The 56,260-nt window shown below is 62.5% G+C and carries 53 protein-coding genes and 3 pseudogenes (1 of these 56 cut by a window edge); 33 read left to right on the top strand and 23 right to left on the bottom strand.

Features of this window, described 5'->3' with window-relative positions; translation table 11 throughout:
• The first annotated feature begins 182 nt into the window (after positions 1-182).
• From P0D80_RS31640 to P0D80_RS31650, 3 genes are all read left to right on the top strand, one after another.
• A complete protein-coding gene (locus P0D80_RS31640) occupies positions 183-566 on the top strand; it encodes a hypothetical protein (RefSeq protein WP_408289792.1) in 384 nt (127 codons plus the stop codon).
• A 128-nt stretch (positions 567-694) separates the two neighbouring features.
• A complete protein-coding gene (locus P0D80_RS31645; protein WP_408289794.1) occupies positions 695-862 on the top strand; it encodes a hypothetical protein in 168 nt (55 codons plus the stop codon).
• A 55-nt stretch (positions 863-917) separates the two neighbouring features.
• Positions 918-1,073 (top strand): hypothetical protein, encoded by a 156-nt coding sequence (locus tag P0D80_RS31650; RefSeq protein WP_408289796.1) that lies wholly within the window; start codon positions 918-920, stop codon positions 1,071-1,073.
• Between the two features lie 70 nt (positions 1,074-1,143).
• Here the strand turns inward: P0D80_RS31650 and P0D80_RS31655 are convergent, their stop codons facing one another.
• From P0D80_RS31655 to P0D80_RS31670, 4 genes are all read right to left on the bottom strand, one after another.
• Complete coding sequence (locus P0D80_RS31655) at positions 1,144-2,208, bottom strand: glycosyltransferase family 4 protein (protein ID WP_408289798.1); 1,065 nt, start codon at positions 2,206-2,208, stop codon at positions 1,144-1,146.
• Positions 2,209-2,276: 68 nt separating this feature from the next.
• Positions 2,277-2,465: a CsbD family protein gene (locus P0D80_RS31660; RefSeq protein WP_408289800.1), complete on the bottom strand. Its 189-nt coding sequence runs from the start codon at positions 2,463-2,465 to the stop codon at positions 2,277-2,279.
• A 1,133-nt stretch (positions 2,466-3,598) separates the two neighbouring features.
• Positions 3,599-4,135 (bottom strand): PleD family two-component system response regulator, encoded by a 537-nt coding sequence (locus tag P0D80_RS31665; RefSeq protein ID WP_408289802.1) that lies wholly within the window; start codon positions 4,133-4,135, stop codon positions 3,599-3,601.
• A 308-nt stretch (positions 4,136-4,443) separates the two neighbouring features.
• Positions 4,444-5,025, bottom strand: coding sequence for a hypothetical protein (locus P0D80_RS31670; RefSeq protein WP_408289804.1), 582 nt, complete (start codon positions 5,023-5,025; stop codon positions 4,444-4,446).
• Between the two features lie 335 nt (positions 5,026-5,360).
• Here P0D80_RS31670 and P0D80_RS31675 point away from each other — a divergent pair.
• Positions 5,361-5,756 (top strand): annotated as a pseudogene (locus P0D80_RS31675) (Hsp20/alpha crystallin family protein); the annotation flags it as partial.
• A 79-nt stretch (positions 5,757-5,835) separates the two neighbouring features.
• Here P0D80_RS31675 and P0D80_RS31680 read toward each other — a convergent pair.
• From P0D80_RS31680 to dnaK, 3 genes and pseudogenes are all read right to left on the bottom strand, one after another.
• The gene (locus P0D80_RS31680; RefSeq protein ID WP_408289806.1) at positions 5,836-6,291 is read right to left on the bottom strand and encodes a DUF2934 domain-containing protein; all 456 of its coding nucleotides are present in this window, start codon (positions 6,289-6,291) and stop codon (positions 5,836-5,838) included.
• A 695-nt stretch (positions 6,292-6,986) separates the two neighbouring features.
• Positions 6,987-7,310, bottom strand: coding sequence for a ferredoxin FdxA (gene fdxA, locus P0D80_RS31685; protein WP_408289808.1), 324 nt, complete (start codon positions 7,308-7,310; stop codon positions 6,987-6,989).
• Positions 7,307-9,088 (bottom strand): annotated as a pseudogene (dnaK, locus tag P0D80_RS31690) (molecular chaperone DnaK). The gene fdxA and the pseudogene dnaK overlap by 4 nt, the downstream one beginning before the upstream one ends.
• 1,320 nt (positions 9,089-10,408) lie before the next feature.
• On the opposite strand from dnaK, the gene P0D80_RS31695 reads away from it, so the two are divergent.
• The 11 genes from P0D80_RS31695 (at position 10,409) to P0D80_RS31745 (ending at position 23,741) form a co-directional block, all read left to right on the top strand.
• Positions 10,409-11,347 carry a D-ribose ABC transporter substrate-binding protein gene (locus tag P0D80_RS31695; RefSeq protein WP_408289810.1) on the top strand — a complete coding sequence of 313 codons (939 nt, stop codon included), beginning with the start codon at positions 10,409-10,411 and terminating at the stop codon, positions 11,345-11,347.
• A gap of 122 nt (positions 11,348-11,469) precedes the next feature.
• A complete protein-coding gene (locus P0D80_RS31700; protein WP_408289812.1) occupies positions 11,470-12,117 on the top strand; it encodes a DUF2291 family protein in 648 nt (215 codons plus the stop codon).
• Complete coding sequence (locus tag P0D80_RS31705; protein WP_408289814.1) at positions 12,114-13,670, top strand: sugar ABC transporter ATP-binding protein; 1,557 nt, start codon at positions 12,114-12,116, stop codon at positions 13,668-13,670. The genes P0D80_RS31700 and P0D80_RS31705 overlap by 4 nt, the downstream gene beginning before the upstream one ends.
• A 46-nt stretch (positions 13,671-13,716) precedes the next feature.
• Positions 13,717-14,784 carry an ABC transporter permease gene (locus tag P0D80_RS31710; protein ID WP_408289816.1) on the top strand — a complete coding sequence of 356 codons (1,068 nt, stop codon included), beginning with the start codon at positions 13,717-13,719 and terminating at the stop codon, positions 14,782-14,784.
• Positions 14,785-14,787: 3 nt separating this feature from the next.
• Positions 14,788-15,888 (top strand): Gfo/Idh/MocA family protein, encoded by a 1,101-nt coding sequence (locus P0D80_RS31715; protein ID WP_408289818.1) that lies wholly within the window; start codon positions 14,788-14,790, stop codon positions 15,886-15,888.
• Positions 15,885-17,837, top strand: coding sequence for a D-apionate lactonase (gene apnL, locus P0D80_RS31720; protein WP_408289820.1), 1,953 nt, complete (start codon positions 15,885-15,887; stop codon positions 17,835-17,837). Before P0D80_RS31715 ends, apnL begins: the two co-directional genes overlap by 4 nt.
• 156 nt (positions 17,838-17,993) lie before the next feature.
• Positions 17,994-19,373, top strand: coding sequence for an MFS transporter (locus tag P0D80_RS31725; protein ID WP_408289822.1), 1,380 nt, complete (start codon positions 17,994-17,996; stop codon positions 19,371-19,373).
• A 48-nt stretch (positions 19,374-19,421) separates the two neighbouring features.
• The gene (locus P0D80_RS31730) at positions 19,422-20,252 is read left to right on the top strand and encodes a phosphogluconate dehydrogenase C-terminal domain-containing protein (RefSeq protein ID WP_408289824.1); all 831 of its coding nucleotides are present in this window, start codon (positions 19,422-19,424) and stop codon (positions 20,250-20,252) included.
• A gap of 46 nt (positions 20,253-20,298) precedes the next feature.
• Positions 20,299-21,543 carry a ribulose-bisphosphate carboxylase large subunit family protein gene (locus P0D80_RS31735; protein WP_408289826.1) on the top strand — a complete coding sequence of 415 codons (1,245 nt, stop codon included), beginning with the start codon at positions 20,299-20,301 and terminating at the stop codon, positions 21,541-21,543.
• Positions 21,544-21,551: 8 nt separating this feature from the next.
• A complete protein-coding gene (oiaK, locus tag P0D80_RS31740; protein WP_408289829.1) occupies positions 21,552-22,949 on the top strand; it encodes a 3-oxo-isoapionate kinase OiaK in 1,398 nt (465 codons plus the stop codon).
• An 81-nt stretch (positions 22,950-23,030) separates the two neighbouring features.
• On the top strand, positions 23,031-23,741 hold the full coding sequence (locus P0D80_RS31745; RefSeq protein WP_408289831.1) for a transcriptional regulator NanR: 711 nt from the start codon (positions 23,031-23,033) through the stop codon (positions 23,739-23,741).
• A gap of 29 nt (positions 23,742-23,770) precedes the next feature.
• Here P0D80_RS31745 and P0D80_RS31750 read toward each other — a convergent pair whose 3' ends face one another.
• Both P0D80_RS31750 and P0D80_RS31755 read right to left on the bottom strand, forming a co-directional pair.
• On the bottom strand, positions 23,771-23,902 hold the full coding sequence (locus P0D80_RS31750) for a zinc-binding dehydrogenase (protein ID WP_408289833.1): 132 nt from the start codon (positions 23,900-23,902) through the stop codon (positions 23,771-23,773).
• 277 nt (positions 23,903-24,179) lie between these two features.
• Complete coding sequence (locus tag P0D80_RS31755) at positions 24,180-24,914, bottom strand: IS6 family transposase (protein ID WP_408289835.1); 735 nt, start codon at positions 24,912-24,914, stop codon at positions 24,180-24,182.
• Between the two features lie 474 nt (positions 24,915-25,388).
• Between P0D80_RS31755 and P0D80_RS31760 the strand changes: the two are divergent.
• From P0D80_RS31760 to P0D80_RS31780, 5 genes and pseudogenes are all read left to right on the top strand, one after another.
• Positions 25,389-25,861: pseudogene (locus P0D80_RS31760) on the top strand (DDE-type integrase/transposase/recombinase); the annotation flags it as partial.
• An 802-nt stretch (positions 25,862-26,663) separates the two neighbouring features.
• Positions 26,664-27,092, top strand: a complete 429-nt coding sequence (locus P0D80_RS31765; protein WP_132380464.1) for an Xre family toxin-antitoxin system antitoxin — start codon at positions 26,664-26,666, stop codon at positions 27,090-27,092.
• Positions 27,089-27,562, top strand: coding sequence for an RES family NAD+ phosphorylase (locus tag P0D80_RS31770; protein WP_408289838.1), 474 nt, complete (start codon positions 27,089-27,091; stop codon positions 27,560-27,562). The genes P0D80_RS31765 and P0D80_RS31770 overlap by 4 nt, the downstream gene beginning before the upstream one ends.
• A gap of 354 nt (positions 27,563-27,916) precedes the next feature.
• Positions 27,917-28,381, top strand: coding sequence for a zinc-finger-containing protein (locus P0D80_RS31775; RefSeq protein WP_408289840.1), 465 nt, complete (start codon positions 27,917-27,919; stop codon positions 28,379-28,381).
• Positions 28,382-28,435: 54 nt separating this feature from the next.
• Positions 28,436-28,651 carry a hypothetical protein gene (locus P0D80_RS31780; RefSeq protein ID WP_408289842.1) on the top strand — a complete coding sequence of 72 codons (216 nt, stop codon included), beginning with the start codon at positions 28,436-28,438 and terminating at the stop codon, positions 28,649-28,651.
• A gap of 461 nt (positions 28,652-29,112) precedes the next feature.
• On the opposite strand, the gene P0D80_RS31785 is transcribed toward P0D80_RS31780, so the two are convergent.
• Together P0D80_RS31785 and P0D80_RS31790 are read right to left on the bottom strand one after the other, a co-directional pair.
• Positions 29,113-29,457 carry an HVO_A0114 family putative DNA-binding protein gene (locus P0D80_RS31785; RefSeq protein ID WP_342961339.1) on the bottom strand — a complete coding sequence of 115 codons (345 nt, stop codon included), beginning with the start codon at positions 29,455-29,457 and terminating at the stop codon, positions 29,113-29,115.
• A complete protein-coding gene (locus P0D80_RS31790) occupies positions 29,454-29,747 on the bottom strand; it encodes a toxin-antitoxin system TumE family protein (protein ID WP_175773565.1) in 294 nt (97 codons plus the stop codon). The genes P0D80_RS31785 and P0D80_RS31790 overlap by 4 nt, the downstream gene beginning before the upstream one ends.
• A 572-nt stretch (positions 29,748-30,319) precedes the next feature.
• Here P0D80_RS31790 and P0D80_RS31795 point away from each other — a divergent pair.
• The gene (locus P0D80_RS31795) at positions 30,320-30,589 is read left to right on the top strand and encodes a DUF1488 family protein (RefSeq protein ID WP_408289845.1); all 270 of its coding nucleotides are present in this window, start codon (positions 30,320-30,322) and stop codon (positions 30,587-30,589) included.
• A 368-nt stretch (positions 30,590-30,957) separates the two neighbouring features.
• Here P0D80_RS31795 and P0D80_RS31800 read toward each other — a convergent pair whose 3' ends face one another.
• A complete protein-coding gene (locus P0D80_RS31800; RefSeq protein ID WP_408289847.1) occupies positions 30,958-31,659 on the bottom strand; it encodes a TetR-type transcription factor C-terminal domain-containing protein in 702 nt (233 codons plus the stop codon).
• Positions 31,660-31,885: 226 nt separating this feature from the next.
• Here P0D80_RS31800 and P0D80_RS31805 point away from each other — a divergent pair, with 226 nt between their 5' ends.
• A complete protein-coding gene (locus P0D80_RS31805; protein WP_408289849.1) occupies positions 31,886-32,677 on the top strand; it encodes an SDR family NAD(P)-dependent oxidoreductase in 792 nt (263 codons plus the stop codon).
• Positions 32,678-32,727: 50 nt separating this feature from the next.
• On the opposite strand, the gene P0D80_RS31810 is transcribed toward P0D80_RS31805, so the two are convergent.
• Complete coding sequence (locus P0D80_RS31810) at positions 32,728-33,513, bottom strand: enoyl-CoA hydratase/isomerase family protein (RefSeq protein WP_408289851.1); 786 nt, start codon at positions 33,511-33,513, stop codon at positions 32,728-32,730.
• A gap of 488 nt (positions 33,514-34,001) precedes the next feature.
• Here P0D80_RS31810 and P0D80_RS31815 point away from each other — a divergent pair, with 488 nt between their 5' ends.
• The 8 genes from P0D80_RS31815 to P0D80_RS31850 are packed head-to-tail and all read left to right on the top strand — an operon-like array spanning position 34,002 to position 41,831.
• The gene (locus tag P0D80_RS31815; protein ID WP_408289853.1) at positions 34,002-35,171 is read left to right on the top strand and encodes an ABC transporter substrate-binding protein; all 1,170 of its coding nucleotides are present in this window, start codon (positions 34,002-34,004) and stop codon (positions 35,169-35,171) included.
• Positions 35,168-35,983 carry a CoA transferase subunit A gene (locus P0D80_RS31820; RefSeq protein WP_408289855.1) on the top strand — a complete coding sequence of 272 codons (816 nt, stop codon included), beginning with the start codon at positions 35,168-35,170 and terminating at the stop codon, positions 35,981-35,983. Before P0D80_RS31815 ends, P0D80_RS31820 begins: the two co-directional genes overlap by 4 nt.
• Entirely contained in the window at positions 35,980-36,858 is an 879-nt protein-coding gene (locus P0D80_RS31825) for a ketoacid-CoA transferase (protein ID WP_408289857.1), read from the top strand. Before P0D80_RS31820 ends, P0D80_RS31825 begins: the two co-directional genes overlap by 4 nt.
• Entirely contained in the window at positions 36,855-37,727 is an 873-nt protein-coding gene (locus tag P0D80_RS31830) for a branched-chain amino acid ABC transporter permease (protein WP_408289859.1), read from the top strand. Before P0D80_RS31825 ends, P0D80_RS31830 begins: the two co-directional genes overlap by 4 nt.
• Before the next feature lie 10 nt (positions 37,728-37,737).
• On the top strand, positions 37,738-38,721 hold the full coding sequence (locus tag P0D80_RS31835) for a branched-chain amino acid ABC transporter permease (protein ID WP_408289861.1): 984 nt from the start codon (positions 37,738-37,740) through the stop codon (positions 38,719-38,721).
• Positions 38,718-39,500 (top strand): ABC transporter ATP-binding protein, encoded by a 783-nt coding sequence (locus P0D80_RS31840; protein ID WP_408289863.1) that lies wholly within the window; start codon positions 38,718-38,720, stop codon positions 39,498-39,500. The genes P0D80_RS31835 and P0D80_RS31840 overlap by 4 nt, the downstream gene beginning before the upstream one ends.
• Entirely contained in the window at positions 39,493-40,197 is a 705-nt protein-coding gene (locus tag P0D80_RS31845) for an ABC transporter ATP-binding protein (protein WP_408289865.1), read from the top strand. Before P0D80_RS31840 ends, P0D80_RS31845 begins: the two co-directional genes overlap by 8 nt.
• A gap of 17 nt (positions 40,198-40,214) precedes the next feature.
• On the top strand, positions 40,215-41,831 hold the full coding sequence (locus P0D80_RS31850; RefSeq protein WP_408289867.1) for an AMP-binding protein: 1,617 nt from the start codon (positions 40,215-40,217) through the stop codon (positions 41,829-41,831).
• A 94-nt stretch (positions 41,832-41,925) separates the two neighbouring features.
• On the opposite strand, the gene P0D80_RS31855 is transcribed toward P0D80_RS31850, so the two are convergent.
• From P0D80_RS31855 to P0D80_RS31885, 7 genes are read right to left on the bottom strand one after another with little or no spacing between them, the layout of a single operon-like run.
• Positions 41,926-42,771, bottom strand: coding sequence for an HpcH/HpaI aldolase/citrate lyase family protein (locus tag P0D80_RS31855; RefSeq protein ID WP_408289869.1), 846 nt, complete (start codon positions 42,769-42,771; stop codon positions 41,926-41,928).
• Positions 42,768-43,220 (bottom strand): MaoC family dehydratase, encoded by a 453-nt coding sequence (locus P0D80_RS31860; protein ID WP_408289871.1) that lies wholly within the window; start codon positions 43,218-43,220, stop codon positions 42,768-42,770. Before P0D80_RS31860 ends, P0D80_RS31855 begins: the two co-directional genes overlap by 4 nt.
• A gap of 10 nt (positions 43,221-43,230) precedes the next feature.
• Complete coding sequence (locus tag P0D80_RS31865; protein ID WP_408289873.1) at positions 43,231-45,297, bottom strand: acetyl/propionyl/methylcrotonyl-CoA carboxylase subunit alpha; 2,067 nt, start codon at positions 45,295-45,297, stop codon at positions 43,231-43,233.
• A 9-nt stretch (positions 45,298-45,306) separates the two neighbouring features.
• Complete coding sequence (locus P0D80_RS31870; RefSeq protein ID WP_408289875.1) at positions 45,307-46,905, bottom strand: acyl-CoA carboxylase subunit beta; 1,599 nt, start codon at positions 46,903-46,905, stop codon at positions 45,307-45,309.
• The gene (locus P0D80_RS31875; protein WP_408289878.1) at positions 46,902-47,378 is read right to left on the bottom strand and encodes a Zn-ribbon domain-containing OB-fold protein; all 477 of its coding nucleotides are present in this window, start codon (positions 47,376-47,378) and stop codon (positions 46,902-46,904) included. The genes P0D80_RS31870 and P0D80_RS31875 overlap by 4 nt, the downstream gene beginning before the upstream one ends.
• Positions 47,379-47,417: 39 nt before the next feature.
• Positions 47,418-48,641, bottom strand: coding sequence for a thiolase family protein (locus P0D80_RS31880; protein WP_408289880.1), 1,224 nt, complete (start codon positions 48,639-48,641; stop codon positions 47,418-47,420).
• Positions 48,638-49,753 carry a thiolase family protein gene (locus P0D80_RS31885; protein WP_408289882.1) on the bottom strand — a complete coding sequence of 372 codons (1,116 nt, stop codon included), beginning with the start codon at positions 49,751-49,753 and terminating at the stop codon, positions 48,638-48,640. Before P0D80_RS31885 ends, P0D80_RS31880 begins: the two co-directional genes overlap by 4 nt.
• Positions 49,754-50,024: 271 nt before the next feature.
• Between P0D80_RS31885 and P0D80_RS31890 the strand changes: the two genes are divergently transcribed.
• Together P0D80_RS31890 and P0D80_RS31895 are read left to right on the top strand one after the other, a co-directional pair.
• Complete coding sequence (locus P0D80_RS31890) at positions 50,025-50,849, top strand: enoyl-CoA hydratase/isomerase family protein (protein ID WP_408289884.1); 825 nt, start codon at positions 50,025-50,027, stop codon at positions 50,847-50,849.
• Between the two features lie 60 nt (positions 50,850-50,909).
• Positions 50,910-51,785 carry an alpha/beta fold hydrolase gene (locus tag P0D80_RS31895; RefSeq protein ID WP_408289886.1) on the top strand — a complete coding sequence of 292 codons (876 nt, stop codon included), beginning with the start codon at positions 50,910-50,912 and terminating at the stop codon, positions 51,783-51,785.
• Positions 51,786-51,814: 29 nt separating this feature from the next.
• On the opposite strand, the gene P0D80_RS31900 is transcribed toward P0D80_RS31895, so the two are convergent.
• The 3 genes from P0D80_RS31900 to P0D80_RS31910 form a co-directional block, all read right to left on the bottom strand.
• A complete protein-coding gene (locus tag P0D80_RS31900; protein ID WP_408289888.1) occupies positions 51,815-52,264 on the bottom strand; it encodes a PaaI family thioesterase in 450 nt (149 codons plus the stop codon).
• A 36-nt stretch (positions 52,265-52,300) separates the two neighbouring features.
• Positions 52,301-54,229, bottom strand: a complete 1,929-nt coding sequence (locus P0D80_RS31905; RefSeq protein WP_408289890.1) for an AMP-binding protein — start codon at positions 54,227-54,229, stop codon at positions 52,301-52,303.
• 77 nt (positions 54,230-54,306) lie between these two features.
• Positions 54,307-55,443 (bottom strand): acyl-CoA dehydrogenase family protein, encoded by a 1,137-nt coding sequence (locus P0D80_RS31910; RefSeq protein WP_408289950.1) that lies wholly within the window; start codon positions 55,441-55,443, stop codon positions 54,307-54,309.
• Positions 55,444-55,656: 213 nt separating this feature from the next.
• Here P0D80_RS31910 and P0D80_RS31915 point away from each other — a divergent pair, with 213 nt between their 5' ends.
• Positions 55,657-56,260, top strand: partial view of a CoA transferase gene (locus P0D80_RS31915; protein WP_408289952.1) — the 5' portion only. The gene runs 434 nt beyond the window's last position; 604 of the gene's 1,038 nt are visible here — the first part of the coding sequence; its start codon is at positions 55,657-55,659; its stop codon lies off the right edge, out of view.

Below are 56,260 nucleotides of genomic sequence, written 5' to 3' on the forward strand. Positions count from 1 at the left end.
AGCCGCTGGCAAACAAATCGAAACACGCAGTGCACTGGTTGGGACCGGCGCATCTGCCTGAGCGAAATCAAAGATAGAACCTACGGTGAATATTTCAAGAGGAGGTGGTGAAATTCCGCTCTTGAAAATCGCCTGCCAAATAATATTATCGCGGTGCATTGCAACGACAAGAGGAGGACACCATGGAATTCGATTCGGACTGGCTCACGCTAGGCAGACATCGCGTCCGGCTGCGCTCGACCAGAGGCTTTCCGACGGAATTGATGCGTAGCGTGGTGGAGGTCGTGCGCCTCGCGATCGACAACAACATGAGCGCCCGCGCGCGGCTGGTCGAGATCGTCTTCCAGCACGAACAGACCTACGACATCGCGGTGGGCACGACGCTCGCCGAGGACCGCGTTTGTGCGCCGCAACTGGAAGCGGCGATCGCGGTGGTGCTCGGCCTGCTGCCGCAACAGGTAAATATCACGGTCACAACCGTGAGCCAGGACGAAGTTGACCTGCATTTCGGGGTGTATGAACGCATGCTCGCCGAGAAGCTCGGCGTGGTGCCACCGATCCAGTGATCGTCGGTGACCGCTTCTATCCGGAGTGAGTGCACAGTGATGGGCAACCCGAAGGCCCCCTGGTGCGCGTTCGCAGCGGCCCGGATCACCGTCCGGGGGGGGCGGCAGAACGAACAGGGAGCCTCATGATGAAAAACATGTCAGGCGCACGGCTCGCGGCAGCCGTGTTGATTGCGGGTTCATGTCCTGCCATGGCGGTACCCGCCGGGCCGTCCCTGAAAACGTTGCCTCTGCAGCAGGACATCTGGATCGGCGGCACGATACAGCAAGGCAACGGGCAATACGCGCCGGGGTGACTACACGACCCTGCTGCTGGACCGCCCGGCGGCCTCGCCCTGCGACGACAAGGTCGTGACCGACATCCTGCTCGGCAACGTCGGAGCAACGGACCCGAAACTCCTGCGAACTTATCTGGGACAGCATGTCGCCGTCAGGGGACGCGTCATCTGCCCGGATTCCGGAATCCGGTTTACACCGACGCCGGACTTCGTGTTTCCGGTCTACTGACTGACGGCAGGCACGGGACGGCCAGACCGCACATCAGGTAGGGGATGCGACCAGGTATTCCGCGGCCCGGTCACCCCGCGACGACCTGACGTAGTGTTGGGGGAGCTGCTGTCCGCGCAAGCGAGGCATAGAGGTCAATGTAGTGCTGCGCCATGGTCATCGAGGTAAAGCGGCGCAGGAAGGCCGCACGAATTTCCGTGCGGGAAAGCGCGTCGAGCCGTGTCACGGCGTCGACGGCTCCTGGCACATCATCGACAATGTAGCCCGTCACCCCGTGGGTAATCACCTCCGGCACCGAACCCCGGTTGAACGCGATGACGGGGGTGCCACAGGCCATTGCCTCGATCATCACCAGGCCAAACGGCTCGGACCAGTCGATCGGGAACAGGAGCGCCCGGGCGCCCGAGAGAAACCCGGCTTTCTGCGCGTCATTGATCTCGCCGATGAATTCGACATGCGGGCGCGCCAGTAGCGGCTGGATCACGGTTGCAAAGTAGGCTTCATCGGCCCTGTCCACCTTCGCGGCAATCTTCAGGGGCAGCCCGGCGCGCGCGGCGATCTCGATGGCTAGGTCGACACGCTTTTCAGCACATATCCGGCCGAGGAAAGCCAGATATGCAGGCTGCGTTGGCACTTGCGGCGTCAGCAGATTTTCCGGCAGGCCGTGATAGATCGTGTCGAGCCAGTTCGCGTCCGGCAACGGCATCCGCTGCGAATTGGAAATCGAAACGACGGGGGCCTGCGGGAACATGTCGAACACCGGTTGCAGTTCCGGCAGATCGAGCCGACCGTGCAGGGTGGTCACGAACGGCACGCCGAGGAGTGAAAACGTGGGAAACGGCAGATAACTCAGATGGAAGTGCAGGACGTCAAACGTATGGGCCACGCGCCGAACCTTCTCGAGCAACACCAGGTGCGGGGCGAACGGGTCGCCAATTCCCGGGTCGAGCCGCAGCGAGTGCGGCCATGCCGGCTCGAGGCGCGCGCGGGTCTGCGAATCCCCGCTTGCGAACAGCGTCACATCGTGTCCGAGGCCGACGAGCGCCTCGGTGAGATAGGACACGACGCGCTCCGTACCGCCATAGAGCTTTGGCGGAACCGCTTCGTGTAACGGTGCGATCTGCGCGATACGCATCAGGCTTCTCCATTCAGGTGGTTCGCGCAGACCATCTGCTAAAGGAGGAAGCGCGACGCAACGCTGCTTCAGACGGGCTTTCTGGTCGTGTCCTTGACGGCTTCCTTGACGTCGCCTGCCTTCTCCCGTGTCTCGCCAGCCGCCTGCTGGACATCGCCCTTGACTTCCTGCTTCCGGTCGCCCGTTGCGCGGCCCACGGTCTCATTCACCTTGCCTTTGACCTTCTCCGCCACACCCTTTACCTGATCCTTGTTCATGGCCGGCCTGCGATGCAAAACTGACTCGTCGATGGATTTTGCCGCCCGTTTCCAGAGAGGCTCGGGATGCGGCAGACGTTGCCTCGTCAGTTCACGTGCCTCGGCCCCATTCGCAGCGCACCGCACGTCATGTCCTTCCCCACTCAGTATGAGACGCCACCCCGCGAGGAGGTCAGGCTCACGATCGACGAGCAGGATTTAGTACATCCCGGACCACCTTCGGTTTATGCTTTGTGTCAGCTCGTACGACCGACGAGCAAAACGTGTTCCCGGCGGGAGGCCTTGACGGGAGGCGTGACGCCTTGCCTCCGTTTCGGACGAACAGGAATTTTCCACCATTACGTCTGCGCCATCGAACGCTTTCGGTGCTGGTCTCGACCATCTGCCTGGCGTGGAGCGAAAGCCACGCTGCGTCATCATGTGCTCCGAAGTCGCCGGCCGGCGGTGCCACGTCGCATTGGCGCCGACCAGCTTTCCATATACCGGCTTACACGGCAATTCCCGGCATAACTTCATGCCGCTATCGCTGTAAGAACCACGGTTCGCAATTCAACTTTGGCAGGCAACGCCGGCGACGTCGGGGGCCTTTGTGAGGTAGCGATATCGATCGGGCTCGTACAATAACGGCGCTGGGCGCGATGTGGGCAGGTGAGGCGCGATGAAGCTTGCGGACGATGACATGTCCCTGCGAATCCAGTCCATGAACCTGAAATAGGGTCCTTTGCAAGGCCCAGGCCGACGGTGGCTATCTTCATGATGGCCGCTCTGTGCCATGGAAGTCACGACCTTTCACTTTGGAAAAAACCGAACCCGAAGGTCGGGAGTCTCCGTCACATCAGAGCCGTCATTGTCGCCCGCCGGAACGACACCGTCCGCTCGCAGGAAATACCGGGCGGCTGTTCCGGTCTACACAGGATAAAGTCCACACAGACGTGCGAAGCCCGGAATCCCGGACATCACTTTGTCGAGGCCCCAGTCACATTTGCAAGCGCATCATGGATGCATCTTGCTGCCACGATTCTGTCGTCACCCGTCGGATGGCAAAGAACTTTCTCGAAATTTCGAGAAATCGACGTGCAGGGTCCCGGCGCGGAAAATAAAGCGGGACCTGTCACCCTCGTGCGCCAGCGCCGTCAGTTGCAGGAGCGTGCGCGCCGGATCACGGTTTCAACCAGCTCACTCATTTCCACGGAGCCCATGAACCATTCGTCGCCTTGCGCTGAGTCGACCTTTTCGCTCTCGCGGTACAACGCAATAACAAACGACAGCCGGGAACGTTCGCGCGAGGTGCGTAACGATTCGATCTCAGGGACCGCCTCGCGATTCCTCGACATGTTCGCCGTCACCACAACCCGCGGGCGCGTAGACTTCGCCGCTCTGAGCGCTTCTGCCGAATCGACCGTGCACATCACTGTGATGCCGCGCGACGTCAGCATGGACGCGAGCCGCGAGAGCGTCTTCGGCTCGCTGTCCACCAGCAGTACGTCGACCTGCGTTTCTGCCGGGCGGAGCGAGCGGGACACACTGGCGCGCTGGCGCGACGCATTCCACTTTCGTCGCAACAGGCGTTTCGTCGGCGTCGCAATGCAGGCAAGGAGATGGGCGCTGACTATCTGCCTCCAGATACGGTCCAGTTTGAAACTAGCCATCCGGGCTTGCCGCTCGAGCATTCTTTTTCGACCCGGTAGGTGGAGCAGAGAACAGTGTCTGAACCACCGAAGGTCCCTGTGAGTATTTCCGGACCAGTGGCGACCGACCAGCTGATATGCCCCAACGTCGATCTGATGTCCGTTGTCGGCCAGAAGGTTAAGCGCGGCGGAAATAAATGCTTCGTCGCCGTTGTGACTGAGCCTGTGCATTGCGAGGGTATAACGTTCAAAGCACTCGCGCGCACGAGGCATCAGCACCTGAATGAAGTTTGCTGAAACAAGAAGGCACTCGCCCCCAAACCACCGCGGGTTGTTCAGGCGCTTTCCCGCTACGATTTCGAGATCGCCAACGACGCGCGCCGCTCCATACGCGAAGAATCCTGGTCGGAGATGTCGAAGGCCCCCACACCGCTGCGGTAACAGCGCCGCAATACGTCCTGATCAAGCTGTCGCAACGCGACCATATCTGTGTCGAGAAGCAGAACCAGCGTCTCCGCGCCCACGGATTTGCCGATCTGTTCCACAAGATCGAGCTTGAAGTGGGCCGCATAGAAGCGGGTCGTTCTGGGCAGCGTCAATGATGGTGCCAGGTCGCGCCATTCCGGGCGCACCGACGCATCGACGCTGGCGAGGTAGCGCTGCATCTCGCGGCGTGCGTTCGTGAAAATAGTAAGCGTGGGCATCCCTGCAGCGAGCAGGCTCCGGTTTAACGTTATCGCCTGTTCGACGCAGCAGAAGGGGTCAACCCGGGTACAGTTAGGGCTTCCCTTGCCTTGCGTATCGATATACACGAGTGCACATGACATCACGTTAATCCGCAGCAGGTCGTTCGCATTCGCACAGAGAGCCGGGCTGCCGCCGATGCATGTGTCGAGCATTGCTCGCCAGTCGTAGCGTTCTGCTGGAGCCAAGCATTTCCCCCGCAGTCGACGCAAGTTGAGCGAAGCATTCCGCTACGCTTTCTCAAGCAACGTGGTGGGTGGGATGAAGTTTGTGACATCGACCTCGTCCGGCAAACGCAAAAAGCTAGTATTTGCCGGACTATTAAACACCATCGGTCCGACCGCATTCCGGTTCAGGAAGCTTTTGCACGCGCTTCGTCCGTCAGCGCGCAGCTGCCCGACAGCCGGCTCCGAAACGATCTGCGCAGAGCTCGCACAGGTAAGAAGGGGCGTCGTTCCGGGACCGCGTGGTGGCCCGCCTTGTCTCGATCGATCCACTCATCAACCGGAGCTGGACGCAAGGCGAATTCTTCCACGATCCGCCCGCGGGCGTAAGCGGCCTTGACCGGTGGTTCGGCGACTTCAGTTGATCGCGGTTCCGGCCCCGGATTGATGTCGCTGATGATAGCGAAGCGCTGCGCATCACGGCCGAACTGCCCGGAATGGACCGTGAGGATCTGCAGACCCCAATCGAGGACGGCGCGCTGGCGCTGCGCGGTGCGACGAAGCAGCACGTGCGCAGTGAGGAAGACGGCGGCGACCGGCTGGGACGTGCCTGTGGGGCATTCATGCGCACGATTCCGCTCGCCCGGCGTCGACGTTGAGCGGATCGATGCGAAATCCGACAGGGGCGTGCTGACGCTGCGCCTGCCGAAACGGGCGCGGCGGTGACAGCCGTCAGGAAGATCGAAATCAGGTAACGCAGGCAGCATGCACGCGGTGCGGCCATCCGGACCGCCGCTGCTGTCTGTCCGGCTGGACGCACGCTACTGCCGCGCTTCACCGCGCCTCAAAGTCGCAGATCCTGCGCCAGTATTCATCAGCCCGCCCTTCGGGCCGGCCTTCCTGATCCCACAGTGCGTAGGCGCGCTCCCGCAGGTGCTGGTCAAGTGCGCGATGCCAGTACTCAGCTGCTCGCCCCTCGGGACACCCGTCCTGTTGCCAGAGAAAGTACGCGCGTTCGCGCACGGTCTGCTCGAGGTCCGCTTTCGTTTCCGAACGGCCGGGCCGGTCGTCCCCGTACGGCGCCATCTGCCCGCCGCGGCTGACGTGCATTCTGGCAGTCAGGTTGCCAAGCTCGGCGTCAGGAACCAGGTGACTGTGCGCGGCCGCCTCCAGCGCCTTTGCTTCGTACGCAGCGTCATTGGCCACGCCAGCCGGTTCCCCGAGCGTAATGGGATACGTGTGCAGGACCGTGCCGCTGCTGTCCCGCACGTCGACCAGTCGTTCCGTCATCACTTGTCCTCCATTCTGTTGGTCGCGCGCTCGCTGTCATCGTTCGCATGAATGGCGATGAGGATCCCGAAGTTCAGCAGTCGGCAGCTGTGCCTCATCCGTACACAGGCTGCTGTTGCGCGATGAGTCCCGTTCACCCCCCCCGCATTGCTCCTGGCAGGCTGCGGGCCCGGATCATCGTTGCGCAGATGTCGGTCGATCAGTTTGCCGGCTGGTGCCGCTGACATCGCGCGTGTTGATCCAGTCAATCGCCCAGTTGAGCGCAACCTGGATCGCCTCGTCCTCGGGAGACTCGTCTTATCCACGCGTGCGCGAAGAATTCTCCAAGCGAGAAATCTGGCATCGGGTCGATGCTCCAGCCGCCATGCTCGTACTCCATAATCACCTCCGATCCTCGGGCTTATCGGGATTCGAACAGGGAAAGCAGGAGTTCGTCCGGTCGACATCGCCTAACCTTCAACTTTGCTTTGCCGACTTCGGGGGTCGCCGGGGAAAAACCGTTCCCCGCGTTGCCATATTGTTATAGACCTTCCAGCGAAGCGCGCCAGTGCTCTCGAATATCGAAATGGCCGCCGTTCGCCACGCGCTGCAATCGCCATGACCGGTAGCTATCCTTACCGACAGCCCCCTTGCGTTCGCCTGGACATTTTATTAATTTTTTTTGGCGGACAGGCCAGGGGCTTGGACCGGTCAGCTCAACGCTCTAGTAGACTGAGCTTGTCCTTTGCGTCCTTGAACTGATCCGCTTCCGCAAGCGGTGCCTTGGTCTTCGTAATGGGTGGCCAGTTGCGTGCGAGTTCTGCGTTCAGTCTGATGAAATTCTGCTGATCGCCGGGGACGTCTTCGTCCGCGTAGATCGCGTTCACAGGGCACTCTGCCACGCAGACGGCGCAGTCGATGCATTCGTCGGGGTCAATGGCCAGAAAGTTCGGCCCTTCCCGAAAGCAGTCCACCGGGCACACGTCCACGCAATCGGTATAGCGACATTTGATGCAGCTTTCGGTAACAACGTGAGTCATTTCCGCACTTCCTTGAATTCGGCGTCGACCACGTCGTCATCCGGCTGGCTCGCGCCACGGGTCGACGCCCCTCCGCCCGCGGCACCCGCCGCTGGGTCGTCAGCGCCTTGTGCAGCCTGCATCCCGGCGATCCTCGAGTCTCCTGATCGCCACGTCGATTTTCTCCTTTTCGCCCGCATCCAGCTTCCCGCCGTATTCGGTGAGCGCCTTCCGTGTGCTGTGAACGAGCGCATCGCCGTGGTTGCGGGCATCAACCAGTTCGCGCAGCCGGCGGTCTTCGTCGGCGTGGGCTTCGGCTTCCTTCACCATCCTGTCAATTTCGGCTTCGGACAGCCCCGAGTTCGCCCTGATCGTGATGCGGTTTTCCTTGCCGGTCGACTTGTCCTTCGCGCCGACGTGCAGGATGCCGTTCGCGTCGATGTCAAAGCTCACCTCGATCTGCGGCGTGCCGCGCGGCGCGGGCGGAATGCCTTCGAGGTTGAACTCGCCCAGCAGCTTGTTGCCGCTGGCTATCTCGCGTTCGCCCTGGAACACCTTGATGGTCACGGCGCCCTGGTTGTCGTCGGCAGTGGAGAATATTTCCGAGAACCGGGTCGGAATCGTGGTGTTTTTCCCGATCATCTTTGTCATGACGCCACCCAGGGTTCCGATGCCGAGCGACAGCGGCGTCACGTCGAGCAGCAGCACATCCTTGCGGTCGCCCGACAGAACCTGACCTTGAATCGCAGCGCCAACAGCGACGGCTTCATCCGGGTTCACGTCGCGGCGAGGCTCCTTGCCGAAGACTTCCCTGACCTTGTCCTGTACCTTCGGCATGCGCGTCTGGCCGCCGACCAGAATCACGTCGTCTATCATCTCAACCGCTACGCCCGAGTCCTTGACGGCGATGCGGCACGGTTCGATCGTGCGTTCGATCAGGTCTTCCACCAGCGCTTCGAGCTTCGCCCGGGTGAGCTTCAAATTCAGGTGCTTCGGACCCGCCGCGTCTGCCGTGATGTACGGCAGGTTGATTTCGGTCTGCTGGCTCGACGACAGTTCGATCTTCGCCTTTTCGGCCGATTCCTTCAGGCGTTGCAGAGCGAGCACGTCTTTCGACAGGTCAACGCCCTGTTCCTTCCGGAACTCACCGATGATGTGGTCGATAATGCGCTGGTCGAAGTCTTCACCACCGAGGAAGGTGTCGCCGTTCGTGGACAGCACCTCGAACTGCGTCTCGCCATGCACGTCGGCAATCTCGATAATGGAAATGTCGAACGTGCCACCGCCGAGGTCGAACACGGCGATCTTGCGGTCCCGGCTTTCTTTCCTGTCCAGTCCGAACGCGAGCGCGGCGGCGGTCGGTTCGTTGATGATCCGCTTCACTTCGAGGCCGGCGATGCGACCGGCGTCCTTGGTGGCCTGGCGCTGGCTGTCGTTGAAGTACGCGGGAACCGTAATCACCGCGTCGGTGACCGGCTCGCCGAGATAGTCTTCAGCGGTTTTCTTCATCTTTCGTAGCACTTCGGCAGAGATTTGCGGCGGCGCCAGCTTCTCGCCGCGCACTTCGACCCATGCGTCGCCGTTATCGGCCTTCATGATCCTGTACGCATCAGGCCAATGTCCTTCTGCACTTCCTTTTCCTCAAAGCGGCGCCCGATCAGGCGCTTGACCGCGAACAGTGTGTTCGACGGATTGGTCACGGCCTCGCGCTTGGCGGGCGCGCCGACCAATGTCTCGCCGTTGTCCGTATAGGCGACAATCGACGGGGTGGTGCGCGCGCCCTCGGCGTTCTCGATCACCCTGACCTAATTGCCTTCCATGATCGCCACGCACGAGTCGGTCGTGCCAAGGTCGATGCCAATGATCTTGTCCATGATATTCAATCGCCTCGCTCGATCGAGTTCGGGAGAAGTCCCATGAAATCGGCATACGTTTCGCCGGCGACGCTTGCCAACGCTGACGGTGGCCCTGTGCAGCGCGCGCGTCGCCTGCGCATGCCCCAAGTGCCCCGCGTGCTGGGGAGCGCGCAAAGACCGTTCCCGCGACGCACCGGTTCGTGTCCTTTCCGGTTTCCACTGACCGCCCGGTCTTGCCGGCGCTTAGTTCACCGGTTCGTGGGAGTGCACGGACGGGTGAGCCACTTTCTCAGTGGTTCCGTTGTCGTTATGTACACCTATTTTTTCAGCGTAGGTTGCAGTGCTGCCGCCGACACATATCGGGAATGACCCGTATGCAAGCTTCGCTGGCGCGGCTCAAAGCGCTTTTCTGCGCATCCGGTGGAGCGCAGGCAGTCTTCGAATCCTGTCCGGCGGTCGACCCGAACAGCCGCTGAAGGGCACCAGCCCGCCGTCGCTTCATCCATTGAGCTTGAGGGGCGCGGTTCGTTTTGAGGGTTTGCCGCATGTGTTAGGCGAAAGGCCCCACAGTCATCGGCAAGCGCATTGACGAGGCACTGGCGGAAATCGAAGCAGGTCGACCAATTCGCCCAGTTTGCCGTCCGGCAACTGCAAGCGGGCGTGGCGCTGACTCGACACGCGCGGTGGCTACGCGCTATCTTCCTGGCTGCAACCGCATTAGCCGCCACCGATTCCCTGCAGCACCTTGCCTGTCCCGTCGCAGAGCGCTCGAACCCCCTGATGGAGATATCAATGAGAGAGAGCCGAGTCGTCTCCCAGCCAGCTACGGCTTTGGGTGACGCCGTCGACTCCTCTGGGCCGCGAGAATGCTGCGGATCGTCGTCACGGAATGTTCCGCGATTGAACTTGAGGCAGTCCTGCGCCGCGGCGAAAACTCCGGCGCTCTGACGCTCAGAGGTTTGCAGAAAGTGGCGAGATAAGGCTTACCCGGTCCCTATCGGCCGACCGCGCCGGCAATTGCCGCATCGCCCACGTGCCTGCGAAGCCACTCGTCGTTTGCCTCTCCGGTCCCGTCCTGGAATCCATGATGGAACCTCACCGGAGGTAGCGAAAACCCTGGCTCGAATCTCCTTGTCGACCGCCATGCGACTGGTATGATGACATCATGACGGCACAAGTGATGAGTAGACTGTAGCGATCAAATACGACCGTCGACTGGTTTCAGGCAGTGCACAGGCGTTTAACCAGAATGGAGACAAGACGATGAAAGCATCGAAGCGGTGGCTTGCGCTCGCGTTGGCTACCTTGGCGGTCGTCGGCGCGAGCAGCAGCGTGCAGGCGGCGAATCTGATCGCCATCATTACTCCCTCACACGACAACCCGTTTTTCAAGGCCGAAGCCGACACCGCGAACGCGCGCGCGAAGACGCTCGGCTACGACACCATCGTCCTCGTCCACGACGACGACGCGAACAAGCAATCCAATCTCGTCGATACCGCCATTGCGCGCGGCGCGAAGGCGATCATCCTCGACAACGCTGGCTCCGAGGCATCGATTGCCGCCGTCAAGAAGGCCAAGGCGGCAGGCATTCCGTCATTCCTGATCGACCGCGAAATCAACGCGACGGGCATCGCCGTGTCGCAGATCGTGTCGAACAACTATCAGGGCGCGCAGCTCGGCGGGCGTGCGTTCGTCAAGGCGCTCGGCGAGAAGGGCAACTATGTCGAGCTGGTGGGGCGCGAGGCGGACATCAATGCCGGCATCCGCTCGAAGGGCTATCACGACGTGATCGACCAGTTTTCGAACATGAAATTGGTCGAGCGGCAGTCGGCCAACTGGAGCCAGACGGAAGCCTATCGCGTGATGGAAACGGTCCTGCAGAGCCACCCGGACATCAAGGGCGTGATTGCGGGCAACGACACCATGGCGATGGGCGCATCGGCTGCGCTGAAGGCGGCGAAGCGCTCCGACGTGATCGTCGTTGGCTTTGACGGCAGCAACGACGTGCGTGACGCGATCATGCGCAACGACATTCGCGCGACCGTGCTGCAACCCGCCGCGCAGGCTGCGACGGAAGCAGTCGATCAGGCCGACAAGTACATGAAGACGGGGGCGACCGGCAAGCCGGAGAAACAGCTGATCAACTGCTCGCTCATCACGAAGACGAACGCCGGCAAGCTCGACATGTTCGCGCTGCGCTGATTCAACGTTCGACTCGACGGGGATGCCACGCGCATCCCCGCGCTTTGTCACCGATTCGTATCATCACCGGTCACATCAGTTTTCTCATCCGACGTACCGTGAGGTCATCCATGAGAGGTTGCATGTACGCGGCGATCGTCGTCATTGCCGCGAGCGGGGCGTTGCAAGGCTGCAAGCTGGTCAAGCACGATGCACAGACGTCGAAGCATTCTCGCGATGCGTACGCGTCGGCAGGCTACGATCCGAACGCGATGGTCGCGTCGATGTGGAGCACGAAAATCGTGCCCGACGTCGAAAAGCGCGCGACCGACTACGCGACATTGCGCGACGCGATCAAGGCGGACCCTGACACGGCGGGCAGGAAATACGGCTATCGCGGCAAGGACGACGGCGCGCCGTGGAATTTCCCGACGAAGCTGCACGGCACGATCGTCGAGGTCGACACGCAATCGAGCCAGGGCACCGTGGGTGTCGATATCGATGGCGACGGCAAGGCCGACGTGATCGTCGACATTGGCCCGACCGTGCTCGGCACGACGCTACGCGACACGCTCGATTTCATCTCGTTCACGAGCTTTCGCAATCAGATCGAATACGCGCAGTTCGGCACCGCGCTGAACAGCTACGCGGCCACGCATGTGATGAAGCCCTTTCCACGCGATGCGCTCAAGGGCAAGCCGATCACCGTGACGGGCACGTTCTCGTATGACTCATCCGCCGATCAGCCCGAGATCGTGCCGCTTGCGCTCGCGCTGGGAGGCAAGTCATGAGCGAGGCAAGCGCAGTGGACGACGTGATTCTTCATGTCGAAGGCGTGACGAAGGTCTATCCCGGCACGGTGGCGCTGAAAGAGGTGAACTTCGCGGTGCGGCGCGCGGCTGTGAACGTGCTGGTCGGCGAGAACGGCGCGGGCAAGTCGACCTTGATGAAGATCATCGCCGGCGCGGAGCAGCCGAGCACGGGGCGCCTGCTGCTGGACGGCAAGCCGGTCGAGCTGACGAGCAGCGCGGACGCCTTGCGGCGCGGCATCGGCATCGTGTTTCAGGAGCTGAATCTGTTCCCGGATCTGACGATTGCCGAGAACGTGTTTATCGCGCACGAGATCACGCGCGCGGGCATCGACATCGATGCCGACGCGCAGCGGCGCAAGGTGCGTGAACTGCTCAAGCGGCTCGAACTGGACGTGAGCCCCGATACGCTCGTCGAAGATCTGCGTATCGGCCAGCAGCAGCTCGTCGAGATTGCGAAGGCGCTCGCGCACGACGCGCGCGTGCTGATTCTCGACGAGCCGACTTCGGCATTGAGCGCGGCTGAAGTGGACGTGTTGTTTCAGGTGATCGCGGATCTGAAGGCGCATGGTGTCGCCATTGTCTATATCTCGCACCGGCTCGAAGAGCTGATCCGTATCGGCGATTACATCACTGTGTTGCGCGACGGCCGCATCACCGGCAACCAGCCGATGGCGCAAGTGGACGTGCCGTGGATCGTGCGTCAGATGGTTGGCCGCGACACGAAAGATTTCTCGCGCCCGATCGGCCACGCGCGCGGCGCGCAAGTGCTGACGGTGCGCGACGTATCGTTGCCGCGCAAAGGCAGCGGCTTGCTGGTCGATCACGTGTCGCTGTCGCTGCATGCGGGCGAGATCGTCGGCATTTACGGGTTGATGGGCGCCGGGCGTTCGGAGCTGTTCGAATGCATTCTCGGCTGTCATCCGCATGCGACGGGCGAGATCGTGCTGGACGGCAAGCCGCTTGCGGGCAAGCCGATCGCGCGCCGCGTCGCGCAAGGTCTTGCGTTGATTCCCGAGGACCGCAAGGCCGATGCGCTGCTGCCGATTCTCTCGATCGGCGAGAACATGACGCTCTCCAGCCTCGCGGAATTTGCCCGTGTTTTCCATATCAGCACGCAGCGCGAGCAGCGCTCGATCACGCAATACATCCGCGACCTCGCGATCAAGGTCGCCGACTGGCGGCTGCCCGTCAGTTCGCTGTCGGGCGGCAATCAGCAGAAGGTGATCATCGCGCGTGCCTTGATGACCACGCCGAAAGTGCTGCTGATGGACGAACCGAGCCGCGGCATCGACGTCGGCGCAAAGGCTGACATCTTCAAGGTGATGCGCGATCTCGCCGTGAAGGGACTCGGCATTCTGTTCGTGACGTCGGATCTCGAAGAAGTGATGGCGCTGTCCGACCGCATTCTGGTGATGTCGAACGGGCGCGTGACAGCCGAATTCGACGCATCCGAGGCGACGCAGGAGGCACTGGTCGCGGCGTCCGCGATCGGACACCGCACGGCAACAACCGAACAACGCGCAGCGGCATGACGCGGCGTGTCTTAAAGCAAATCCAGCAACACCCTGGAGATTATTCATGACGATGGCTATCAAGGGCGAGGCACCGGGCGCGAGCATCGGCGAAGCACCGCTTCTGCTGCTGCTCAAGCTGCGCACGTTCATCGCGCTGTTTGCCGTTGCGATCTTTTTCTCGTTCGCGGCGCACAACTTTCTGAGCATCGAAAACCTGCTGATCATGTCGCGGCACGTCGCGCTGAATGCGTTTCTCGCGATCGGCATGACGTTCGTGATCGTCGCGGGTGGCATCGATCTGTCCGTTGGCTCGATCGTCGGGTTGTCCGGCATGGTCGTGGGCGGGCTGATCCTGCACGGCATTCCGCTCGGCGACGAGTACACGCTGTATCTGAGCGTGCCGGAAACGATCGTGGCCGCGCTGCTGACGGGCGTCGCCGTCGGCGCGGTCAACGGGCTGCTGATCACGCGTCTGAACGTCGCGCCGTTCATCGCGACGCTCGGCACCTTGTATATCGCGCGCGGCGCGGCGTTGCTGTCGTCGGGCGGCGAGACGTTTCCGAACCTCACGGGTAATCCCGATTACGGCACGACGGGTTTCCCCTTGCTCGGCAGCGCGACGATACTCGGCATTCCGTTGACGATCTGGCTGCTGGTCGTGGTCGGTGCGATTGCCGCGTATATCGCGGGCCGCACGCCGCTTGGGCGGCAGATCTACGCAATCGGCAGCAACGAACGCGCGGCGCAACTGTCCGGTGTGCGCGTGAACCGCGTGAAGATGTTCGTCTACATGTTCTCGGGGCTGTGCGCGGCGATCGTCGGGTTGATCATCTCGTCGGAACTGGTCGCGTCGCATCCGATGAGCGGCGAAACCTTCGAGTTGAACGCGATCGCGGCGGCCGTGCTCGGTGGCACGTCGATGTCGGGCGGGCGCGGCAAGATCGGCGGCACCATCATCGGCGCGTTCGTGATCGGCATTCTGTCCGATGGGCTCGTGATGATGGGCGTCAGCGCGTTCTGGCAGACAGTCATCAAGGGCGTCGTGATCGTGGCCGCCGTCGTGGTCGATCAGATCCAGCGCCGCGTGCAGCAACGCTTCGCGTTGCAGAAGCAGGCCGCGACGGGAGCATGAGCGATGAGTGAATCGACGCTTCGTGGGCGCAAACGATTCGATGGCGCCTTGATCGGTTGCGGGTTCTTCGCCCGCAATCATCTGCATGCGTGGCGCGATGTCTCTGGCGCAAACATGGTCGCGCTGTGCGATGCAGACGAAGCGCGCCTGACTGCCGCTGGTCGCGAGTTCGGCATCGAACGCCTTTACACCGATGCCGCTGCAATGCTGCGCGGAGAGCGGCTGGATTTCGTCGATATCGCGACGACGGTCGCCAGTCATCGCGCGCTGGTCGAACTGGCCGCCGCCTCGGGCGTCGCGACGATTTGCCAGAAGCCCTTCGCCCGCACGCTCGACGACGCTTATGCGATGGTCGCCGCATGCGACGAAGCGAACGTGCCGCTGATGGTACATGAGAACTTCCGCTGGCAAAGCGCGATTCAGGCTGTCGGCGCGGCGTTGCAAGCGGGCGCGATCGGCAGGCCGTTCTGGGGTCGCGTGTCGTTTCGTTCGGCATTCGACGTGTTCAGCGGCCAGCCCTATCTGGCAGAAGGCGAGCGCTTTATCGTCGAAGACCTGGGCATTCATGTGCTCGATATCGCGCGCTTTCTGTTCGGCGACGCGACGCGCGTGACGGCCAGCATGTCGCGCGTCAATCCCGCGATCAAGGGCGAAGACGTCGCGACGATCATGCTGTGTCATGAAAGCGGTGTGAACAGCATCGTCGATTGCAGCTACGCGACGCGGTTACCGCACGAACTGTTTCCGCAGACGCTGATCGAGGTCGACGGCTCGGCCGGCACGTTACGGCTCATGGCGAATTACCAGTTGCAGATCCACACCGCTGCGGGCACCGAATTGCGCGACGCGACGCCGCCCGCGCTGTCGTGGTCCAGCGCGCCCTGGGAAGCGATTCAGGGCAGCGTGCTGAACATCCAGTCGCACTGGATCGATTGCCTGCGCAGCGGGCGCGAGCCGGCGACGAGCGGTCGCGACAATCTGCGCACGCTCGTGCTCGTCGAAGCGACGTATCTGTCCGCGCGCGAAGGGCGCAGCGTGGATCTGCGCGAGCTGGAGCGAGCCTCGTCGCGCGTGGATGGCGCGCTTCGGCAGGTTGCGCGATGAGCGGCGATCTCGCGCAAATCTACTACGGCACGAGTCAGCCTGTCGATCAGGCGCGGCGTCTGCAAGCGGGGCCGTGGTCCGCGTTGCTGATCGACGGCGCGCTGCACGACATCCGCTATCGCGATGTCGAAGTGATCCGCGCGGTTGCGTTCCTGGTGCGCGACAAGGATTGGGGAACCTGTCGCCCCACGCTGAGCGGCATCGAGATCGAACAGGCTGAGAACGGATTTCGTGTGGCGTACCGCGCGCACTGCACGAATCCCGATGGACATGCGTTGAGCTACGCGTTGTCGATCGATTGCATGGGATGCGACGCGCTGGTGTTCAGCGCAACCGTCACTGCGCATGATGCTTTCCTCACGGCACGTTGCGGCTTCTGCGTGCTGCATCCGCTAGAGGGCGTGGCGGGTGCCCCGGCACGCGTCGAGCACGGTGACGGCACGCGCGAAAGCGCGGCGTTTCCTGCGCTGATCGATCAGTGGCAGCCGTTCAAGGACATTCGCTCGATCGAACATGACATGCCGTGCGGCCTCACCGTGTACTGTTCGTTCACGGGCGCTGTGTTCGAAATGGAAGACCAGCGCAACTGGTCGGATGCGTCGTTCAAGACCTATTCGCGGCCACTGGAATTGCCGTGGCCTTTCACGCTCGACGCAGGCGCGACGATGACGCAGACAGTGACGCTCGATGTCGAAGAGCAGGCATTGGCTCGGCCTCATCTGCCCGTATCGACGCAAGCGGAAGTTCAAACGCTCACACTCGATCTGAACGAACGCGCGGACGAACGGATACCCGCGCTCGGCATTGCAATCGCTGCCGACGAAGTCGACGCCGCGCTCGATCACCGGGCGTTGCTGGCGGAACTCTCGCCGCATCAACTGACGCTGAGCTTCGATCCGGAGGCAGGCCACGGCTTGCACGAGCTTGAGCGCTTCGCGACGTTGCAGCGGGAAAGCGGTATTCGCTGCGTGCTCGAATACGCGCTGCCCGGCGTCGATGCGCCGCGCGCGGAACTCGATGCGCTTGCCTCGCTGGTCGCGTTGTCCGGCATCGAGTTGACGGGGATCGTCGTCAGTCCGTCGGTGCATCGGCAGTCGAATCCGCCCGGCAGCGTCAGCCCGCCATGTCCCGCGCTCGACGAGGTGTATCGGGAAGCCCGCCGCGCGTTTCCGGGCTTGCGCATCGGCGGGGGCATGCTCAGCTATTTCACCGAACTCAATCGCAAGCGTCCGCCGCTCGAACTTGTCGACTGGACGACGCACGCGACCTGTCCGATCGTCCACGCCGCTGACGATCGCAGCGTGATGCAGACGCTGGAAGCCATACCGCACATCACGCGCTCATGTCGCGCGCTGATCGGCGCGCAGGCGTACGCGATCGGCCCGGTGTCGATCGGGATGCGTCAGAACCCGTACGGGTCACGCGTGATGCCGAATCCGCACGGCGAGCGCATCGCGATGGCCGCCTGCGATCCACGCCAGCGCGCGCTGTTCGGCGGCGCGTGGCTGGCCGGTTACGCAGCCGCGCTCGCGGGCGCGCGCGTCGACACGTTGACGCTTGGCGCGTTGACGGGCGCACGCGGACTCGCTGACGTAAGCAATGGCGTGCGCCGCTATCCGATGTTCGATGTGGCGAAGGCGCTGGCCGGCATGGCGGGCGCGACGCGGCTCACATGCGTGGGCGTGAATCCGCGCGAGATCACATGCGTGACGGCGCGCGACGCGCAGGGGCAAGCGCATCTCATCGTCGCCAATCTGACCGGCTCCGCACGCGCCGCGCGGCTCGATCTGCGCGGCATGACATCGGGCGGGTTGCGCGCGGTGATGATCGACGAAGCGTCGCTGCGGAGCAAAGTCAACATGTCGCGCGCGGCGTCGTTCAGGCTGCGTCCGTTTGCCTGTCTGATCGCGACGACGGTGACGAACGACACCGCCGCCGCGCGCCCATAACGAAGGCGCGCCGACGCGCCGATGAACTGCTGAAAGGTGTTGGTAGTAAACCCAGTGCCGCTTTTTTAATCTTGCTGGTCTACTCATCACACCAAAATATCACATGAGTGATCTGTGCAATAGCGCAGAGCCGCGAGACCCATCGGAGGAGACGCAATGCAAACTGCCCCGCACGCCGAACAGGCAAGCCCGAGCCAACTTGAGCGCTCGACCATCCGCAAGGTTTCGCTGCGCCTCGTGCCGTTCGTCGCGCTGATGTTTTTCATCAACTTCCTCGATCGCACGGCGATCTCGTTCGCTGGACCGAACGGCATGACGAAGGATCTGGGGCTGGACGCCGCCCAGTTCGGTTTCGCGGCGGGCGTGTTTTTCATCGGCTACATCTTTCTCGAAGTGCCGAGCAACCTCGCGTTGCACAAGTTCGGCGCGCGCCGCTGGCTCGCGCGGATCATGGTGACGTGGGGCATCTTCGCGCTGCTCTTCACGTGGGTGAGCAGCGTGCCGGGGCTGTATGGGTTGCGCTTTCTGCTGGGCGTGGCGGAAGCGGGCTTCTTTCCCGGTGCGATCCTGTTCCTGAGCATGTGGGTGCCGCAGCGCCATCGCAGCCACATCCTCGCGCTGTTCTATCTGGCGCAGCCGCTGACCATCGTGATCGGCGCGCCGTTCGCCGCGCTGCTGATCGAAGCGCATGGGCTGTTCGGCCTGGCCGGTTGGCGCGTGATGTTCCTCGGCGTCGCGATTCCTGCGATCGTGGTCGGCATCGTCGCGTGGTTCTATCTGAGCGACCGGCCGTCGCAGGCGCGTTGGCTCACTGCCAGCGAGCAGGCGTGGCTCACCGCGGAACTCGAAGCCGAGCAGCGCCAGCGCGCAGCAGGTTCGTCGCAGCATCGCCACCACGCAGGCGCCGCATTGACGAGCGGCCGTGTCTGGCTGTTCTCGCTGATGTACTTCGGCCTGATCTACGGCCTCTATGCGCTCGCGTTTTTCCTGCCGACCATCATCGGCGGCTTCCAGGCGCAGTTCGGCTCGCAGTTCAACGTGTTCCAGAAAGGGCTGATCACAGCGATTCCATATCTGCCTGCCGCGATCGTGCTGTTCCTCTGGAGCCGCAATGCGACGAAACACGGCGTGCGCGCATGGCACATCGGCATTCCGGCGCTGGTCGGCGCACTCAGCATTCCGCTCGCCCTTTTCATGAAGTCGCCGTCGACGGCCATCGCCGTCATCACGATCACGGCCTGCGCGATCTTCTCGGCGCTGCCGAACTTCTGGGCATTGCCCGCGCGCTTCCTGTCGGGTGCGGCCGCCGCCGCAGGCATCGCGCTGATCAACACGGTCGGCAATCTGGCGGGCTTCGTCGCGCCGTATGCGACGGGCGCGCTGAAGGACGCGACGGGCTCATATCACGCGCCGATGTTCGTGGTCGGCGCCTTCATGCTGATGAGCGCCGTGCTGGCCTTCGCGTTCTGCGGCGAGCGCCGCCCGCGCTCGCAGGACGAACACGCAGCCGTCGCGCTGGACCCGCGCGCGGGCTGATCAACCGATATTCATGAACATGACGTACCCCTGCAAGGAGAGAGGACGATGAAAGAGAAAATCGCACTGTTCGGCGCTGGCGGAAAGATGGGCTTCCGTCTTTCGAGCAACCTGCTGAAGTCAGACTATCGTGTCGCGCACATCGAAGTGAGCGAAGCGGGCCGCAAGCGCCTGAAGGATGAACTGAACGTGGCTTGCGTATCCGTCGATGCCGCGCTCGACGGCGTGCAGGTCGTGATCCTCGCCGTGCCCGATACGCTGATCGGCAAGATCAGCCACGAGATCGCACCGAAGCTGCCCGCGGGCACGATGGTGATGACGCTCGATGCCGCCGCGCCGTTCGCCGGCCATCTGCCTGACAGGCCCGACCTGACGTACTTCGTTGCGCATCCGTGTCATCCCATCATCTTCAACAACGATGACGATCCGAAAGCGCGTCGCGATTTTTTCGGCGGCGCGTATGCGAAGCAGTCGATCACGAGCGCGCTGATGCAAGGCCCCGAGTCCGCGTTCGATCTGGGTGAAGACGTCGCGAAAACGATCTATCAGCCGATCCTGCGTTCGTACCGTCTGACCGTCGACCAGATGGCGCTGCTGGAACCGGGCCTGTCCGAGACGATCTGCGCGACGCTGCTCTACGTGATGCGCGAAGCGATGGACGAAACCGTGAAACGCGGCGTGCCCGAACAGGCCGCGCGCGATTTCCTGCTCGGTCACATGAACATTCTGAGCGCGGTGATTTTCAACGAAATCCCAGGCGCGTTCTCCGATGCGTGCAACAAGGCAATCGAGTTCGGCAAGCCGCGCCTGATGCGCGACGACTGGAAGGGCGTGTTCGATCATGCCGAGATTGCGGACAGCATCCGCCGCATCACGTGATCCGCGTTGAGCGCTGTTTTCTTTTGACTTCCAACAGGACTGCATCGTGAGCGAACGCATTCACGCTACTTACTGGCTCGAAACGGGCGACGATCCGCGCCGGGCCGCCGATGTCATCGCCGGCGAACAGTCGAGCGGCACCTTCGTCGCGCTGCCCGGCGAGACGCCCGAACTCAAGGCGCGTTCCGGCGCGCGCGTCGAGCGCCTGGACGTGCTCGAAACCGTCGATACACCGAGCCTGCCGGGCAGCATGAAATCGGCGCTATACACGCGCTGCATGCTCGAACTGTCGTGGCCGATCGAGAACTTCGGTCCGTCGCTGCCGAATCTGATGTCGACCATCGCGGGAAATCTGTTCGAGCTGCGCCAGGTATCGGGTCTGAAGCTCACTGGCCTGAAACTGCCGCCTTCGTTCGCGGCGGCGTATCCTGGCCCGGCGTTCGGTATCGACGGCACGCGCAAGCTGAGTGGCGTCACGCATGGTCCGCTGATCGGCACGATCATCAAGCCGAGCGTTGGGCTGTCGCCGGAGGAGACCGCGCAGCAGGTGCGCGAGCTGGTGGAAGGTGGCATCGACTTCATCAAGGATGACGAACTGCAAGCCGACGGCTCGCATTGCCCGTTCGACAAACGCGTGAAGGCGGTGATGCGCGTGGTCAACGAACACGCCGAGTGCACCGGCAAGAAGGCGATGGTCGCCTTCAACGTGACAGGCGATCTCGACCAGATGCGCCGGCGGCATGACCTCGTGCTGGCGCAAGGCGGAACCTGCGTGATGGCGGTGCTCAATTCGATTGGACTGGTCGGCCTGCACGAATTGCGCAAGCACGCGCAGGTGCCCATTCATGCGCATCGCGCAGGCTGGGGTTATCTGTCGCGCAGCCCAGAGCTTGGCTGGGATTACGCGCCATGGCAGATGATCTGGCGGCTGGCGGGCGCGGATCATCTGCACGTGAACGGCTTGCGCAACAAATTCAGCGAGTCCGATGAAAGCGTCATCGCGGCGGCGCGCGCCGTGCTCGCGCCCGTCATGCCCGGCGCGCCGATGACGGCGATGCCCGTCTTCAGTTCGGGACAGACGGGCTTGCAGGCCGCCGATACGTACGCCGCGCTCGGCCGCGCCGATCTGATCCACACGGCGGGCGGCGGCATCTTCGGCCATCCGCAAGGCGTCGCGGCGGGCGTCGAAGCGCTGCGGGAAGCATGGGTTGCGGCCATCGAGGGCGTGCCGCTCGAGAAGCACGCTAAGCGCCATCCGGCGCTGCGCGCGGCGCTGGGTTTCTGGAAGTGAGCACGCGTATGCCCGATTCCGCGCAAACGGCATTTCCGGCGGGGCCGCTGCTCGCCTATTACGGCGACGACTTCACCGGCTCGACGGATGCGATGGAGGCGATGACGGCAGCGGGCGTGCCGACGATGCTGTGTCTCCACACACCAACGCCTGATCTGCTCGCGCGCTTTCCCGAAATCCGTTGCATCGGGTTAGCGGGTTCGTCGCGTGGGCGCGACCCTGCCTGGATGCGCGGCGAGTTGCCGGCCGCGTTTGCGAGTCTCGCGGCGTTCGGCGCGCCGATCCTGCAATACAAGGTGTGCTCGACGTTCGACTCGTCGCCGGAAGTCGGCTCGATTGGCGCGGCCATCGACATCGGCGTGAACGTGATGCGCGCGCGCTGGTCGCCGATGGTGATCGGCGCGCCGCGCCTGAAGCGTTATCAGATGTTCGGCAATCTGTTTGCCGCCGTGAACGGCACGGGGTACCGGCTCGACCGCCATCCGACGATGTCGCGTCATCCCGTGACGCCAATGGACGAAGCGGATCTGCGCGTGCATCTCGCGCGGCAGACGTCGCGCCGAATCGAACTGGTCGACATGCTGCAATTGCGCGACGGCTCAGGCATGGCGCGCGTCGATGCGCTCAGTGCGGCCGACAGACCCGTCGTGTTGATCGACGTGCTCGATGAAGAAACGCTCATCGAAGCGGGGCGCCTCGTGTGGGAACGGCGTGGCGAGGGCGTGTTCAGCGCGTCGTCGTCCGGGCTGCAATACGCGCTGGCTGCGTACTGGCGCTCGCGCGGCTGGTTGCCCGCTACGCCTTCGCTGCCCGTCGCCCGACCCGTCGAGGCGATCGCCGCCGTGAGCGGCAGCTGCTCGCCCGTCACGGCGTCCCAAATCGCATGGGCGCGGGCGCATGGGTTTCATGTCGAACGGCTCCATCTGCGCCACGCGCTCGATTCGCAGGCGGGCGGCGCGGAGATCGAGCGCGCGGTCGGCGTCGCCGCCGATGCGCTTCGCCGCGGCGTGAGCAGCATCGTACACAGCGCGGAAGGCCCCGACGATCCCGACGTGATCGGCTTCGACGCGATCGCGCGCGAGGCGGGCCTGACGCGTCAGCAGGCGGCACGCAACGTCGGCGGCGCGCTGGCGGAAGCGATGCGACGCTTGCTGGAGCGCGTGCCGCTGTCGCGCGTGGTCGTCGCGGGCGGCGACAGTTCAGGCGAAGTCGCGAGCACGATGGGCATCGATGCGCTCAGTGTTGCCGCGGGTCTCGCGCCAGGCGCACCGTTGTGCCGCGCGTGGTCGAAGTCGGCGCAGCGCGACGGGCTGGAGATCGTGCTGAAGGGCGGGCAGATCGGCGGCGCATCGTTCTTCGGACTGGTGAAAGAGGGCCGCGACGTGGCGTCAACGCCGTGCGGCTAACCGAAACAGCGAGCGGTCCCTCGCAAGAATCGATCGGGGTATGGTATTGTCATTACACCAGAAGCTTGTCGTTGAAATGTAATGGGCGAGATCATCCCGCGTCGGAAGCTGTACCAGGAAGTGGTGGACCGTCTGATGGAGCGTATTCGCTCGGGCGAAATCGCGCCCGGCGCGCAACTGCCGTCAGAGCGGGAACTGATGGAAATTTACGGCGTAGGGCGTCCTGCCGTGCGTGAAGCGCTGCAGACGCTCGAACGCTCCGGCATCGTCGAGATCGTACACGGCGAACGCGCGCGCGTCGTCGTGCCGACGGCCGACCGGTTGATCGGCCAGATCGCAAGCGGCGCGATGCACTTGCTGCGCACCGATCCGCAGATGCTCGAGCATGTGAAGCACGCGCGCCTGTTTCTCGAAACGGGCACGGCGCGTTTGGCCGCCGAGCGCGCCACCGAAGAGGACGTGGCGCGACTGCAATTGAGCGTCGCGCAACATCGGGCTTCGATGGTCAATCTCGAAGAGTTCATCGAGCGCGACATGGCGTTTCACCGCGACATCGCGAGGATCAGCGGCAATCCGATTTTTCCGTCGATCGTCGAGTCGCTGTTTCGCTGGGCGGGCGAGTACTATCGTCCGCTCGTGCGCGCGCCAGGCGCTGAAGAACTGACCTTGGCAGAACATCAACGGATCGTCGACGCCATCGCGAAACATGACGGTGATGCCGCCGCCGATGCAATGAATGCGCACCTGACGCGAGCCAATAACTTATACCAAACTTTGACCAAGCGTTCCTGAATCGCGCGGTGCCAAAGTCCCGGGCTTCTTCATACCTTCAGTACGATCTTGCCGAAGTGTCTGTTGGAGGCCATGTACTCGTATGCGGCTTCAGCGTCGCCGAGTGGGTAAGTACTGTCGATAATCGGCTGCAGGGCGCCGTTCTCAAAAAATACGGGCACAGGTCACGCGCGAAGCTGCGCACGACGCCAATACGCTCTTCGAGCGTGCGCGTGCGGTTGGTGACACCGATCATTTCGATCTGCTTGCGCGAGAATTCGTCGACGTTGAACGTGACATCGATTCCCGCTACTCGACCCGAGCAGACGATGCGCCCATGAACGGCCGCAGCGCCGATGCTTTTTTTGCAGAGTGTTGCCGCCCGCGTAATCGACCGTCAGGTCGGCACTGTCACGTTAAATTGTTCGCGACGCAATAACGGAGCGGACACGCGCTTGCTCAGAAAACGGGCGGATTTTGGGTAGCCTCAGTCAAACAATGCCAGGCGGCGAAGCGTGCGGCAAGTTGTTTGCGATAGAGTGAGGCGCGTACCAGGTGTCGCTTGAGTGCGAAGTGCTGCCGGATCGGACCGAAGCTCGATAAGAATGCCTGCGTGCGTTCAGGATCCCGGAAGCCACGCATGCGTCGCTCACGCTCGCGCGTCGGTTGATGGCTGTTTTCAGCCCGGTTATTGATCCGCGCGCTGGCTTTGACGAAGACGTGCCTGACGTGAGCCAGCACGGGAATCTCGGCTTCCGCCGCCGGATAGCTTCTCAACTGGTCGGTCACAATCTTGCGTGGTGTCTCATAGCACGAGGCAAGCACGCGCTTGAAAAACCGCTTCGCTGCCGCCTTGTCACGGCGCTTCTGTAGCAGGATATCGAGTTCAGCACCGTGCTGGTCGACGGCGCGCCACAACAGGCAAGGCTCGCCGCGCAAGGTCACGAATAGTTCGTCAAGATGCCATGTGGTACCGGGCTTGCGACGTGCAGCCTTGACACGATGCGCGAACCTCGCTCCGAACTTGTCGGCCCAGCGTCGGACCGTTTCGTAACTGACGACAATCCCGCGCTCGAACAGCAGTTCTTCGATGTCACGCAGACTGAGCTGAAACCTGAAGTACCAGCGCACCGCGCAACTGATGACCGCCGCAGGAAAGCGGTGTCCGTGATAAAGCGATTTTGCATTATTCATCACGCGATCTTACTTGACCGACCCAGCATTGTGACAGTGCCCTGGCCAGTGCGGTAGGCGCGGTAATCACGACATGTCTCTATTTCTGGGGTGTCTAATGCCGTACGCAGGCCGTTTCCGAGGTGGTCCATGTGCGACTATTCCGGGTGCGTTGCCCGCGATCACGTTCGTGACTTTGCGGGAAATTGCCCTGTCTGATTCCAATGCTACTGATCTGTTTGACGTGACACACCTATATAAAGGTGGGCATCCTTGAAAGCGGCTGGTCCCTGACTATTGGAAAGTTCGTGAGGTTGCGATGGCTTGCGGGTTACGGCCATACTTCGGTGTTTTCCCGCAAGAGCCCATTAGGTTGTCTTGTCGCGCTCGCAATGGCGGCATCTCGCCACGCGGTGACGGCGAAACCTATCTTTCGATAGGTGTTCGCGTGTGGCTGCACTGCGAGTGTTGCGCGAAGTTCGACATTGCGAGTGCGACATCAAGGAGTTGTTGCTTGAGCTTGGTGACTTGGTCACATACGAAAAGATCCGTTGCAGGTGCAAGTTCGGCGCTGGTTTTGCCCATTGCGCAAAAGCGGCGCGGCGCAAGCTGGCGGTACATGGCACCTGGACGAAATGTTTGTGATGCTCGCGCGGCGCGCCGTATCTGTTGTGGCGGGCAGTCGACGAGCACGATGTCGAACTGGACGTTCCGGTGCAAAAGCGGGGCGCCAAGGCTGCGGCAACAAGCATCTTCCTGCAGGCCCTCCGATCACACCGGTGCCGCGCAAGATCGTTACCGCGCCTCTGCACAGTTATCCGGCGGCGAAGTCTGAGATTCGCGGGAGCGCCGACGGAAAGCCCGTTTTCGTCAAAGCAACTGCGCGCCTAAACAAGCGAGCGGAGAACAGCCACCAGCCGATCCACGGGCGCGAACGCCAGACGTGCGGCTTTCGCGATGCGCGTCGGTGCAATCTTGCATGAGTTGCCACTGTTACAAGGAATCAGTAAACGAGGGGACACGTATCTCAGGACTCTGCTAGTGCACGGCGCGCGCCGCATTTCTCGTAAACCTGGCGCAAACGGGAGCGCTCATGTAGACATATTATAGTGATCGACGTTTAATTCGCAATCCTGTGTTTACCAGGCCGAAGAGGCTTCAATTTGTGCAGGAGGCTGCAGCACAAATTCTGGATTCGCCCATGGCTTCAGGTTGCGCGGTGACAACTTGCGCAGGGCGGGGAGGGCTGGCTTGCGCTGATCAGTGTGGCGACACGCTCTTCAAGTTTCTGATAGTCGAAACGTCGAAGGGGAAAGATTGCCTGTCTCACGAGGCCACGATGAAGCGTCTCGAATTGACGATTGGTGACCTGCCAAGATGTTGGATGCCGTGGACATGGAGGCTGGCTGGTCGCTGGAGGAGCCTGAGCAGGCGTCAACTCCGTCACCATCGCCTGGTATGTGGATCCGAAATCAGTAGCTCAAACCCGCCAGTTCTCTTCGGAGCCTGGCGGGTTTTTCTTCGGCTGCGGGGCGCGAGCTACATCCCGTCGCGAGCGGATGCTTAATTGCTTGAGCATTTCGTGTATGAAAGATTTCTGTAGGCCATAACGGGCCGCCATGCTATGTGGGTGATCTCGCAGGCACGGACGATGTCGAGGAAGCCGTCTCGGCAGTCTCCCCGCTGGCGCCTGCTAGTTAAAGATGGGTTTGCGGACAGTATCAATTGCGCTATGATTGGGTATCAACTGATACTTTAGTCGGGAGTCGCATGTCACTGATTACGCCTGAGGCAGTGGCCGCAGTCATGGAACTGCGGCAGGTTCCGCACACGCTCGCGGAACTCGAAGCACTTGTCCGCGACGGACTGCCCAAGTCCGCGCTGCGCGCGGGCGTCGAACATGCGACGCAGGGTGCTGACGCCCGGCGTGCGCTACGTGCCCGCATCATCCCCGAGGCGACCTATAAGCGGCGTCGCGATCGGCTGACGCCAGACGAATCGGAAAAGACTGAGCGGCTGGCCAGGATCGTCGCGACGACGGCCTACGTCTGGAACGACGAAGAGGACGCGCGGGAATTCCTGTCGACGCCGCACCCGGAGCTCGAGGGGCGGGCGCCACTCGATGTTGCGCTGACCGAACTCGGCGCGCGCCGGGTCGAAGAGCTGCTCTGGAAACTGTTTTATGGGTTGCCGGCGTGAAGTTGTTTCGAATCGCCGACACTCGACATACGGTCTGGAGCGGCACCGGCGCGATGCTGGTGGGCGGCCGCTTCAATAGCCCGGGGCGACCGGTCATCTACGCCGCGTCGACCTTCGCCGGTGCGATGCTCGAGGTTCTTGTTCATGCGCGCATCGGCAAGGTACCGAAGACACACGGATGGGTTGAAGCAGCGGTTCCCGACGATATTCGCGTCGAACTCCATTCGGCCGAATCGTTGCCAGGGGGATGGGATGCGCCAGCACTGCAGGCGGCAAGGGAGTTCGGCGACGCCTGGCTGACCGAGTCGCGTACCGCGCTCCTGATGGTACCTTCCGTCGTCGTCCGTGCAGAGTTCAACGTGCTGGTCAATCCCGCACACCCCGACGCGACGCGGATTGTTGTGACCGAGCCGCAACCCGTGGTGTGGGATGAACGCCTCTTTGTGATGCCGACGGTCGGACACTCCTAGATTACGATGGTGGTCGGCTAGCCTCGCCTCGACGCTTTGCTCCTCAACGGAAATGACTGGGACGTGGCTTCCAGTTTAGTTCGCAATCGCCACTCGCAATGGCCAGTGCAGCGTCTTCTTGTATTCCCCATGTCTGATTGCCAAAGCCGACACGGCTGTCAGTTTCTGTTAATCTCCCTGACAATTTGACATAAAAGGGTGACAAGAGGCGGTCGTGCCTGCTCGGGCGCGGCCATTCACCGAGCTCGCGTTGGGCGAGGGACCCACGGTCTCACTTACAAATGATCGCGACAATCGTACAGCTTTCGCTTCCCGACAATCGCGGATAATGTGATCTGAATTCAGTGAGAAGGAGTGTCCGGTGCGGTAGGTCGCCCGATCAACGCATTGCCCCAGCCGTTGTGCGATTACTGCGGTGCTCACGCCGCGCTCGTGAAATACGATGAAGCGTCGTATCCCTACCGCGACGACCACGGCGCGCTGTGGGTCTGCACAGCGTGTCAGGCGTGGATCGGCATCCACTCGCGCAGCACACGGAACGTGCCGCTGGGACGTCGCGCCGACGGCGCGTTGCGCGACGCGAAGAGCCGCCTGCACGACGTGCTCGAGCCACTGGTCTCGGGCAAGGTCAGGCGTGATCACGTCAATCCGTTCGAAGCCCGCGCGAAAGCGATCCGCTGGGTTGCATCCGAACTCGGCTCTAACCCGGTGCCGGCGTGCATCCACAACCTGTCACCCGACCAGTGCGAACAGGCGATCCGGCATGTCGATGCATTCATCGCACGTCGCGGGGCCGCTTCGTCAGAAGGCAACGTTTAAGCAACCTCCGCCCCTGGCCGCTATCCCCGTTCGGCAGATCACCAACGAACCCTGATGCCCAAAACTCTCCCATTCGTTCGCAACCCGAACCCGGCAAAATGGACCATTCCCCGATCCCGTAATCGCCATATCGGCAAGCCGTGGCAGATTGCGATTCAGCGCGGAGCGCTTGCCGAAGAGGTCGTTCCATTATTGATTTGGGCTGCCGATAAATTTCGGACCCTTAAATTTGACATAATTAAAGTGATCAATTTTACGTTAACTATTTAGTTAATCTGGTCTTCTGTCCGCTGAATTCCGCGGCTTCTACGTGACACCCAAGGCACGAGGGCATTGTCCTGCGTTAGCGTCCGACTGTGCCATGCCCATACACATTCACGTCGTCACCGATATGCGTCGCGATCTACGAACGCTTCTCTCGCTCGTAAATTCATCCTTATCGGTGTTTTCACGCTGCAGTGCCGAACCATTCCCAGATCGTGGCTCACGTTGACTCCCGGAAAGCGCGAGCCTTCGGCCCGACACCCCTGCGTGCGCAACCGGCGAGAGGCACGGTCAATAAACGCGCACCTTCGAGGAGCAGTAGCACCCTGTGGCGCGCGTAAAAGTCGGCAGCGTCATTCCGGCTGACAAACTCGGCACGGTACATGCCGCTGGTCCGATTGAACGACACCATCGTCGCGTAGCCGACGATCATCGAGGCGCATCCATGACCACGTTTCGCGATTCGGTCACAAGGACACCTCGGCGGTCAACGCGTCCCACGGCGCGCTCAGACGTCCTTCTTCACGCACGACGAGGCCAGCATTCTCCAGAATCGCCACGTCTTCGTAGACCCGTTTGTAGTCCCGGTTCAGCGCAGTTGCCAACGCCTTCACATTCTCTGCGCCTTCGCGATGTAGATGACGAAGCATCTCGAGGCGCTTCGGCGACAGCGCAGCCAGCATCTCCTCGAGCGACAAAAACGTCACATGCCGCTCTTCGAAATTCTCGCCTGCTTGCGCACGGTTGAACGCTGCCGCGAATCGACGACCCATATCCCGCGCACCACCAACATGCACATTAAGTTTGCTCATGATTCACCTCGCTCACGTTCTACATCATCCAGAAAATCAGCCACCAATTGCTCAGGTGTCGAAAATGCGTACGGCTCTTCCCGATCGCGATAGTGTCGGTGGTCGCCTTTGCCCCGCTCATTGTCGTAGCCGATGATTCGCTGGCCTGCCCGACCGTAAAACAGGCTGTACTTGAGACCGTGCGGTCGTTCGGCGTCGCTTTCGGGTAGTCGCCAGATGCGCATTTCGAGAATAGCCCCGTCCGGGTAGACGGTTCGGTCCTCGAATAGGAGTGTGGCTTTCTTCTTCATATGGCGTAGGATGCCATACCACATATTATGGCGTCAAGAGCCATAATTGGGAGCGGGGAGGCCGGCAACGCAGGGGGCGTGGTCCTCCGTGCGTGATCTACAACGTTCGCTTTCAAAGTCGCCGGCCGCAACTCAACCAATGGCGGTTATATCCCGGCGACGCCATCTACATTCGCCTTGTCACCGATATGCGCGTTATCTTCGAACGCTTCTTCGACCGTTGCATTCTTGCTGGTGAATCGAGTCTTTATTGGTGTTTTCACGCGGCAGTGACGAGGCACACACTTGGTCCTGAAAAAACTCACCAATCCGTGAAGGTATAACTGCAAATACGCAACTAACCGTCTATTTCGTTTCCGGACACAACAAGACACAGAACCGCTTACAGCGACGCCGGCCTGCGTAAAATCGTGGGGGCTCGACACGCCCCATGACGATCGCTGTTCGGGAACCCCCGGCGCGGCTGAAACGTTGCTTGTGGGCGATTGCACTGCCTATCACTTCTGGTAGATTTATCGCAGCGCGGCGCAGTACAAATACAAAGACCGCGAATAATATCGTTGAGGTGTGTCATGGAAGTTCTTGATCGCGCGGCCGCCGTCTCGCCGGACGGACGCGCCGTGGTTTTCACGCTGTCGATCCGCGGCCGCGAGGTCGAAGGCGCAATTGCGCGCGACGCACTCGAAGAGCATTTCTGGCTACCACGTGGCGCCGACGCGACGCGCACCCTCAAAACTTTTGAAGACGGCCGCAATCGCATCGTCGCCGTCACACAAAGAAAGTTACTTGCGCGGCCCGACGAGCCGCTGTGGCTGACGGTCAGCGATTTTGTGGCCCGATAACCAACTGTGGCGGACGATAAGTGTCGCGGCGATGTGCATCTGATGAATCCGTAAAAAGCACGATCGTTCTAAATGGTGTTAATTAACATTATGTCAAATTTGATTGTCCGAGATGACTCCACGCTCGCTCCGGCAGCCGCCGCTCCAGGCCGTGAGCGCCGTCACAGCGCGTCAGTCGCCGCGCGATCTCACGTACGATCCCCATCGACTAATCCAGAGTGACAAGGCGCGCGCCGTTCCGATCTTTGCACAACCGATATCCAAGTCTTTTCATATCGCTGGTTTCCCGTCGCGCGGCCGGTCCCCGATCGCGTTCAACTAGTACGGATTTCCGCTCGGCCAGTCGATCGCCTGATACTCCGCACCAGCTAGGCCAGCGGACGCGGCGACTCGCTTGTGCGCGTGCCCTCGAGAAATTCTTCGGCATCGACTTTCGACGGATCTTCGATTAGCGCCTTGACCGGCGTGCCCGCAAGCGAGCGTTCGAGAATCTCGACCAGCGACACAGCGATTTGCGGCCCGCTCCACTGCCCGTCAGGCTGATACCACTTCCGGCTCCAGTTCATCGCGCCCATGATCATGAAGATGGCGAGTTTCGGATTGCACGGCACGATGCTGCCGTCCGCAATGCCTTCGCTGACCAGCTCGCGAAGACCGTGTTCGAACTTGTCACGGCGTTTGACGATCGCGCGCATATGCGTGGGCTTCATCGCGTTTTCTTCGAGCAGCACGACGTAGCTGCCGTCTTCGCCGAGCATCAGATCCACGTAGCGCCTGAGTGTCATCACGAGCTTCTGCAGGCCGTTGCCGTTGCTCGCACGCGCCTGCGTGAGAATTTCGACAGCGCTGTTCATTGCCGAATCGTGGCAGAAGTAAAGCAGTTCTTCTTTGCTCGGTACGTAGGTGTAGAGCGCCGCCTTGGTGACGCCGAGCTTCTTGGCAATCTCAGCGAGGGACGTTCCGTGATACCCGCGCCTGTTGAACGACGCTGCTGCTTCGCGCAGAAGCACGTCGCGCTTGCGATCGAACTGTTCGCTCGCGCCGAGCACCGCATTCTTCCAGGTGCTCATCGCGCTGCTCCAATCGTCAAAGAAAATGCCTTCATACTTGCTGACGCCTTACTCAAATAATCTGATCGGGCGAACCCGCTTCACTGGTTCATCGTATTGTCGATCACGCTCGCTCCTCTGACCAGTGCGTTGGAATTCTAACCTATCAGTAGGTCTGTCACCCAGCAGGTCAATTAGCTACTACACTGAAATTTCCCCGACCTTCCCGTGCCAGGACGCCACGCTCATGCCAGAACCCATCTCCGTATCGAAGCTTGGGCCCATTGTGGCCGTCGTCACCGGCGGCACCGCCGGAATCGGCCGTGCGTGTGCCAATGCGTTGCTCGCAGCCGGCGCGGCCGGGGTGCTTCTGAATGGCCGCAACGCGGAGCGCGCGGACCTCGCGCGCACGGAATTGCAATCCACCTACCCTCATGCGCAAATCGTCGTCTCTCTCGGCGACGCCGCGCAGCCCGTCGTTGCCGAACGCATCATGGCCGATGCAATCGCCGCGTTCGGGCGTATCGATCTGCTGGTCAACTCGACGGGCGGCAACGATCTGCCCAGGCTGTTGCATCAAACGCCGCTCGAAGCGATTCCCGGCATTCTGGAACGCTGCCTGTTCGCGCAGCTGCTTTGCGGTCGCGCAGCGCTCACGCACATGCGTGAAGCAAAACGCGGCGCGATCATTAACATCGCGTCCGACGCGGCCAAGCTGCCGACACCCGGCGAGAGCCTGATCGGCGCGGCCATGGCCGGCATCGTGATGTTCACGCGCGGACTCGCCATCGAGGCGAAGCACGACGGTATTCGTGCAAACGTTGTGACACCATCGCTGACAGGGGGCACCGAGCATTACGAAAAGATCATGGCCGACCCGTTCGCGGGCAAGCTGTTCAGCAAAGCCGCGCAAATGGCCAAACTCGGGCTGGTCGACAAAGACGAAATCGCGGAACTCGTGGTCTTTCTCGCGTCGCCTGCCGCTGCGAAAATCACCGGTCAGGCCATCAGTATCACGGGCGGCATCTCAGCGGTTTAAGCGTCGCCGGGTCATCGGGCGCTCGCGCTTCGGTGTCTACGGCGCTTCCATCAGGAACGAAATCGGGGCGCACGCCGCGAGCGAAACGCGTCGAGTCCTTCGGTGACGTCGTCTTCCAGCAGGCCGGCCGGCACGGTCGTTTCTTCGAGCATCAAACCTGTCTGCAAGTTGCTTTCCAGTCCTTCGATTGCAAGACGCTTAATCGTTGCGATGCCGATGCGGCTGCGCATCGCGAGGTTGCCGCAATAGTCTAGCGCCGCTTCGCGCAGCCGCTCAGGCTCGACGACCTCATTGACTATGCCCCAGTCGAGCGCGGTCTGCGCATCGAGCCAGCGCGCGGAATAGAACAGGTCCAGCGCGCGCCGCATACCGATCAGGCGCGGCAGTCGCTGGCTCGCGCCGAACCCCGGCAGCAATCCGTACTGCGCATGTTGGTCGCCAAAACGCGCGTCCGCCGCGGCGATCACGACATCGCACGCCAGCATCAGTTCAAAACCACCCGCCAGCGCCAACCCCTGGCACGCCGCGATCACAGGACGGCGGCAATGCGCAATCCGGTTCATGACACGATGCGCGGTGCGGATGAACGCCTGCATCTTCGCGAGTTCCGTTCGCAGATCGAGCACTTCCGCGAGGTCCGCGCCCGTGCAGAAGTTCTTGCCCTGCGCGCAGATCAGGATTGCGTGCACGCTCGAATCGGACGCGTCGAATTCATCGAGCGCGGCTTCGAGGCCGGCGAACACCGCCAGCGAGAGACAGTTGAATTTTCCCGGTCGTGCCAGTTCGATCACGCCTACGTTGCCCGCCCGGCTTGCCACGACACCATTCGGCTCCATCGTTCCTCCACGGATAAGCGTTGACGTGCCGATCCGCCGCCTCGCCCGTTTCGCACGTTGTTAAGCGGCTGTCCATGAACGGAGGTTATCGATCGGACGCCCCGCATGTCAACTGGTGATCAACCGGCCTGACCGTTTGGTCAGCCAAGGGAAAGAAGGGTTAGATCCCACTCGTTATACGCGATTCACGCATACGGGTTTTCTCTGATCCCGGAGGAATGTTGCCAGTTGGCATGGCCACGCAACGGTCATATCAGACGAGGCTTCTTTAGCAAAATTCATCATTTCCATTCCAAACTAACCGCTCGGTCAGTCGGTTGACACGCGGGTTAGCTTGGCGTTAGTCTGAAAAAGAGTCTACGTCGTCAGCAGTCGAAATGCGCATCAGCGTTCTCCCGGAGACGCTTCGGGGAGCAGCAGCGTTCGGGTGCCTGTCGTTGGCGCCGCAGGTTATCGCCGCAAAAAATCACAAGATCAGGAGACACACGATGACCGTTTCTTGCTTCTCGCCGCTTCGCGTTGCGCTGGCCGCTATTGCCGGTGCCCTGTGCGTGTGCAGCATGTCCCCTGCAATGGCCGCCGATACGGTGAAGATCGGGTTCACCGGACCTTCGTCGGGCGCGATGTCGCTTTTGGGCCAAGGGGTACGCGACGGCGTGCAGGTCTACGTCGACTACGTCAACGATCAGGGCGGCGTGAATGGCCGCAAGCTCGAACTGGTCGCCGAGGACGACGGTTATGAGCCGATGCGCTCGCTTGCGGGCGCGAAGAAGCTCTCCGAACAGGACCACATCGTCGCGCTCGTCGCGCCGACCGGCACGCCCGGTACCGCGGCGATGCTGCCCTACGTGCAGGAACGCCGGCTGCCGCTGATCGCGCCCTACGCGTTCAGCCACAAACTCACCACACCGGTTCAGAAATACGTGTTCACGTCGTTGCCCGAAGTGCGCTTGCAGGCCGACCTGCTCGGCACCTACCTGGTGAAGACCCTGAAGCACGACAAGATCGCGGTGATCTACCAGAACGACGACTTCGGGCAGGACGCGCTCGCAGGGTTCGACGCGCGAATGCAGAAGCTGAACGTCAAGGAAGCGAAGCTGCCGTTCGATCGCGGCACGACCAACTTCAGCGGCGTGGTTGCACAGGCCAAAGACTCCGGCGCCACCGATGTCGTGTTCTTCGGCATCCCCCGAGACGCGGCGCTCGTCATACGGGAAGCGAACAAGATGGGCTGGAAGCCGCAATTCAGCGGTCACAACGCACTCGGCGATCCGCAGACATTCCAGCTCGCCGGTCAGGCGCTCGTGAACGGTGCGATCGCCGTCGCGGTGATGGAGCCGCTCGACTCGAAGAAGCCCGCGGTGCAGGAATTCATCGCACGGCAGAAGAAGTACCTGCCGAAATCTCCGCCGACCACCTACAGCATGCACGGTTACACCGCCGCAATGATCTTCGTCGAAGCGCTCAAGCACGTGCAGGGTGATCCAACCGGCGAGAAGATCGCCGCCGCGCTGGAACAGATGAAAAATTTCGACACGGGTTTGATGGCGCCGCTGACGTTCTCGCCGACCAATCATGCCGGCAGCAACGCAGTCGCCTTCATGCGCGCCGAGAACGGCAAATGGGTGATCAACACCGACTGGATGCAGGCCGAATGATCGCTGACAAACGATCCACGCTGCGCGATGCGCTAAGTGCCGTCCACGACAGCATGAGCGTGGCGCTCGGCGGCATGACGTTGTACCGGCGGCCGGTCGCCGCGGCGCTCGGCATCGCGGCAGCGAAGCGGCGCAATCTGGAACTGATCACGCTGACCGGCGGTATCGAAACCGATCTCCTGATCGGCGCGAACTGCGTGCAACGCTTGCGAAGCTGCTATACCGGACTCGAAGTAGTCGGCTTCGCACCGCACTTCACGCGCGCGGTACAGAACGGCACGCTCGAACTCGTCGAGGAGACCGAATACACGCTCAGCTATGCACTCCAGGCAGCGGTAATGCGTGTGCCGTTCCTGCCGATGCGCGGTGCAATCGCGCGTACCGATATCCCGATGGTCCGCGCCGACCTGAAGGCTTTCAACTGTCCTTTAACGGGCGAGTCGCTGTTCGCCGTTCCGGCGCTGCGCGTCGACGTCGCGATTTTGCATGCGAGCGCGGCCGATCGCCATGGCAACTGCAATCTGCAAGGTCAGCTTGCGCTCGACCGGCATCTGCCGGCCGCCGCCGCCGTGACGATCGTCACGGCCGAGCGGATCGTCGAAACGGACGAACTGTTGGCGATGCAAGGCGGCATCCAGGTGTCGGGCGTTTTCGTCACCCACGTCGCCGAAGTATCCGGCGGCAGTCTGCCGACGTCCTGCCTGCCCGATCGCAAGCTCGATCTCGCCGCGGTGCTCGACTATGCCGACGCCGCGAACGACACGACCGCGTGGCCACGCTGGCTCGACCACGCCATGGGAGCGTTTGCATGACCGCGACGTCGCTTACCGACCTGCAGCGCCGTAAAGCCGACCAGATCGTCGTATGCATGGCGCGAATGGTCGAGGATTGCGATTTTCTCGCCGAAGGTATCGGCACGTTCATGTCGACCTCCGCGTACATGCTCGCGAAGCACATGCATGCGCCGAACTGCACGAGCCTCTGCCCCAACGGCAACACGCTGACGCAAGGCACGCGCACGCTGACGCTCGGCCTCGACGAGTTCGACACGGTGCCGCGCGCGTCGCTGTGGCTCGACTATCTGCAGATCAATCTGCACTACATGCCGGGCATCTTCCTGTCCGGCAAACGCTGGACCGAGTTCATGCGGCCCGCGCAGATCGACGCTCGCGGCGCGACGAACAACGTGACCATCGGCCCGCATGCCGCGCCGCGCGTGCGTCTTCCCGGCTCGGCCGGCATTCCGGACGCATCGACCGCCGCGCGACGCTTCTACTACTACGCGCCGCGCCATACGCGCCAGGTGTTCGTCGACACGCTCGATTTCATCAGCGGCGCGGGCAATGCAGACACCGGTGGCCCGCCCGACATGACGATCACCGTGGTGAGCGATCTCGGCGTGCTGATCACGGGGGCATCGGGGCGCTTCGAAGTCGCGCAGCTACACGACGGCGTGACTCGCGAGGAAATCGAATCGAACACAGGCTTCACGCTCGGCTGGCGAGACAACGTGCATACCAGTACGCCACCGACCGACGCCGAATTGCAATTGCTCAACGAGGTGATCGATCCGCAAGGTCTGCGCTACCTCGAGATGCTGAGCGGCGGCGCGCGCAGAGAGCGCCTGCGCGAACTCGCCGCGCCGGCTGCGGCGGCAACACACACGAGAGGGCGGGAAACCTCATGAACGCGGCGCTCATCATCGGTGGTCTCGCATCCGGCAGCCTCTATGCGTTGATCGGCATTGCGGTCGTGCTGGTGCTGCAGGCCACCGACGTGCCCAATTTCGCACAAGGCGAAATGGCGATGTTTTCGACCTTCGTCGCCTACACGATGCTCAACACGTATTCGCTGTCGTGGTGGATCGCGTTGCCCGCCGCAATCGTGTTCGCGATCCTGCAAGGGATCGTCGTGCAGCAACTGATCATCCGGCCTTTACTCGGCGCACCGATTCTCAATGCCGTGGTTGCGACGCTCGGGCTGAACATGGCGCTGCACAGCATCGCGGGCATGATCTGGGGCAATCTGACCAACGTGTTCACGAGTCCGGTAGCCGATTTTCCGATGCTGCAGGTGTTCGGCGTCAACGTCTCGCCGGACAGCGCGTTGACGATTCTCGTGTCGGTCGCGATGATCGTCATCTTCACGCTGATCCTGCGTCATACACGCGCCGGAATTGCGTTGCGCGCGGCGAGCCAGAACCAGTCGGTCGCCAAACTGATGGGCATCTCGGTGAGCCGTTCGTTCGCGCTCGCATGGGCGATGGGCAGCGTCGCGGGGCTGGTCGCCGGCATCCTGGTCGCGCCCATCCTGTTCCTCGACGTCAACATGATGGCGCCGCTGCTCATCAAAGGCTTCGCGGGCGCGGTGCTGGGCGGACTGACCAGCTTGCCGGGCGTGTTCGTCGGCGGCCTCGTGCTCGGCGTGATGGAGAACCTGCTCGGCGCGTACGTGTCCGGATCGTTCGGCGACGCCCTCTCCTTCGTGCTGATCATCGTCGTGCTGCTGGTCGCACCGGCCGGTATCTTCGGCCGCACCCGGTCGACCAAGCTGTGAGGGCCGCGCCATGTCAGTGATCAACCGGATCACCGCGGGACGCTCCACGCCGCGCGTGCGTCTGAAGCAGAGTCGCGATCAGTGGTTTCTCGCGGGTTTCGTCGTGCTGTACGCGGGCATCGCGCTCTTTAGCGGCGGCTATGTCGTCTATCTGCTGAACCTGATCGGCATCTTCGCGCTCGTCGCGATCGGCCTGACGATTCTCTCGGGATTCTCGGGTCAGTCGAGCCTGGGCCATGCGGGCTTCTTCGCGATCGGGGCCTATGCCTCCGCGATCATCACTCAGCGCTACGGTCTGCCGTTCTGGGTCGCAATTCCGCTGGCCGGCGCGATCGCGACCGTGATCGGCGCGTTGATCGCGCTGCCCGCGCTGCGCCTGAAGGATCTCTATCTGGCGATCGCCACGCTCGGTTTCGGCATCGTCACGCAGAAGACGATTTTCGAATGGCGCTCGGTGACGGGCGGCGGCGGCGGGCTGCAGGTTCCAGCGCCGGAATTCTTCGGCATCTCTGTGGCCGACGGCAGCCGTTTCGCGTGGGTGATCGCGATCACGCTGGCGGCCGGCACGTGGGCCGCGTTCCGGCTCGCGTCGGGCCGTACGGGCCGTGCCCTCTCGATGCTGCGCGAGAACCCGACCGCCGCGGCCTGCATCGGCATTCGCGTCGCCCGCTACAAGGTGATCGCATTCGCGCTCAGCGCGTTTTATACCGCCGTCGGCGGCGGTCTCTATGCCAACGTGCTGCGCTATCTGAACCCCGAGAGTTTCGACATCAACATGTCGATCATGTTTCTCGCGATGATCGTGATCGGCGGCATGGGCAGCGTGCGCGGCGCCCTGCTCGGCGCAGCGTTCTACGTCGTGGTGCCGGAAGCGTTTCGCGGCTTCAAGGACGCGCCTGGCCTCGTGTTCGGCATCTCGCTGATGCTCGTCGTGATTCTGCTGCCCGGCGGCCTGAACAGCCTGCTCGGCAAGCGCTCAAGGGGGCGGCCATGAAGCCGCATGGCGCGCTGGTAGTCCGCTCGCTCTCGGTGCGCTTCGGTGGCGTGCACGCGTTGGAGAACGTATCGCTGAGCGTCGAGCCAGGTACGATTGTCGGCCTGATCGGTCCGAACGGCGCGGGCAAGAGCACGCTGCTCAATTGCATCTCCGGCATCTCGCGGCCGACTGCCGGCACAATTGAACTCGGCGGCGAAAGCCTCGTCGGCAAACGGCCCGACCAGATCGCGGGGATGGGCCTGGGGCGCGTATTCCAGCACCCGCAGCTGATTCCCGAATTGAGTGTGCTGGAAAATCTGATGGTGGCGCACCATCGGCGCCTTGGTTATTCGGTGATCGGCGAGATGATCGGCTTACCCAGCGTGCACCGCGCCGAGGAACAGGCGCGTCACGAAGCAACGCAAGTGGCGACGCGCGTCGGTCTCGCGGCCAGTGTCGACATGATGACCGGCAGCCTGCCGTACGGGCATCGCAAGCTGATCGAACTGGGGCGTGTGATCCTGATGGGTGCGACGCAGTTGCTGCTCGACGAGCCGATCGCGGGCCTCAACGAAGCGGAAATCGAGCACCTCGGTCACGTCGTGCTGGAATTGCGGCGCGAACACGGACTCTCCGTGCTGCTCGTCGAACACAACATGGGCCTCGTGCGGCGGCTCTGCGACCGCGCGTTCGTGCTTGATGCGGGCAGCACGATCGCAGAAGGCACGCCAGACGAAGTGCTCAACGATCCGCGCGTGCTGCTCGCATATCTCGGCGAGGTACCCACGGATGCTTGAAGTCGACGACCTGAGCGTCAGCTACGGACCGGTGCGCGCGTTGAGCAACGTGTCGCTCAAAGTAGAGCGCGGCCAGCTGGTTGGCATTCTCGGCGCAAACGGCGCCGGCAAGACAAGCCTGTTACGCACGATCAGCGGTCTCGTACGCGCGAAAAGCGGCGCGATCCGTTTCGATGGCAGCGACATCGGCAAAACCAGGCCCGAACGCATCGTGCGCATGGGCATCGCGCATGTGCCGGAAGGACGCGGCATGTTTCCCGATCTGACCGTGCGCGAGAATCTGCTCGCCGGTGCGCATACGCGGCAGCAGCGCGGCGAAATTGCCGACGACTACGCGAAGATGCTGGAGATGTTCCCGTCGCTCGCGCGCCGCGAGAAACAGGACAGCTCGACGCTGTCGGGCGGCGAGCAGCAGATGCTCGCGATAGCGCGCGCGATGATGTCGCGCCCTCGCCTGCTGCTCGCCGACGAAGTGAGCCTCGGCCTCGCTCCCGTCATCACCAAACAGGTTTTCGCCCATCTTCAGAGCTTGCGCGATGCAGGTATCACGGTCGTGGTGGTCGAGCAGAACGCGCATCTGCTGTTGAAGATGGCCGACCATGTGTACGTGCTCAGACATGGACGCGTCGAGCTGCAAGGCAGCGCGCAGGCCATGTCGTCCCATCCTGAACTGACCAAAGCCTATATGGGCGAGTAGACGAGGAGCGAGACACAATGCAGGACTACGCGCTGGAAGACCGCACGATGGGTCGCGTGATTGCCGAAAAGGCCAAACGCATCCCGCAAAAGACGTTTCTGATCTGGAAAGACCAGAAGACCACCTACGGCGAAGTGGAAACCATCACGAATCGCTATGCGAACGGCTTTGCCGCGCGAGGCGTCAGGCATGGCGACCACGTCGCGATCATGCTGCCGAACTGTCCGGAATTCTTCTGGACGGTGTGGGGTCTGAACAAGCTCGGCGCCGTCGCCGTGCCGATCAATACAGCGGCAAAAGGTGAGTTGCTGCGCTATTTTCTGGAGAAGTCCGAAGCGACCGCGTTTATCGTCGACGAAGAATGGAACGATCGCATCGCAGCGATTCGCGACGAACTGCCGCTCGTCAGGCGCTACTACATTCACGGGCAGAATACGTCTGGCTGGATCGCGTCGAACAACACGAGCAGCGTGCATCCGCTGTCGTCGATCGAATCCGACGACACCTCGCAGCCGCCTCCCGATCGCGTCGCATACGACGATACGCAACTGATCATGTTCACTTCGGGCACGACCGGGCCGTCTAAAGGTGTGCAGTGTCCGCACTCGCAAGGCCATGCAGTGGGACGCGCGTTGACGCTGAACTTCGGCTATCGAGACGACGACGTGCTCTACACCTGCCTGCCGCTCTTTCACGGCAACGCCGCGTATTACTCCGTGTACGCCGCGCTCTGGGCCGACGCCGCAATTGCGCTTGCGCCGCGTTTTTCGGCGACGCGTTTCTGGGACGACATCCGCAGCACCGGAGCGACCCAATTCAACACGCTCGGCGCAATGACGAACATCATCTGGAAGTTGCCGCCGGGTCCGCACGAACGCGAGACCAGGCTGCGTCTTTGCATGGCGGTGCCCGTACCCGAGGAAATCTACAAGGAGTTTCAGGAGCGTTTCGGCGTTACGTTGACCTCGGTGTTCGCGATGACGGAAAACTTCGCGATGACCACTTTCACGCCCGACGATCCGGCGGAAAAAGCCGGTTCAGCCGGCAAGCCGCGCGGCGAATGCGAGCTGCGCATCGTCGACGACGAGGGCCACGATCTGCCGCCGCATGGAGTAGGCGAAATCTACATGCGGCCTTTGAAGCCGGGCAGCATGATGAAAGGCTACTACAAGATGCCGAAGGAAACCGCCAGGGAATTCGACAACGGCTGGTTCAAGACGGGCGATCGCGGCTATCTCGACGAAGACGGCTACCTGTACTTCATGGATCGGAAAAAGGAAGCGATTCGCCGGCGCGGCGAAAACATCTCCGCTTACGAGGTCGAACTGATCCTCTGTCGCCATCCGGCGATCCACGAAGTCGCGGCGATTCCCGTGGCGTCCGAACTGAGCGAGGACGACGTGATGGTGTACGTCGTGCTCAAACCCGGCGAGTCGATGACCCACGCGGACGTGGTCAACTTCAGCAGCGAGCATATGAGCTATTTCATGGTGCCGCGCTTCGTCGAGTTCATCGAAAAACTTCCTAAGACCGCGAGTGAGAAGCTCGAGAAGTACAAACTCAAACTCGATGCGCAGGAGCGTCGCGCGCAGCTATGGGATCGCGAGAAGGAAGGGATCGTAGTGAAGCGCTGATCGTTTTGGATGCGTGCCAACAAGAAAACGAGCGGCGATGTTTTTACATCGCCGCTTTTTTATTACTACTGTCGCGCTATTGGAACATCCGGCGCTAACGAGCAAGCATTCGCTTCGCCAGTCGCAGATGCGGCGCGTCCAGCATCTTGCCGTTCATCGACGCCACACCGCCTTGCGCATGCTCCATCGTTTCGATAACCGCCCTCGCCCATTCGAGTTCTTCCGGCGTCGATGCAAATACGTCGTTGATGACCGCCACCTGATCCGGATGAATCGCCGCTTTCGCGGTGAAGCCGTCTGCGCGAGCCTCGGCGGCTTCGGCGGCCAGCGCAGCGTGATCCTTGAAATTCACGACCACCGTATCGATCGGCAGGCACTGCGTCGCGGCCGCCGCCATCAGCATGAGATTGCGCGCGAGCAGAAAAGGCGCGCGGTAGGCGCCGTGATTTGCGCGATTGTCCGCGATGCCGAGATCGGCCGACAGGTCTTCACCGCCCCACATCATTGCGTGCAGCCGGGGCATGGGCGCGCGGAACTCCGAAAGCGCGAGGACCGACGCGGCGGTCTCGGTCACGATGCCGCAGATTTTGAGCGAGGCTTGCGGATCGATCGCGTCGAGCGATGCGCTTACGTGGCGGATGTCGTCGACACCGCATGCTTTCGGCAACACAACGCCCGCGATCGCGCCGACCGGCAGCGCCTCGATATCGTCCGCGTGAAAACTGGTCGTCAATGCGTTGACGCGAATCCACAGGCGTTCGCGCGGTACGCGGACGGCGCTCAACGCGTCGCGCGTGACCGTGCGTGCGGCCGCCTTCGCTTGCGGCGCCACGGCGTCTTCCCAGTCGAAGATGAGCGCATGCGCCGCGCCTTGCAGCGCGCGCTCGATCTTGCGCGCACTATCGCCGGGCACGAACAGCCACGAGGAGGCGGCGCTCACGACGGCTTGCGATGCATGAACGCCGCACGCGTGCAGCGTGCGACCTCGACATCGTCCTGATTGAACGCCGTATGCCTGAACTCCACGATGCCCGCACCGGGACGCGACTTGCTCGAGCGCAACGACATCACCTCGGTGACCACATGAATCGAATCGCCGTGAAACACGGGCGCGGGAAACGATACGTCGGTCATACCGAGATTGGCTATCGTCGTGCGCAAGGTCGTCTCCGATACCGATATGCCGATCATCAGGCCGAGCGTGAACAGGCTGTTGACGATCGGCTTGCCGAACTCGGTCGACGCGGCGAAATGCGCATCGATATGCAACGGCTGCGGATTGAGCGTCATGTTCGAGAACTGCATGTTGTCCCACTCGGTGACGGTGCGGGTCAACGCGTGCTCGAAACGCATGCCAACCTCGAATTCCTCGAAATAGAGTCCGCGCATGTTGTCTCCTTCATTTGTCGATCGATTCGGTTGCGTCTGGCGTCTTTGCCGTGTCCTCCGCAGGTTCCAGCGGCGTGAGTTGCACGAGGGTCTGCCCGCGCGGCACGATTTCGCCGACCTGGCAATGCAGCGACTCGATGACGCCGTCGCGCGGCGCAGCGAGCGGGAAGATCAGCTTCATCGCTTCCATCACGACCAGCACGTCGCCGGCCTTCACTTCGTCGCCCGCCTTCACGTGAATTTCGGTGACCGAGCCCGGCATGTCGGACCGGACCTCGCTGCCCTGCGCGCCCGCTCGTGCGGCGACCTGCGCGAGTGCCGCAAGCTCGCTGACAACCGCCATGCGCCAGCGCGTGCCGCGATGATTGACGTACACGTGCTCGCCGTCGCGCGACATCGTGAACGTGCGTCGCACGCCGTGCGCGGGTTCGATATGGACGCGCGTGGCGCCATCGATGCGCGCTTCGATGCGTGCGTCAAAGTGCAAGGCGGGCGCGTCGCCGGATGTGGCGCGCCAGCCATTGCCGTCGCGCTCGATTGTGACGCTGCGCTCGTCGCCATCGATGGACACTCGCAGGCGCGCGGCCGCGCGTCGCCCCGTCGCCGACATGAAACGATGGCCGCTTTGTCGCTGCCAGTAGTCGTCGCGCGCCGGCTCGCGAGCGGTGCTCGCATGCAGCGCCGCGGCAGCGATCGCCTGTTCGAGCGCGTCGGGTTCGGCCTTCCAGCCTTCCTCGAAGGCTTCGCTCAGAAAATCTGTCGTCAGGCGGCCGGAGCGGAACAGCGGATGATCGGCGATCGCGCACAGCAGGCTCTGATTCGTGCCGATACCCCCCGCCTCGAATGCTTCGAGTCCGGCCCGCAGACGCTCGGCTGCCTGCGGGCGCGTCGCGCCGAAACCGATCACTTTCGCCACCATCGAGTCGTAATGAGGCGTCACTTCCGAACCGCTCATGATTCCGCTATCGATGCGCACGCCCGCGACCGGCGGTTCCGCGTACTGCGTCACGGTACCGAACTCGGGTCGATGCCCATGCGCCGGATCTTCGCAATTGACGCGCGCCTCGATGGCCCAGCCGCTCACACTGATCGCCGCCTGATCGGTGACCGGCAGGTTCTCGCCGGCTGCGATGCGAATCTGCCATTCCACCAGATCCAGTCCGGTCACCGTTTCGGTCACCGGGTGTTCGACCTGCAAGCGCGTATTCATCTCCAGGAAGTACGGCGTATCGCTGCCGTCGCCGAACACGAATTCGACAGTGCCGAGCGAGTCGTAGCCAATTGCGCGGCCTAGCTTGAGCGCCGCGTCGAATAGCGCCGCTCGCACGGGAGCCGGCAAATTCGGCGCGGGCGCTTCTTCGATCACCTTCTGGTAATTGCGCTGGATCGAGCACTCGCGCTCGAACAGATGTACGAGATGGCCGTGATGGTCGCCGGCAAGCTGCACTTCGAGATGCCGTGGCCGCAGGATCAGCTTTTCAAGCAGCACGCGGTCGTCGCCGAATGCGCGCAGCGCTTCCTGTTTGGCTAGCGCCAGTTGTGCGGCGAAATCGTCGAGATCGTCGACGCGGCGCATGCCCTTGCCGCCGCCGCCCGCGCTCGCCTTGATGAGGATCGGCGCGCCGATCCTGCGCGCCACGGCGAACAGGGCCTCGGGTGTCTGCTGGTCGCCGTGATAACCAGGCACGCAGGGTACGTCGGCCTGTTCGGCAATGCGCTTCGATTCGATCTTCGAGCCCATTTTCTCGATCACGTCGGCACTCGGCCCGATCCACGCGATGCCGTGTTCCGCGCAACGGCGTACCAGTTGCGTGCTCTCGGACAGAAAACCATAGCCCGGATGAATCGCGCTCGCGCCCGTTTCGAGCGCCGCGCGAATGATCGCGTCGGCGTCGAGATAGCTGCGCGCCGCCTCCGCCGGTCCGATGCGCACGGCGGTGTCGGCTTCGCGCACGTGCCGCGCATGGCGGTCCGCATCGGAGTAAACGGCAATTACGCGGATGCCCAGACGACGGCACGTGCGCGCGATCCGGCAGGCAATTTCGCCACGGTTGGCAATCAGTATCGATTCGAACATGAACGGCCCTTACATTCGGAAAACCGGCGTCGGGCCGGTGGCGGGAGCCTCGGCTGCGGCCAGCGCGAGACACAGGCCGATGACTTCGCGCGTCTCGGATGGCTCGATCAGTCCGTCGTCCCACAGGCGCGCGGTCGCGTAGTAGGGATCGCTCTGTTCCTCGAACTGCGCGCGCGTCGCGCGATCGATTTCCGCGATTTCGTCCTCGCTTGCCGGGCTTTTGAGGCTGCTGCGGCGCAAATCCGTCAATACCGTCGAGGCCACGTCCGCGCTCATCGTCGCGATCTTTGAATTGGGCCATGCGAACAGGAAGCGTGGGTTGAAGCCGCGCCCGCACATGCCGTAGTTGCCCGCGCCGAACGAGCCGCCGATGATCACCGTGAAGCGCGGCACGCGTGCGGTCGCCATGGCATAGACGAGTTTCGCACTGTGGCGCGCGATGCCGCCGCGTTCCGCTTCGGTGCCCACCATGAAGCCGGTGATGTTCTGCAGGAACAGCAGCGGAATGCCGCGCTGGTTGCACATTTCGATGAAATGCGCGCCCTTCGCCGCCGATTCGGAAAACAGCACGCCGTTGTTCGCAATGATGCCGACCGGGTAGCCGCACCAGTAGGCGGTGCCGCAAACCAGCGTGCTGCCGAAGTCGGGCTTGAACTCCTGGAACGCGGAATCGTCGACGAGACGCGCGATCACCTCACGCACGTCGTACGGCTCCTTGAAGCCGGGCGGCACGATGCCACGCAAATCGCCGATGTCGTAGCGTGGCGGTTTCACGTCGTGCAGTGCGCCGAACAGCGTACGCGGCCGGTTCAGACCGGCGACGATGTCGCGCACGCGCAGCAGCGCCTGCGCTTCGTTTTCGGCGAGATAGTCCGACACGCCGGACACGCGTGTATGCATTTCGGCGCCGCCTAGCGTCTCGCCATCGACGATCTCGTTGATCGCTGCCTTGACGATCTGCGGACCGCCCAGGTGGATGCGCGCCTGGCCGCGCACCATCACCACTTCGTCGGAAAGCGCGGGAATGTATGCGCCGCCCGCCGTACAGCCACCGAACACCGCCGAGATTTGCGGAATGCCTTGCGCGGACATCTGGCACTGCCGGAAGAACGTATTGCCGAAGTGATCCTTGTCCGGAAACACACGATCCTGTTCCGGCAGATATGCGCCGCCGCAGTCGACGAGGTAGAGGGTCGGCAGCCGATGCTGCTCGGCGATTTCCTGCGCACGCACGTGCTTCTTCACCGTTTCGGCGAAAAACGAGCCGCCTTTGACGGTGGCGTCGTTCGCGATCAGCATGCACGGCGTGCCCGCGATCAGGCCCACGCCGGTGATCACGCCGGCCGACGGCACGGCGTTGCCGTACAGGCCCCATGCAGCCAGCGGCGACAGTTCGAGAAACGGCGACAGTGGATCGAGCAGCAGGTCGATGCGTTCCCGCGCGAGCATCTTGCCGCGTTGATGATGACGCTCGACGAGCTTCTCGCCGCCGCCGGCGAGCACGTGCGCGTGACGCGCGCGCAACTCGTCGAGCAACGCATCGTAGTGCGCCAGATTCTTCAGGAAGGTCGCCGACTGGCGGTCGACGCGCGTTGCAATCGTGCTCATTCGGTCGTCGTCACGTAGTGGAAATCGGTGATGCGGCCTTGCGGCGCATCGATGAATTGCACGCGCACGCGCGTGCCCGGTGCGAGTTTCGCCGCGGCGGCGGGCACATCAGACAGATCGAGCCCGCGCACGAAGTTGACCATCGCCGTGCTCACGCCATCCAGCCGCACGTAGGCAATTGCATACGGCGGCTCTGGCAGATGATCGAAGGCCGCGCTGACGATCGTCGCGGATTCGATCGTGCCTTCGCTTCCCGCGTCGACGTAGCCATCGCACTTTTCGAAACTGCGCTCGCAATAGGCGCGCGGCGGCAGATACGTCATGCCCGACGCGCTGCAGGACGTGGCGACAATGCGCTTCTGCTTCAGCGCATCGAAAAACCGCGCGCCGACCTCACCGACGGGATAGCGATAGCGAACCTGCCATTCGCCGGGAAACGTGTGTGGATCGTTCGTCTCAGTTGAAGCGCCCATATCGACTGCCTCCTGTCAGTGCCGTTCTTCGCGGCGTCATTAGCCCGCATCGGAGCGGCGCGGTTCGTCGCTCAGCATCGTGACCGTAAAGAATTGCGTGGACCCGCCAATCGCGGTAGTCAGTGCGTTGTGTACATTCGGCACCTGCATCGCGTTCGAGCGGCCCATCACCTGACGCGCCGCTTCGGCCGCGCGCACCAGTCCGACCGCGCCGATCGGGTTCGTGCAGAGCGTGCCGCCCGATGGATTCACGGCGAGCGTGCCATCCATGTCGAACGCGCCTTCATCCGACAGATGTTGCGCGGTGCCCGGCGCGCAAAACCCCATCGCTTCGAGCTGCGGAAAGTGAAACGAGCTGAACGGATCGTAGATTTCGACGGTCTGGATCTGCGCGGACGGATCAGTGATGCCGGCCTGCCGAAAGCATTCGCGCGCCGCTGGGCGCATTTCGGCGAAGTCGGCGAAATCGGTTTCGGCGTACGGGCCCTGACGGTCGCCCATGAACACCGTATTCGATACGCCCGCGATGCCGGTGACGAATGCAGGCCGGGTGCACCGTTCGCGCGCGAGCCGCTCCGATGTCATCACCAGCGCAGCGGCGCCAGCCGAACGCGGACAGATGTCGAATAATTTGTACGGCCACGATATGCGCGGCGAATTCATGACGGCGGCGATATCGATATCGCCCTTCAGATGCGCACACGGATTGTTCAACGCATTGCGACGCGCGCGCACGACGACGTTCGCATACTGTTCTTCGGTCGTGCCGTACTTATGCATGTAGCGCTGCGTCGCGAGCGCCGTCATCGTGACGGTGTTGAGCGCGACGTCCTGCTCGTAGAACGAGTCCCATATCAGGTTCAGCAGAAACTGCGCATCGGGCGATTCGGTGATGCGGTCCGCCCCCACGACGAGCACGGTCTCGTATTGCCCCGATGCGATGTGGGCATGGGCGGCCTGCAACGCGGAGCCGCCTGTCGCTCCGCCGGTCTCCAGCCGCATGAACGGTTTGCCGCGCGCCCAGGTGTAATCGACCGCCCACTTGTCCGCGTCGGCCACGCCCATGAACGACGTCGGACCCATGGAGAACACCACGGCGTCGATCGCATCGGGTTGCAGGTTTGCGTCGACGAGGGCGAGTGCCACCGCGTCCTGCGCAAGCTCCGGATAGGTCTTGTCGTCGAGGCGCGAGCGGAATTCGGTCAGCCCCGTGCCGATGATCGCCACGTTTGTCACGTTATGAGATGCGCCCGGATGCGTCATCGGCCGGCTCCTTCCATTACCACGAAGCCGTGCGTCTGTTGCGCGAAGCCCGACGCGCCGTGCGCGAGTGCGCGCTTCGCACCGTCGACCTGATGCCCGCCCGCGCGTCCGCTCACCTGCAGCGCCGCCTCGGCCGCATTGAGCAGGCCCATCGAAAAGTATGGGTTTTGCGCCCACGCGCCGCCCGAAGGGCTCACGCGCGTGCTAGACGGCAGTTGCAATGCAATCTGGTATGCGAGGTCTGCCCACGCATGCTGCGCATCGAATTCGATCACGTCGATGTCGTCGATGCCGATCCCGTCTGCGCGCTTGAACGTCTCCATCGCGTATTGCCTGAACACGTCGAGACTGGCGAGGCGATCCGCATCCAGCTGATACCGATCCACGCCCCACGCCATGCCCGCGAGGCGTGCGAGCGGCCGCGCGTCCGGATGCGCGCGGACCCAATGCCCGGAGGCGATCACCAGCGCGACCGCGCCGTCCGTGACGGGCGCACGATGCGCCGCGCGCAGCGGATACGCGATGGGCTCCGATCTGGCGATGTCGGCCGCTCGCGGCATGTCTCGTGGAACGGCACGCGGATTGTCACGCGCGGCCCTGCTGCGTTCGATCAGACAAGCGGCTACGGCTTCTTCGCTAAAGCCGTAGCGCTGCTGCACCGCATTTGCGAACAGGCCGTCCGCAATGGCGAAGTTCATGCCGACGGGGCGTAGAAAGAACGGTTCGCTGCGCATTCGCGCGATGTCTTCGAGATCCACGACCGAATTCTGACTGGTGCTGACAACGAGCCCGAGATGAAGATGCCCAGACGCCACGCGCATCGCGCCAAGATGCAATCCGGTGAGACCGGAGTCGGTCGTGCGCATTTCGTCTTTCAGATAGCCGCCTGACGGCGCGGCGAGCAGCATGCTGCTGATGCCGCGCGCGTCGAGCTCGTCGCTGGCTGCGAGCGTGAGGTGATCGATGTCGGCGCGACGCACACCGGCGTCGTCGAGCGCGGCGCGTGCCGTCCGATATGCCATTTCCTCCAGCCGTGCGTCGCCGATCGCCGTGGCAGCCGGGTGGATGGCCACTCCTAGCACATAGACATCCATAGGGACCTTTTTTACCATGCGGTTCGCGTTTTGTCCGTCTCCAGCAAGTATGATAACGATCGTAACCTTTGTGGTCAATGAACTAACCGTACGGTCAGTTTTCCGAAAAAGCACATAAAATGCGCTGTTTATAAGAACCACCTGACGCTTCGTGTGACACGTACTAACCCGATGGTCAGTTATGTTTCTTGACAGATAACCGGCGCATGCGGTTATCCTACGCTTGAGAAACGCGTCATGCATTGCTCATCGCGCGCGTTTCACGCCCGGACATCGTTGAGGAGACAGCATGAGCGAGCATTTCGAAGGCCCGACGTTCGAGGGCGCCGCGTTGAAGGTGGAATGGATCGAACGTGGGATCGCTTTGATCACATTGACCCGTCCGCAGCAGATGAACACGCTGACACTCGAATTCCTCGGCGAATTCGAGCGTGCGCTCGATCTGCTCGAAAGCACGCGAACGCGCGCACTGATCGTCACCGGCCAGGAGCGTGCGTTTTGTTGCGGCGCACATCTGCGCTACTTCGCCGGGCCCGAAGCGCGCTTCACCGCCCCGCAGCCCGCGCGCGACGACTACCTGGCGAAAATCGCGGTGCTGTTCGACCGGCTCGAAGAAATGCGCTTTCCAACCATCGCGGCGATCAACGGATACGCGCTCGGCGGTGGCTGCGAGCTTGCGCTGTCGTGCGATTTCCGTGTCATCGCGGCGCACGCCGTGATGGGTTTGCCGGAGACGAAGATCGGAGCGGTCGCCGCTGCTGGCGGCGTGCAGAAGCTGATCCGTCACGTGGGACGCAGCCGCGCGCTCGACTGGATCCTGCGCGCAACACACATCGATGCACAGACTGTGGAGCGTTACGGCCTTGTGTCCGCGGTCGTGTCCGGTGACGCGTTGATCGCCACGGCGCTCGACATCGCGCTCGAATTGCGCAAGCTCGGCCCGCAGGCACTGTCTCAATCGAAGCGGTCGATCTATCTGAGTGAAGACGCCGACCTGCGCAGCGCGCGGCGCTTCGGCATTGAGGCGATCTCTATTCTTGTCGGCGGCGACGAGTGGAAAGAAGGCATGAACGCTTTCGTCGAGAAGCGGCCGCCCACCTTCGACTCGATGTGAGGACACGATGCCGCGCGATCTCCCATGCTTCGCACAGCGAAGTGGCCGGAAAAGCCGGTCATGAGCGCGGGTGAACTCCTGCCTGGCACACCGGCTCCCATGCACGTGTGGGATGGTGCGCGCGGCGTGCGGCTCGCCGCAGATACGTGGGGCAATCCGCGCGACCCACTCGTCGTATTGCAGCACGGTGGCGGCCAGACGCGCCATGCGTGGAAGCACACCGGCCAGCAACTCGGCGCCAGCGGCTATCACGCTGTGTCGTTCGATGCGCGCGGCCACGGTGACTCCACCTGGGCGCCGGACGGCGACTACACCGAAGACGCGATGGTCGAAGACCTGCTCTGCGTCGTTTCGGCCGTCGGCGGAACGAGACCCGTGCTGATCGGCGCGTCGCTGGGCGGCATCACCAGCATGATCGCGGCGGGTGAAAAGCATCTGGACGCGCGGGCCCTGGTTATCGTCGACGTCGCGCCGCGTGTCGAGTCCCATGGCGTCGAGCGGATTCACCGGTTCATGACGGGTCGGCCTGAAGGCTTCAAATCGCTTGACGAAGTCGCCGATGCCATTTCGGCGTATCAGCCGCATCGGCCGCGCCCGTCGTCGCTCGATGGACTTGCGAAGAATCTGCGCATTGACGCCGACGGGCGGTACCGCTGGCATTGGGATCCGCGCTTCCGTCCCGATCTGCGCGATCCGCTCGCACTCGAACCACGCCTGTCGCAATGCGTACGCGCATTGACTGCGCCGACGCTGCTGGTGCGTGGCGCAACATCGGATGTGCTCAGCGCGGAAAGCGTCGAGCACTTCGTGGCGTTGTGCCCGCATGCGCAGACTATCGACGTGGCAGGCGCGGCGCACATGGTGGCAGGCGACCGGAACGATCTGTTCGGCGACGCGATGCGGGGCTTTCTCGATCACGCACTGGGCCGAGCGTAAGAGGCGCGCGCGGTTTCCTGGAACCGCCCTCACCCGTGCAGCGCAGTCGTTGCGCGCTTGACGATGATCGTCTGCTGCATGACTGCACACAGCGTTTCGACGCCGGCCTCCACGCCGTACACATCCGCCTTCGTCACGATCAGCGTCTGACCCGCGCGTATAACGGCACCTCGCGCGACGAGCCGCTGGCCTTTCGACGGCGCGACGAAATTGAGCTTGTATTCGGCCGTCAACACCGACGCGTCCGCTGGTGTCAGCGTCATCGCTGCAAAGCCCGCCGCCGTATCGGCGATCATGCCGACAATACCGCCGTGTATATAGCCATGCTGCTGCTCTATGCCGTCCCAATGTGGCACGTGCACTTCCACCGCGCCTTCCTTCACATTGGTCAGCGTCGCCTTGATCAGGCGCATCGCGTTCAGCTTGTCATATGTCGCGATGACATGCGCGGCAAAATCCCGAGAAAGTGCTGTATTCATACGAGGTCCGCGTGTAGTGATCGTCGTCCGGCCCTGCTATCGCTCGCGAACCGCGGCGAGCACCGCTTCGAGCGAGCTCTGGTCTTCCAGTCCGCTCGTGTCGCCGGTGATCGCGCCCGTCTCCGCCGCTTCCCGCAACAGCCGGCGCATGATCTTGCCGGCGCGCGTCTTGGGTAAAGCAGTCGACACGAAAACGTTGTCGAGGCGCGCGAAGGTCCCCACTGCTTTCTCGACGTAGGCCGAAACGTCCGTTGCGGCTGCCGCGGGATCAGTGCCCGGCTTGAGCGTGACGAACGCGACAGGCACGGTGCCGCGCAACGCATCGCGCACGCCGACCACCGCCGCCTCCACCACGCCATCGCAGCCCGAGGCCGCGCTTTCGATTTCCATCGTGCTGATCCGGTGCGCGGCGACGTTGATCACGTCGTCGGACCGGCCCAACACCCACAGCTGACCGTCGCGGTCAAGCACGGCCTCGTCGGATGTCGCGTAGTACCCGGGGAAGCGCTGGAAATAGGACTGGACGTAGCGTTTTGGATCGTCCCAGATGGTTCTCGCGAGAGTCGGGAACGGCTGCGTCAGGACCAGATTGCCGCGCACGCCGGGGCCGACGGGCGTACCCCCGTCGTCCAGAATGGCAAACGCGTGACCCGGAACCGGGTCGCCACAACTTCCGTACTTGAGCGGATCCACGCCATAGACAGGCATCGTCCACGTCGAACCCGTTTCGGTCTGACCATATGCGTTGATGACGGGTACACCGAGCATGCGTGTGGTCCACTCTCCCGTTTCCGGATCGAGCGGCTCGCCTTGAGTCGTCACCAGCTTGAGCGTCGCCGGGCGATGCTCCGCGACCACCTGATCCCCGGCGGCTCGGAGCATGCGCAGGCCGGTCGGCGCGACGAGAATCTTCGTGACGCCGTGCCGCTTTGCGATCGCCAGCATCCGCGTTTTGTCCGGATAGTCGAGCGCGCCTTCGTAGCACAGGAGAGTCATCCCGTGCGCGAGTCCGCCGATCACCGCCTGGATCGGGAACGTCAGCCATCCCACGTCGGCGGCGCACCAGTACACGTCGTCCGGTTGCGGGCCGATCTGCCATTGCACGTTGGCCCACGTGCCCGCGAGGAATCCAGCTGTGCTATGCACGACGCCTTTGGGCTTACTCTCCGTGCCGGAAGTGAAGATCAGGAACGCGGGATCATTCGCTTCCATAGGTTCACACGGACAGTCGGACGATTGCCGGTCGAGCAGCGCACGCCATTCGGTTTCGCCTTCCTCCAGCGTGAGCGGATCTCCCGTGCGATTCACGATTACGATATGGCGCACATGTTCCGACGCGGCCCGTCCGCTGCGCATGTTCTCCAGCAACGGCACCTTCTTGCCGCGTCTGAGCGACGCATCGGCGGTCACGACGACCGACGCGCGCGATGCCTGCAACCTCATCGCGATGGCTGCCTTCGAGAAGCCGCTGAAGAGCACCGTATAGATCGCGCCAAGACGATTGCACGCGTGAATTGCGACGAACGCCTCCGGCAGATTCGGCAGGTGAATCGCCACGACGTCGCCACGGCCAACGCCGAGTTCGCGCAGTGCGTTGGCAAAGCGCGATACCTGCTCCTTGAGATCCAGAAACGTAAGACGTCTGACCGTACCGTCTTCGCCTTCCCAGATTAGCGCGTGTTTGTTCGACGTGGCGGCATCGTCTGCGTAGCGATCGACGCAGTTATCCGCGACATTCAGGATACCGCCCGCGTAGTAACGGAACGAGCCGAATTCGCCGTCACGTAACGCGGTCCACGGTTTGCTCCAGCGCATTCTTTGCGCGACCCACTCCCAATACCGGTCGCTGCCTTGAGACTCCATTTCGCGCGCCTCGGCCAACAACTTTTCCTGGCTCGCAATTCGCCATTCCGGACGAAGCTCCAGAACGCGCCCCGAGGTGAGCTCTTGAAGGGTATCCGCCATGTCATCTCCGGTTGCGTCACGGACTGGATTGGTTACGCAGTCCCGGCGCCAGTTGGACTACGCGAAGCGCGTCGAACCTAAGCCATCCGCTTGGCGATTTCCTCGAGCATCACTTCGGTCGCTCCACCGCCGATCGCCTGTACGCGGGCATCTCTCGACATGCGCTCCACGGCGGTTTCCCGCATGAATCCCATGCCACCGTGAAACTGCACGCAGTCGTACATCACCTCGTTCACCAGCGTTCCGCAGAGCGCCTTGATCATCGAGACTTCCTTGACCACCTGCTGTCCCTGCGCATCGCGCCACGCCGTGTTGTAGACGAGAGCACGCGCCGCTTCGACCTGGGCGCTGCGCATCGCGAGTCGATGCCGGATGGTTTGCATATCCCAAAGCGTGACGCCGAATGCGCGGCGCTGCGTGACCCATTCGAGCGTCAGCTCGATCGCCTTGGCGGCCTCGCCGATCGACTGAGCACCGAGCACGATCCGCTCGTTCTGCAGATTCCTCATCAGCGCGTAAAACCCGCGATTCTCTTCGCCGAGCAGATTGGCATCCGGAATGTGGCAGTCTTCGAAGACCAGCTCGGCGGTATCGCTGGAAAGCCAGCCGTGCTTGTCTAGCGCGCGCGCAACACGAAATCCCGGTGTGCCCTTCTCGACGATGAACATCGAGATATTCCGGTTGCGTCCCGGCTCGCCGGTCTTGGCCGCGACGAAAAAGATGTCGCCATACACGCCGTTGGTGATGAACATCTTGGTGCCGTTCAGCACCCAGCCGTCTGCAACGCGTTGCGCCGTGGTGCGCATGCTCGCGAGGTCCGACCCCGCGTCGGCTTCCGTCATTGCCACAGCAGCAATGCGGCGCCCCGCGATGATGTCAGGCATGTATTGGTCCTGCTGCACTGCAGTACCGGCATGAAACAGATGCGGGCTCGCCATGTCCGTATGGACGAGCACCGTGACCGCGAAGCCGCCATACGTCGAGCGCCCCAGTTCCTCGGCGAGGATCGCCGTTGCCAGCGTATCGAATGCGTTGCCGCCGTGCCGCTCGTCGTAGCGGATACCCAGGAGTCCGAGTGAGCCCATCTCGCGCAGCACGTCACGCGGCACGAAGCCGTCTTTTTCCCATTGATCAGCCTGAGGCTTCACACGTTTGTCGACGAAGCGCTGCACCGTTTCGCGCAACATGTGATGCTCGTCGGTGAAATAGGGCATCGATGAGGCGACAGACGAGTTCGAGGCTTCGTAGGACTGCACCAGGACCTCCTGTGAGGTGTGCTTTCAAGATAACAATCGTTATGGTTATATAAGGTGCGCAACCCGGTCTTGTCGAGGTCGGACAAACCCTGGATCTTCTGATTCCCGCTGATTAATGCCGACTTCATCAGAGGGCGGTTGCGTGTCACATAACGAACGTTATGTGGGATGATGATCCGATCGACCCGTAACGGAGTTCACGACCATGACCGATGCTCTCCCTCTGACCGGTGTGCGTGTCGTCGAGCTCGCGGCGATCGGGCCCGTGCCGTTTGCAGGACGCATGCTTCCCAGCTCGGCGCGGATGTCACGCTTGTTTGTGCTCCGCGGCAGCGCAATATCGGCATACCCATGCCATCGGACCCGCTCGAAGTGAACAAGCGCCGGGTATCGATCAATCTCAAGACGCAGGATGGTCGGCATTCGCTTGACGAACTGCTTCGGCAAAGCGATGCGTTGATTGAAGGTTTCAGGCCGGGCACGCTCGAAAGACTTGAGCTGTCTGCGTCCGCGCTGCACGCCATCCGGCCGTCGCTCGTGATCGGACGTTGTACGGGATGGGGGCTGTCGTGCCCTCGTTCATCGTCCGCCGGACACGACATCAATTTTCTCGCGCTCGCGCGCATTCTCGGCGCGATCGGAACCGACGCGCGTTCCACGCCTCCGCTCAATCTGCTGGGCGACTTCGGCGGAGCCGGCATGCATCTCGCACTGGGTGTCGTGGCTGCGCTGATGCGCGCAAAACTCGACGGAACAGGATGCGTGGTCCAGACCA

Source organism: Paraburkholderia sp. RL17-373-BIF-A, assembly GCF_046030175.1.
Lineage (GTDB): Bacteria > Pseudomonadota > Gammaproteobacteria > Burkholderiales > Burkholderiaceae > Paraburkholderia.

What these genes read in the sequence shown, in the direction of transcription:
- P0D80_RS31640 (WP_408289792.1), top strand. Translation starts at nt 183, where the DNA reads ATGGAATTCGATTCGGACTGGCTCACGCTAGGCAGACATCGCGTCCGG.
- P0D80_RS31645 (WP_408289794.1), top strand. Translation starts at nt 695, where the DNA reads ATGAAAAACATGTCAGGCGCACGGCTCGCGGCAGCCGTGTTGATTGCG.
- P0D80_RS31655 (WP_408289798.1), bottom strand. Translation starts at nt 2,208, where the DNA reads ATGCGTATCGCGCAGATCGCACCGTTACACGAAGCGGTTCCGCCAAAG.
- P0D80_RS31660 (WP_408289800.1), bottom strand. Translation starts at nt 2,465, where the DNA reads ATGAACAAGGATCAGGTAAAGGGTGTGGCGGAGAAGGTCAAAGGCAAG.
- P0D80_RS31665 (WP_408289802.1), bottom strand. Translation starts at nt 4,135, where the DNA reads ATGCTCGAGCGGCAAGCCCGGATGGCTAGTTTCAAACTGGACCGTATC.
- P0D80_RS31680 (WP_408289806.1), bottom strand. Translation starts at nt 6,291, where the DNA reads ATGACGGAACGACTGGTCGACGTGCGGGACAGCAGCGGCACGGTCCTG.
- fdxA (WP_408289808.1), bottom strand. Translation starts at nt 7,310, where the DNA reads ATGACTCACGTTGTTACCGAAAGCTGCATCAAATGTCGCTATACCGAT.
- P0D80_RS31695 (WP_408289810.1), top strand. Translation starts at nt 10,409, where the DNA reads ATGAAAGCATCGAAGCGGTGGCTTGCGCTCGCGTTGGCTACCTTGGCG.
- P0D80_RS31700 (WP_408289812.1), top strand. Translation starts at nt 11,470, where the DNA reads ATGTACGCGGCGATCGTCGTCATTGCCGCGAGCGGGGCGTTGCAAGGC.
- P0D80_RS31705 (WP_408289814.1), top strand. Translation starts at nt 12,114, where the DNA reads ATGAGCGAGGCAAGCGCAGTGGACGACGTGATTCTTCATGTCGAAGGC.
- P0D80_RS31710 (WP_408289816.1), top strand. Translation starts at nt 13,717, where the DNA reads ATGACGATGGCTATCAAGGGCGAGGCACCGGGCGCGAGCATCGGCGAA.
- P0D80_RS31715 (WP_408289818.1), top strand. Translation starts at nt 14,788, where the DNA reads ATGAGTGAATCGACGCTTCGTGGGCGCAAACGATTCGATGGCGCCTTG.
- apnL (WP_408289820.1), top strand. Translation starts at nt 15,885, where the DNA reads ATGAGCGGCGATCTCGCGCAAATCTACTACGGCACGAGTCAGCCTGTC.
- P0D80_RS31725 (WP_408289822.1), top strand. Translation starts at nt 17,994, where the DNA reads ATGCAAACTGCCCCGCACGCCGAACAGGCAAGCCCGAGCCAACTTGAG.
- P0D80_RS31730 (WP_408289824.1), top strand. Translation starts at nt 19,422, where the DNA reads ATGAAAGAGAAAATCGCACTGTTCGGCGCTGGCGGAAAGATGGGCTTC.
- oiaK (WP_408289829.1), top strand. Translation starts at nt 21,552, where the DNA reads ATGCCCGATTCCGCGCAAACGGCATTTCCGGCGGGGCCGCTGCTCGCC.
- P0D80_RS31745 (WP_408289831.1), top strand. Translation starts at nt 23,031, where the DNA reads ATGGGCGAGATCATCCCGCGTCGGAAGCTGTACCAGGAAGTGGTGGAC.
- P0D80_RS31755 (WP_408289835.1), bottom strand. Translation starts at nt 24,914, where the DNA reads ATGAATAATGCAAAATCGCTTTATCACGGACACCGCTTTCCTGCGGCG.
- P0D80_RS31765 (WP_132380464.1), top strand. Translation starts at nt 26,664, where the DNA reads ATGTCACTGATTACGCCTGAGGCAGTGGCCGCAGTCATGGAACTGCGG.
- P0D80_RS31780 (WP_408289842.1), top strand. Translation starts at nt 28,436, where the DNA reads ATGCCCAAAACTCTCCCATTCGTTCGCAACCCGAACCCGGCAAAATGG.
- P0D80_RS31785 (WP_342961339.1), bottom strand. Translation starts at nt 29,457, where the DNA reads ATGAGCAAACTTAATGTGCATGTTGGTGGTGCGCGGGATATGGGTCGT.
- P0D80_RS31790 (WP_175773565.1), bottom strand. Translation starts at nt 29,747, where the DNA reads ATGAAGAAGAAAGCCACACTCCTATTCGAGGACCGAACCGTCTACCCG.
- P0D80_RS31795 (WP_408289845.1), top strand. Translation starts at nt 30,320, where the DNA reads ATGGAAGTTCTTGATCGCGCGGCCGCCGTCTCGCCGGACGGACGCGCC.
- P0D80_RS31800 (WP_408289847.1), bottom strand. Translation starts at nt 31,659, where the DNA reads ATGAGCACCTGGAAGAATGCGGTGCTCGGCGCGAGCGAACAGTTCGAT.
- P0D80_RS31805 (WP_408289849.1), top strand. Translation starts at nt 31,886, where the DNA reads ATGCCAGAACCCATCTCCGTATCGAAGCTTGGGCCCATTGTGGCCGTC.
- P0D80_RS31810 (WP_408289851.1), bottom strand. Translation starts at nt 33,513, where the DNA reads ATGGAGCCGAATGGTGTCGTGGCAAGCCGGGCGGGCAACGTAGGCGTG.
- P0D80_RS31815 (WP_408289853.1), top strand. Translation starts at nt 34,002, where the DNA reads ATGACCGTTTCTTGCTTCTCGCCGCTTCGCGTTGCGCTGGCCGCTATT.
- P0D80_RS31820 (WP_408289855.1), top strand. Translation starts at nt 35,168, where the DNA reads ATGATCGCTGACAAACGATCCACGCTGCGCGATGCGCTAAGTGCCGTC.
- P0D80_RS31825 (WP_408289857.1), top strand. Translation starts at nt 35,980, where the DNA reads ATGACCGCGACGTCGCTTACCGACCTGCAGCGCCGTAAAGCCGACCAG.
- P0D80_RS31830 (WP_408289859.1), top strand. Translation starts at nt 36,855, where the DNA reads ATGAACGCGGCGCTCATCATCGGTGGTCTCGCATCCGGCAGCCTCTAT.
- P0D80_RS31835 (WP_408289861.1), top strand. Translation starts at nt 37,738, where the DNA reads ATGTCAGTGATCAACCGGATCACCGCGGGACGCTCCACGCCGCGCGTG.
- P0D80_RS31840 (WP_408289863.1), top strand. Translation starts at nt 38,718, where the DNA reads ATGAAGCCGCATGGCGCGCTGGTAGTCCGCTCGCTCTCGGTGCGCTTC.
- P0D80_RS31845 (WP_408289865.1), top strand. Translation starts at nt 39,493, where the DNA reads ATGCTTGAAGTCGACGACCTGAGCGTCAGCTACGGACCGGTGCGCGCG.
- P0D80_RS31850 (WP_408289867.1), top strand. Translation starts at nt 40,215, where the DNA reads ATGCAGGACTACGCGCTGGAAGACCGCACGATGGGTCGCGTGATTGCC.
- P0D80_RS31860 (WP_408289871.1), bottom strand. Translation starts at nt 43,220, where the DNA reads ATGCGCGGACTCTATTTCGAGGAATTCGAGGTTGGCATGCGTTTCGAG.
- P0D80_RS31865 (WP_408289873.1), bottom strand. Translation starts at nt 45,297, where the DNA reads ATGTTCGAATCGATACTGATTGCCAACCGTGGCGAAATTGCCTGCCGG.
- P0D80_RS31870 (WP_408289875.1), bottom strand. Translation starts at nt 46,905, where the DNA reads ATGAGCACGATTGCAACGCGCGTCGACCGCCAGTCGGCGACCTTCCTG.
- P0D80_RS31875 (WP_408289878.1), bottom strand. Translation starts at nt 47,378, where the DNA reads ATGGGCGCTTCAACTGAGACGAACGATCCACACACGTTTCCCGGCGAA.
- P0D80_RS31880 (WP_408289880.1), bottom strand. Translation starts at nt 48,641, where the DNA reads ATGACGCATCCGGGCGCATCTCATAACGTGACAAACGTGGCGATCATC.
- P0D80_RS31885 (WP_408289882.1), bottom strand. Translation starts at nt 49,753, where the DNA reads ATGGTAAAAAAGGTCCCTATGGATGTCTATGTGCTAGGAGTGGCCATC.
- P0D80_RS31890 (WP_408289884.1), top strand. Translation starts at nt 50,025, where the DNA reads ATGAGCGAGCATTTCGAAGGCCCGACGTTCGAGGGCGCCGCGTTGAAG.
- P0D80_RS31895 (WP_408289886.1), top strand. Translation starts at nt 50,910, where the DNA reads ATGAGCGCGGGTGAACTCCTGCCTGGCACACCGGCTCCCATGCACGTG.
- P0D80_RS31900 (WP_408289888.1), bottom strand. Translation starts at nt 52,264, where the DNA reads ATGAATACAGCACTTTCTCGGGATTTTGCCGCGCATGTCATCGCGACA.
- P0D80_RS31905 (WP_408289890.1), bottom strand. Translation starts at nt 54,229, where the DNA reads ATGGCGGATACCCTTCAAGAGCTCACCTCGGGGCGCGTTCTGGAGCTT.
- P0D80_RS31910 (WP_408289950.1), bottom strand. Translation starts at nt 55,443, where the DNA reads ATGCCCTATTTCACCGACGAGCATCACATGTTGCGCGAAACGGTGCAG.